The sequence below is a fragment of the Curtobacterium aurantiacum genome, assembly GCF_018598555.1.
Classification (GTDB): Bacteria; Actinomycetota; Actinomycetes; order Actinomycetales; family Microbacteriaceae; genus Curtobacterium; species Curtobacterium aurantiacum.
The window spans coordinates 1-56,829 of sequence record NZ_JAHEWN010000007.1 but is presented as its reverse complement, the minus strand read 5'-3'; the positions used below and the strand labels follow the sequence as shown (position 1 = coordinate 56,829).

Annotated in this window: 55 protein-coding genes, 1 tRNA gene and 1 pseudogene (1 of these 57 only partly in view); 39 read left to right on the top strand and 18 right to left on the bottom strand. The window is 71.2% G+C overall.

The window, feature by feature from the left end:
- The 5 genes in view from KK087_RS08130 to KK087_RS08110 are tightly spaced (at most 51 nt apart) and all read left to right on the top strand, a layout consistent with a single transcriptional unit that may run on beyond the window.
- Positions 1–110 carry the 3' end of a carbohydrate ABC transporter permease gene (locus KK087_RS08130; protein WP_214564792.1) on the top strand. It extends 865 nt beyond the left edge of the window, so 110 of the gene's 975 nt are visible here — the last part of the coding sequence; the start codon falls outside the window, past its left edge; it ends in the stop codon at positions 108–110.
- Positions 103–993 (top strand): carbohydrate ABC transporter permease, encoded by an 891-nt coding sequence (locus KK087_RS08125; protein WP_214564791.1) that lies wholly within the window; start codon positions 103–105, stop codon positions 991–993. The genes KK087_RS08130 and KK087_RS08125 overlap by 8 nt, the downstream gene beginning before the upstream one ends.
- Positions 994–1,044: 51 nt before the next feature.
- Positions 1,045–2,370, top strand: coding sequence for an alpha-L-fucosidase (locus KK087_RS08120; protein ID WP_214564790.1), 1,326 nt, complete (start codon positions 1,045–1,047; stop codon positions 2,368–2,370).
- Positions 2,370–2,777, top strand: coding sequence for an L-rhamnose mutarotase (locus tag KK087_RS08115; RefSeq protein WP_250900936.1), 408 nt, complete (start codon positions 2,370–2,372; stop codon positions 2,775–2,777). Before KK087_RS08120 ends, KK087_RS08115 begins: the two co-directional genes overlap by 1 nt.
- Positions 2,774–3,733, top strand: a complete 960-nt coding sequence (locus KK087_RS08110; RefSeq protein ID WP_214564789.1) for an aldo/keto reductase — start codon at positions 2,774–2,776, stop codon at positions 3,731–3,733. Before KK087_RS08115 ends, KK087_RS08110 begins: the two co-directional genes overlap by 4 nt.
- 90 nt (positions 3,734–3,823) lie before the next feature.
- Here the strand turns inward: KK087_RS08110 and KK087_RS08105 are convergent, their stop codons facing one another.
- The 6 genes from KK087_RS08105 to KK087_RS08080 form a co-directional block, all read right to left on the bottom strand.
- Positions 3,824–4,108, bottom strand: a complete 285-nt coding sequence (locus KK087_RS08105) for a GlsB/YeaQ/YmgE family stress response membrane protein (protein ID WP_214528705.1) — start codon at positions 4,106–4,108, stop codon at positions 3,824–3,826.
- A gap of 101 nt (positions 4,109–4,209) precedes the next feature.
- Positions 4,210–4,887 (bottom strand): FadR/GntR family transcriptional regulator, encoded by a 678-nt coding sequence (locus KK087_RS08100; protein WP_214564788.1) that lies wholly within the window; start codon positions 4,885–4,887, stop codon positions 4,210–4,212.
- A gap of 100 nt (positions 4,888–4,987) precedes the next feature.
- Positions 4,988–5,773 carry an SDR family NAD(P)-dependent oxidoreductase gene (locus KK087_RS08095; protein WP_214564787.1) on the bottom strand — a complete coding sequence of 262 codons (786 nt, stop codon included), beginning with the start codon at positions 5,771–5,773 and terminating at the stop codon, positions 4,988–4,990.
- Positions 5,773–6,621, bottom strand: coding sequence for a fumarylacetoacetate hydrolase family protein (locus KK087_RS08090; RefSeq protein WP_214564786.1), 849 nt, complete (start codon positions 6,619–6,621; stop codon positions 5,773–5,775). Before KK087_RS08090 ends, KK087_RS08095 begins: the two co-directional genes overlap by 1 nt.
- A gap of 42 nt (positions 6,622–6,663) precedes the next feature.
- Entirely contained in the window at positions 6,664–7,533 is an 870-nt protein-coding gene (locus KK087_RS08085; protein WP_214564785.1) for an amidohydrolase family protein, read from the bottom strand.
- 135 nt (positions 7,534–7,668) lie between these two features.
- On the bottom strand, positions 7,669–7,938 hold the full coding sequence (locus KK087_RS08080; protein ID WP_017888006.1) for a glutaredoxin family protein: 270 nt from the start codon (positions 7,936–7,938) through the stop codon (positions 7,669–7,671).
- 74 nt (positions 7,939–8,012) lie between these two features.
- On the opposite strand from KK087_RS08080, the gene KK087_RS08075 reads away from it, so the two are divergent.
- From KK087_RS08075 to KK087_RS08040, 8 genes are all read left to right on the top strand, one after another.
- A complete protein-coding gene (locus tag KK087_RS08075) occupies positions 8,013–9,032 on the top strand; it encodes a PrsW family intramembrane metalloprotease (RefSeq protein WP_214564784.1) in 1,020 nt (339 codons plus the stop codon).
- 43 nt (positions 9,033–9,075) lie between these two features.
- On the top strand, positions 9,076–10,791 hold the full coding sequence (locus KK087_RS08070) for an adenosylhomocysteinase (protein ID WP_214564783.1): 1,716 nt from the start codon (positions 9,076–9,078) through the stop codon (positions 10,789–10,791).
- Entirely contained in the window at positions 10,788–12,167 is a 1,380-nt protein-coding gene (locus KK087_RS08065; RefSeq protein ID WP_214564782.1) for an amidohydrolase family protein, read from the top strand. The genes KK087_RS08070 and KK087_RS08065 overlap by 4 nt, the downstream gene beginning before the upstream one ends.
- Positions 12,164–12,661 carry a cupin domain-containing protein gene (locus tag KK087_RS08060; RefSeq protein WP_250892766.1) on the top strand — a complete coding sequence of 166 codons (498 nt, stop codon included), beginning with the start codon at positions 12,164–12,166 and terminating at the stop codon, positions 12,659–12,661. Before KK087_RS08065 ends, KK087_RS08060 begins: the two co-directional genes overlap by 4 nt.
- Positions 12,662–12,686: 25 nt before the next feature.
- On the top strand, positions 12,687–13,478 hold the full coding sequence (locus KK087_RS08055) for a DUF3800 domain-containing protein (protein ID WP_214544230.1): 792 nt from the start codon (positions 12,687–12,689) through the stop codon (positions 13,476–13,478).
- Positions 13,479–13,721: 243 nt separating this feature from the next.
- Positions 13,722–14,543 (top strand): ABC transporter substrate-binding protein, encoded by an 822-nt coding sequence (locus KK087_RS08050; RefSeq protein ID WP_214544229.1) that lies wholly within the window; start codon positions 13,722–13,724, stop codon positions 14,541–14,543.
- Positions 14,544–14,547: 4 nt separating this feature from the next.
- Entirely contained in the window at positions 14,548–15,426 is an 879-nt protein-coding gene (locus KK087_RS08045; protein WP_214564781.1) for an amino acid ABC transporter permease, read from the top strand.
- Complete coding sequence (locus KK087_RS08040) at positions 15,423–16,199, top strand: amino acid ABC transporter ATP-binding protein (RefSeq protein ID WP_214528694.1); 777 nt, start codon at positions 15,423–15,425, stop codon at positions 16,197–16,199. Before KK087_RS08045 ends, KK087_RS08040 begins: the two co-directional genes overlap by 4 nt.
- Here KK087_RS08040 and KK087_RS08035 read toward each other — a convergent pair.
- A complete protein-coding gene (locus KK087_RS08035; RefSeq protein ID WP_214564780.1) occupies positions 16,196–17,161 on the bottom strand; it encodes an NAD(P)H-quinone oxidoreductase in 966 nt (321 codons plus the stop codon). The two genes, KK087_RS08040 and KK087_RS08035, sit on opposite strands and share 4 nt — an antisense overlap.
- 148 nt (positions 17,162–17,309) lie before the next feature.
- Here KK087_RS08035 and KK087_RS08030 point away from each other — a divergent pair, with 148 nt between their 5' ends.
- Both KK087_RS08030 and KK087_RS08025 read left to right on the top strand, forming a co-directional pair.
- Entirely contained in the window at positions 17,310–17,717 is a 408-nt protein-coding gene (locus tag KK087_RS08030) for a hypothetical protein (protein WP_214528692.1), read from the top strand.
- Positions 17,717–18,196 carry a hypothetical protein gene (locus KK087_RS08025; RefSeq protein WP_214564779.1) on the top strand — a complete coding sequence of 160 codons (480 nt, stop codon included), beginning with the start codon at positions 17,717–17,719 and terminating at the stop codon, positions 18,194–18,196. The genes KK087_RS08030 and KK087_RS08025 overlap by 1 nt, the downstream gene beginning before the upstream one ends.
- Before the next feature lie 84 nt (positions 18,197–18,280).
- Here the strand turns inward: KK087_RS08025 and KK087_RS08020 are convergent, their stop codons facing one another.
- The 3 genes and pseudogenes from KK087_RS08020 to KK087_RS08010 form a co-directional block, all read right to left on the bottom strand.
- Positions 18,281–19,159 (bottom strand): aldo/keto reductase, encoded by an 879-nt coding sequence (locus KK087_RS08020; protein WP_214544225.1) that lies wholly within the window; start codon positions 19,157–19,159, stop codon positions 18,281–18,283.
- A gap of 190 nt (positions 19,160–19,349) precedes the next feature.
- Positions 19,350–19,871 (bottom strand): annotated as a pseudogene (locus tag KK087_RS08015) (DUF6264 family protein); the annotation flags it as partial.
- Positions 19,828–20,700 (bottom strand): HpcH/HpaI aldolase/citrate lyase family protein, encoded by an 873-nt coding sequence (locus KK087_RS08010; RefSeq protein ID WP_214544224.1) that lies wholly within the window; start codon positions 20,698–20,700, stop codon positions 19,828–19,830. The gene KK087_RS08010 and the pseudogene KK087_RS08015, both read right to left, overlap by 44 nt.
- 332 nt (positions 20,701–21,032) lie before the next feature.
- Between KK087_RS08010 and KK087_RS08005 the strand changes: the two genes are divergently transcribed.
- Positions 21,033–24,713, top strand: coding sequence for an AAA family ATPase (locus KK087_RS08005; RefSeq protein WP_250892775.1), 3,681 nt, complete (start codon positions 21,033–21,035; stop codon positions 24,711–24,713).
- A gap of 302 nt (positions 24,714–25,015) precedes the next feature.
- Positions 25,016–25,600, top strand: a complete 585-nt coding sequence (locus tag KK087_RS08000; protein WP_051596961.1) for a CDP-alcohol phosphatidyltransferase family protein — start codon at positions 25,016–25,018, stop codon at positions 25,598–25,600.
- 106 nt (positions 25,601–25,706) lie between these two features.
- Here the strand turns inward: KK087_RS08000 and mscL are convergent, their stop codons facing one another.
- The 3 genes from mscL to KK087_RS07985 form a co-directional block, all read right to left on the bottom strand.
- Positions 25,707–26,201 carry a large conductance mechanosensitive channel protein MscL gene (mscL, locus tag KK087_RS07995; protein ID WP_214528685.1) on the bottom strand — a complete coding sequence of 165 codons (495 nt, stop codon included), beginning with the start codon at positions 26,199–26,201 and terminating at the stop codon, positions 25,707–25,709.
- A gap of 76 nt (positions 26,202–26,277) precedes the next feature.
- Complete coding sequence (locus tag KK087_RS07990) at positions 26,278–26,565, bottom strand: FmdB family zinc ribbon protein (RefSeq protein WP_214528684.1); 288 nt, start codon at positions 26,563–26,565, stop codon at positions 26,278–26,280.
- Position 26,566: 1 nt separating this feature from the next.
- Positions 26,567–27,151: a 5-formyltetrahydrofolate cyclo-ligase gene (locus KK087_RS07985; protein WP_214528683.1), complete on the bottom strand. Its 585-nt coding sequence runs from the start codon at positions 27,149–27,151 to the stop codon at positions 26,567–26,569.
- Positions 27,152–27,266: 115 nt separating this feature from the next.
- On the opposite strand from KK087_RS07985, the gene galU reads away from it, so the two are divergent.
- From galU to KK087_RS07960, 5 genes are all read left to right on the top strand, one after another.
- The gene (gene galU / locus KK087_RS07980; RefSeq protein WP_027466560.1) at positions 27,267–28,157 is read left to right on the top strand and encodes a UTP--glucose-1-phosphate uridylyltransferase GalU; all 891 of its coding nucleotides are present in this window, start codon (positions 27,267–27,269) and stop codon (positions 28,155–28,157) included.
- An 87-nt stretch (positions 28,158–28,244) separates the two neighbouring features.
- Entirely contained in the window at positions 28,245–28,904 is a 660-nt protein-coding gene (locus tag KK087_RS07975) for a GNAT family N-acetyltransferase (protein WP_214544222.1), read from the top strand.
- A 117-nt stretch (positions 28,905–29,021) separates the two neighbouring features.
- Entirely contained in the window at positions 29,022–30,131 is a 1,110-nt protein-coding gene (locus KK087_RS07970) for a hypothetical protein (protein WP_214564777.1), read from the top strand.
- 73 nt (positions 30,132–30,204) lie between these two features.
- Positions 30,205–30,280 (top strand) — tRNA-Ala (locus tag KK087_RS07965).
- Between the two features lie 214 nt (positions 30,281–30,494).
- Entirely contained in the window at positions 30,495–31,322 is an 828-nt protein-coding gene (locus tag KK087_RS07960) for a glycoside hydrolase family 25 domain-containing protein (protein ID WP_214564776.1), read from the top strand.
- A 102-nt stretch (positions 31,323–31,424) separates the two neighbouring features.
- Here the strand turns inward: KK087_RS07960 and KK087_RS07955 are convergent, their stop codons facing one another.
- Complete coding sequence (locus KK087_RS07955; RefSeq protein WP_071405149.1) at positions 31,425–31,808, bottom strand: response regulator; 384 nt, start codon at positions 31,806–31,808, stop codon at positions 31,425–31,427.
- Between the two features lie 105 nt (positions 31,809–31,913).
- Between KK087_RS07955 and KK087_RS07950 the strand changes: the two genes are divergently transcribed.
- A complete protein-coding gene (locus tag KK087_RS07950) occupies positions 31,914–32,972 on the top strand; it encodes an amidase domain-containing protein (RefSeq protein ID WP_250900935.1) in 1,059 nt (352 codons plus the stop codon).
- Between the two features lie 111 nt (positions 32,973–33,083).
- Here KK087_RS07950 and KK087_RS07945 read toward each other — a convergent pair whose 3' ends face one another.
- From KK087_RS07945 to KK087_RS07935, 3 genes are all read right to left on the bottom strand, one after another.
- A complete protein-coding gene (locus KK087_RS07945) occupies positions 33,084–34,313 on the bottom strand; it encodes a putative hexosyltransferase (RefSeq protein WP_214564775.1) in 1,230 nt (409 codons plus the stop codon).
- A 149-nt stretch (positions 34,314–34,462) separates the two neighbouring features.
- Complete coding sequence (locus KK087_RS07940) at positions 34,463–36,343, bottom strand: glycoside hydrolase family 2 protein (protein ID WP_214564774.1); 1,881 nt, start codon at positions 36,341–36,343, stop codon at positions 34,463–34,465.
- 86 nt (positions 36,344–36,429) lie between these two features.
- Positions 36,430–37,911: a CHAD domain-containing protein gene (locus tag KK087_RS07935; RefSeq protein WP_214564773.1), complete on the bottom strand. Its 1,482-nt coding sequence runs from the start codon at positions 37,909–37,911 to the stop codon at positions 36,430–36,432.
- A gap of 128 nt (positions 37,912–38,039) precedes the next feature.
- On the opposite strand from KK087_RS07935, the gene KK087_RS07930 reads away from it, so the two are divergent.
- Positions 38,040–39,353: a phosphotransferase gene (locus KK087_RS07930; RefSeq protein ID WP_250900934.1), complete on the top strand. Its 1,314-nt coding sequence runs from the start codon at positions 38,040–38,042 to the stop codon at positions 39,351–39,353.
- Positions 39,354–39,428: 75 nt separating this feature from the next.
- On the opposite strand, the gene KK087_RS07925 is transcribed toward KK087_RS07930, so the two are convergent.
- The gene (locus tag KK087_RS07925) at positions 39,429–39,779 is read right to left on the bottom strand and encodes a DUF1844 domain-containing protein (RefSeq protein WP_110862360.1); all 351 of its coding nucleotides are present in this window, start codon (positions 39,777–39,779) and stop codon (positions 39,429–39,431) included.
- A gap of 314 nt (positions 39,780–40,093) precedes the next feature.
- Here KK087_RS07925 and infC point away from each other — a divergent pair, with 314 nt between their 5' ends.
- The 15 genes from infC to tyrS all read left to right on the top strand — a co-directional run bounded on the left by infC (position 40,094) and on the right by tyrS (position 56,359).
- Positions 40,094–40,768 carry a translation initiation factor IF-3 gene (gene infC, locus KK087_RS07920; RefSeq protein WP_081827403.1) on the top strand — a complete coding sequence of 225 codons (675 nt, stop codon included), beginning with the start codon at positions 40,094–40,096 and terminating at the stop codon, positions 40,766–40,768.
- 60 nt (positions 40,769–40,828) lie between these two features.
- Positions 40,829–41,023, top strand: coding sequence for a 50S ribosomal protein L35 (gene rpmI / locus KK087_RS07915; protein WP_017887976.1), 195 nt, complete (start codon positions 40,829–40,831; stop codon positions 41,021–41,023).
- Positions 41,024–41,051: 28 nt separating this feature from the next.
- Entirely contained in the window at positions 41,052–41,435 is a 384-nt protein-coding gene (gene rplT, locus KK087_RS07910) for a 50S ribosomal protein L20 (protein ID WP_017887975.1), read from the top strand.
- 65 nt (positions 41,436–41,500) lie between these two features.
- Entirely contained in the window at positions 41,501–42,352 is an 852-nt protein-coding gene (locus tag KK087_RS07905) for a TrmH family RNA methyltransferase (protein WP_214564772.1), read from the top strand.
- Between the two features lie 92 nt (positions 42,353–42,444).
- Positions 42,445–43,485: a phenylalanine--tRNA ligase subunit alpha gene (gene pheS, locus KK087_RS07900; protein WP_214564771.1), complete on the top strand. Its 1,041-nt coding sequence runs from the start codon at positions 42,445–42,447 to the stop codon at positions 43,483–43,485.
- Entirely contained in the window at positions 43,485–45,977 is a 2,493-nt protein-coding gene (gene pheT, locus KK087_RS07895) for a phenylalanine--tRNA ligase subunit beta (RefSeq protein WP_214564770.1), read from the top strand. The genes pheS and pheT overlap by 1 nt, the downstream gene beginning before the upstream one ends.
- Before the next feature lie 77 nt (positions 45,978–46,054).
- Positions 46,055–47,152, top strand: coding sequence for an N-acetyl-gamma-glutamyl-phosphate reductase (locus tag KK087_RS07890; RefSeq protein WP_214528671.1), 1,098 nt, complete (start codon positions 46,055–46,057; stop codon positions 47,150–47,152).
- Positions 47,149–48,357, top strand: a complete 1,209-nt coding sequence (gene argJ / locus KK087_RS07885) for a bifunctional glutamate N-acetyltransferase/amino-acid acetyltransferase ArgJ (RefSeq protein WP_214564769.1) — start codon at positions 47,149–47,151, stop codon at positions 48,355–48,357. The genes KK087_RS07890 and argJ overlap by 4 nt, the downstream gene beginning before the upstream one ends.
- Entirely contained in the window at positions 48,357–49,409 is a 1,053-nt protein-coding gene (gene argB, locus KK087_RS07880; RefSeq protein ID WP_214528669.1) for an acetylglutamate kinase, read from the top strand. The genes argJ and argB overlap by 1 nt, the downstream gene beginning before the upstream one ends.
- The gene (locus KK087_RS07875; RefSeq protein WP_214564768.1) at positions 49,406–50,629 is read left to right on the top strand and encodes an acetylornithine transaminase; all 1,224 of its coding nucleotides are present in this window, start codon (positions 49,406–49,408) and stop codon (positions 50,627–50,629) included. Before argB ends, KK087_RS07875 begins: the two co-directional genes overlap by 4 nt.
- Positions 50,626–51,549, top strand: coding sequence for an ornithine carbamoyltransferase (argF, locus tag KK087_RS07870; RefSeq protein WP_214528667.1), 924 nt, complete (start codon positions 50,626–50,628; stop codon positions 51,547–51,549). Before KK087_RS07875 ends, argF begins: the two co-directional genes overlap by 4 nt.
- Positions 51,550–51,567: 18 nt before the next feature.
- On the top strand, positions 51,568–52,764 hold the full coding sequence (locus tag KK087_RS07865; protein WP_214544211.1) for an argininosuccinate synthase: 1,197 nt from the start codon (positions 51,568–51,570) through the stop codon (positions 52,762–52,764).
- An 85-nt stretch (positions 52,765–52,849) separates the two neighbouring features.
- The gene (gene argH / locus KK087_RS07860) at positions 52,850–54,286 is read left to right on the top strand and encodes an argininosuccinate lyase (protein ID WP_214544210.1); all 1,437 of its coding nucleotides are present in this window, start codon (positions 52,850–52,852) and stop codon (positions 54,284–54,286) included.
- Entirely contained in the window at positions 54,283–54,981 is a 699-nt protein-coding gene (locus tag KK087_RS07855; RefSeq protein ID WP_214564767.1) for a DNA-3-methyladenine glycosylase, read from the top strand. The genes argH and KK087_RS07855 overlap by 4 nt, the downstream gene beginning before the upstream one ends.
- A gap of 64 nt (positions 54,982–55,045) precedes the next feature.
- Positions 55,046–56,359, top strand: coding sequence for a tyrosine--tRNA ligase (tyrS, locus tag KK087_RS07850; protein WP_307860007.1), 1,314 nt, complete (start codon positions 55,046–55,048; stop codon positions 56,357–56,359).
- Positions 56,360–56,829 lie beyond the last annotated feature (470 nt).

The following is a 56,829-nucleotide window of genomic DNA, read 5'->3' as shown; positions in this document are numbered from 1 at the left end:
CCCAGCAGCTCGGACTCGCATCCGCCGGGGCGTGGGTGCTGTTCGTCATCATCCTCGGCATCACGGCCATCCAGTTCCTCGGACAGAAGCGGTGGGTGCACTATGACTGAACTGACCTCGTCCAACCGGACGATCAACCCGCGGGCGCTGCCCCGCACGCACCGGCAGACCGGCCGGGTGCGCCACGCGGTGGGCTACGTGCTGCTCTGCCTGGTGGCCCTGCTGTTCGTCTCGCCGCTCATCTACATGGTGGCGACGAGCCTGAAGCCGTCGGCCGACGTGTTCACGACCCCGCCGACACTGTGGGGCTCGTCGATCGAGTGGGGCAACTACGCACAGGCGTTCACGTACCTGCCGTTCGCCCGGTTCATCCTGAACGGCGTCGTCGTCGCCGCGGCTGGCACGGCGATCAACGTCGCCGTCGCGGTGCTGTCCGGCTACGCGTTCTCACGACTGCGCTGGCGCGGCCGGAACACGGTGTTCGTCCTGTTCCTGGCGACGCTGATGATCCCGCAGGACGTCCTCGTCATCCCGATGTACGTGATGATGCAGGGCTTCGGGTGGGTCGACACGTTCCAGGCGCTCATCATCCCGTGGGCGTTCACGGCACTCGGTGCGTTCCTGGTGCGGCAGTTCTTCCTCACCGTGCCGCAGGAACTCGACGACGCCGCCCGGGTGGACGGAGCCGGAGCGATCCGGACGTTCTTCTCGGTGATGCTCCCGCTGGCCCGGCCGACGATGGCGGTCCTCGCCGTGTTCTCGTTCATCGCGTACTGGAACTCGTTCCTCTGGCCGCTCGTCATCGTGAACGACGTCGAGGCCCGTGGCACCATCCCGCTCGGCCTGCAGCAGTTCTTCGGGCAGCAGGGCTCCGAGTGGAACCTCGTGATGGCGGCGTCGGTGATCTCGATGCTGCCCACGGTGATCCTGCTGATCCTGCTCCAGAAGCACCTCGTCAAGGGGATCGTCACCAGCGGTCTCGGCGGCCGGTGACACCGCCGACCGTCCCCCCCCTCGCCCTCCACTGAAAGGAACACTGGCCTCATGACCATCACCGCACCTGCCGAGCCGCAGACCGCGACCGACTCCGCGGGGTTCCCCGCGTGGTTCTCCCACGACCGGTTCGGCATGTTCATCCACTGGGGGCTGTACGCCCTGCCGGCACGGCACGAGTGGGTGAAGAACCGCGAACGGATCACCGACGCGGACTACCAGAAGTACTTCGACCACTTCGACCCGGACCTGTTCGACGCCGCCGACTGGGCCCGCCGTGCTCGAGCGGCGGGGATGAAGTACGTCGTCCTCACCACCAAGCACCACGAGGGCTTCTGCCTGTGGGACACCGCGCTCACCGACTACAAGTCCACGAACACCCCCTTCGGTCGGGACATCGTGCGGGAGTTCGTCGACGCCGTCCGTGCCGAGGGGCTGCGGGTCGGTTTCTACCACTCGCTCATCGACTGGCACCACCCGGACTTCACCGTCGACGGCGTGCACCCCCGGCGCGACGACTCGCCGGAGGAGATCGAGGCGTTCAACGAGGGCCGCGACATGTCGCGCTACCGCGAGTACCTCCACGGTCAGATCGAGGAGCTGCTCACCGACTACGGGCAGATCGATTACCTGTTCTACGACTTCTCGTACCGGGACAACGACCACGAGGACATCTGGGGTGGCAAGGGCCGTGACGAGTGGGGGGCCGAGGAGCTCATGGCGCTGACGAAGCGCCTGCAGCCCGGCATCATCGTGAACGACCGGCTCGACATCCCCGGTGACCTGGTCACCCCGGAGCAGTACCAGCCCGACAAGCCGATGGAGGTCGACGGCGTCCCGGTGCCGTGGGAGGCCTGCCAGACGTTGAACGGTTCGTGGGGCTACGACCGCGACAACGTGAACCTGAAGCCGGTCGACCTGCTCGTCCGCATGCTCGTCGACGGCGTCTCGAACAACGGGAACATGCTGCTCAACATCGGGCCGACCGGTCGCGGTGAGTTCGACGGGGTCTCGCGGCAGACACTCGACGGCATCGGGACGTGGATGCACCAGCACGCCCGCTCGGTGTACGGCGCCGGACCCTCGCGGTTCGTCGCCCCGCGGAACACCGTCTACACGCAGAACGGCAACCGCCTGTACCTGCACCTGTTCGCGTGGCCGTTCGAGCACGTGCACCTGCCCGACCTGGCCGGCAAGGTGGCGTACGCGCAGCTGCTCAACGACGCGTCGGAGATCCACTTCCGCGAGATCCCGCCGGGCACCCGGGCGCAGAACACCGGGCTCGGCGGGCAGCCCGCCGGCACCCTCACCCTGACGCTGCCCATCGTGCGGCCCGACGTCGCCGTCCCCGTCGTCGAGCTGTTCCTGCGCGACTGATGCAGCGGATCCTGACACGGACGCGACTGCGGGCCGGGAACGAGGCGGCGTACGACACCGTGCACACCTCGGTCCCGCCCGCGCTCGCGGCGCGACTGCGCGAAGCCGGGGTGCACGACTGGACGATCTGGCGGGACGGGCTCGACCTGGTCCACCTGATCGAGGTCGAGGACCACCGGGCGATGCGCCGGGCGCTCGCCGACGACCCGGTCAACGCCGAGTGGCAGGCGACGATCAACCCGCTGCTCGAGGCGGACGACGACTACTCGGGCGACGACGACGGGGTCCCGCGGGTCTGGTCGCTGGCGGGCCAGGCGGGCCAGGCGGGCCAGGTGGGCCAGGTGGACCAGGTGGACCAGGTGGACCAGGTGGACCAGGTGGACCACGTGGACCAGGTGGACCCGTGACCGACCTCGACCTGGACCGTGGCCCGTTCTGGTTCGGCGGGGCCGGCATCGGCAACCTGCTCCGTCCGGTGTCCGACGCCGACGCCCGCGACACGGTCGACGCCGCCTGGGACGCCGGGGTCCGCGGGTTCGACACGGCGCCGCACTACGGCCTCGGGTTGTCGGAACGACGGCTCGGCGCGGCACTCGCCGACCGCCCCCGCGACTCGTTCCTGGTCTCGACCAAGGTGGGGCGCCTGCTCGTCCCGGGGCGCGGCGGCGGTGACGACCTGGCGTCCGGCGGGTTCGCCGTGCCGGACGACACCGTGCGGCAGTGGGACCCGTCGCCGTCGGGCGTGCGGCGCTCGCTCGAGGAGTCGCTCGGCCGGCTCGGGCTCGACCGCGTCGACGTCGCCTACCTCCACGACCCGGACGTCTACTCGCTCACCGACGGTCTGACCCAGGCGCTGCCGACGCTCGCCGAGCTGCGCGACGAGGGCGTGGTGCGGGCGGTCGGTGTCGGGTCGAACTCCGTCGAGGCGCTGTCGGCGGCCGTCGGCACCGGGCTCTGCGACGTCGTCATGCTCGCCGGGCGGTACACCCTGCTCGAGCAACCGGCGGCGGCACTCGTCGACCGGTGCGCGTCGCTGGGGGTCGCGGTCGTGGCGGTCGGTGTCTACAACTCGGGGGTGCTCGGACTCCCGCGACCGACGGCGGGGGCGACGACGTACGACTACGCCGAGGCCCCGGCGGCGCTGGTCGACCGCGCGAACGCCATCGCGGACGTCTGCGAACGCCACGGGGTCACGCTGCCCGAGGCCGCGCTGGCCTTCCCGCGTCGTGCCCCGGCGGTCGCCGCGATCGCGCTCGGTGCCCAGTCCGCCGACCAGGTGCGCTCGAACGTCGCACGGGCGGCCACCGACGTACCGGAGGCGCTGTGGGACGACCTGCGTGCGGTGGGCCTGCTCGCCGACTGACCCTGCGCACAACCGAAATCACCCCGAACCGCGCGGTTGCGTGGTTCGGGGTGACCGTGGTGGTGCGCCGGCGAGGCCGGCAGGGTGTGACTAGCGGTTGCGCGAGCTGCGGCCCGTGACGCGCACGTAGATGAGCAGCACGATGATCGCGCCGATGATCGACCCGATGATGCCGGCCGGCTGGAAGAAGCCGTCGGCCAGGTCGTGGCGGAAGATCAGGAACCCGAGGAACCCGCCCACGAACGAGCCGATGACGCCGAGCAGGATCGTCATGGGGATGGAGATGTGCTGCTTGCCGGGGACGACGAGTCGTGCGATGGCGCCGGCGATGAGGCCGACGATGATCATTCCGATGATGGTGCCGATGACGCCCATGGTGTTCTCCTTGTTTTGCGGCCGGTCCGAGCAACGGCAGGACGCCGTGCTGTGGGCCGGCAACCGACGAAACACCGGACTCCCTGGGAGGATTCACGGGTTCAGTCGAGTGAGCGCCGCAACCAGCGCTCGACACCCTCGACGTGGGACACCACGAGGGCCTGCACGAGCTGCGGATCGCGCCGTCGGATGGCGTCCACGATGGCGGCGTGCTCGTCGAGCGTCCGCTGCACCGACCCGCTCTGCGTCAGCCCGCGCCACACGCGCACGCGCACGGTCTTGCTCGACAGCGCGTCGAGCAGCCCGGACAGGTACTGGTTGCCGCCGATGCCCGCGATGGTCGAGTGGAACAGCAGGTCGTGGGCGACGAGGTCCTCGACGCCGGTGTCCTCGCCGACGGACTGCATCAGCGTGGCGAGCTCGTCGATCTGCTGCTCCGAGGCGCGGGCGGTCGCCAGGACGGCGGACGCCGGCTCGAGGACGCGCCGCACCTCGAGCAGGTCGACGAGCGACCGGTCGTGGTGCATGTCGACGACGAACGACACCGCCTCGAGCAGGACGCCCGGTTCGAGCGACGTCACGTACGTGCCGTCTCCCCGTCGGACGTCGAGCACACGGATCAGCTCGAGCGCCTTGACCGCTTCACGGAGGCTGTTGCGTGACAGTCCGAGCGATTCGCTCAGTTCCTTCTCGGGCGGGAGGCGCTGGCCGGGTTGGAGCTCACCGCTCACGATCATCTGCTGGATGCGTGCGATCGCATCGTCCGTCAACGACGCCACGTCACCACCTCCTGTGGACCCGGCCGCGTGCGCGACGGGACGTCCCGACGATACCCGGGACGGGCCTCCAGGCCGGACCGGCGGAGCCGCGGGGCGACCATCAGGCCGGCCGCAGCCGGAGGGCCTGCATCCCGCCGTCGACCGCCAGCTCGACGCCCGTCGTCGACCGGGCGAGCGGACTCGTCAGGTAGGCGACCGCCTCGGCGACCTCCGCCGCCTGCACCAGGCGTCCGTGCGGTTGACGAGCCTCGAGCGCGGCGCGTTCGGCATCCGGGTCGTCCGCGGACGACAGCAGTCGTGCGATCCACGGGGTGTCGGCGGTGCCGGGGTTGACGGCGTTGACGCGGATGCCCTCGCGGACGTGGTCGGCGGCCATCGCGCGGGTGAGCGCGGAGATCGCTCCCTTCGTGGCCGAGTAGAGCGCTCGTTGGGGGAGTCCGGCGGTGGCCGCGACGGAGCACGTGTTGACGATGCTCGCGGCGCCGGAGGCCCGGAGGTGGGGGAGCGCGGCGCGGGACAGGCGCACCGCTCCGAGCACGTTGACCTCGTACACCCGGCGCCACTCGTCGTCGGTGTTGTCCTCGACGGTCCCCTGGGCGCCGATGCCGGCGTTGTTCACGAGCACGTCGAGGCCGCCGAGCTGGTCGACGGCCGTGGTGACGGCGGCGCGGACGGACTCGTCTGACGACACGTCGCAGGTGACGGAGACGATCCCGTCGGCGGTGGAGGGCTGCAGGTCGAGCACCGCGACCGCGGCGCCACGGTCCTGCAGCGCGGCCGCGATGGCCGCGCCGATGCCGGAGGCGCCGCCGGTGACGACGGCGCGGAGACCAGCATGGCTGCCGGGCGTTCCGGGGGTGCCGGTCTGGCTGGTGGTGTCGGCCATCAGGCTGCTCCGACCGTCTGGCGCTGTGAACCCAGCCCGTCGGCGGTGAGCTCGAGCACGTCGCCGGGCTGCAGGTACGGCGCGTGCCCGGCGAGGGCGACCCCGGCTGGGGTGCCGGTGCTGATGACGTCGCCCGGGTACAGCACCATGAACTGCGACAGGTACCGGACGATCTCCACCGGCGGGAAGATCATGTCGGCCGTGGTGCCGTCTTGCCGGACCACTCCGTTGACGGTGAGCCGGAGTGCGAGCGCCGCCGGGTCGACCTGGTCGGGCGTGACCAGCCACGGGCCGAGGGGGTTGAACGTCTCGCAGGACTTCCCCTTGTCCCACTGTCCGCCGCGCTCGAGCTGGAAGGCCCGTTCGGAGACGTCGTTCGCGATGGCGTACCCGGCGATGCAGGCGCTCGCGGCCTCGTCGGAGTCGCAGTAGCGGGCGGTCCGCCCGATGACGACCGCGAGTTCGATCTCCCAGTCGGTCTTCTCGCTGCCGCGGGGGATCAGGACCTCGTCGTCCGGGCCGATCACCGTCATCGGGTCCTTCATGAACACGATCGGCTCGGTCGGGATCTCGGCACCGGTCTCGGCGGCGTGGTCGCGGTAGTTCAAGCCGATGCAGACGACCTTGCCGGGGCGGGCCACCGGAGCGCCGCGGCGGAGCCCCTCGGCGTCGGGCAGCGCTCGGACGTCACCGGCGTCGCGCGCATGCCGCACGCGGGCGACCGGATCGGACGCCAGGAACGCCCCGCTGATGTCGGTCGTGATCGGGCGGAGGTCGAGGACCTCGCCGTCGGTGTCGACCGCGACGGGGATCTCGTCGCCCGCGGGGCCGAGTCGTGCGAACTGCATCGTTCCTCGCTCTCCGGCTGCACCGGTGCAACCAAAGACATCCTATGTCTGCCCCGGGGCCCGGACAAGGCTCTCCGTGCTGAGGGTCCTCCCATGCAGGTACGTGCGCTCCGCCGTCCCGCCGAGGACCGCCTGGCGTTCGTCCGGGGTCAGGTCGGCCAGCGCTCCGGTGGTCCGCCGCACCACGTCGTCGTACGTCGTGGCCAGCGTCGAGACCGGCCAGTCGGACCCGAACAGTGACCGCTCCGGGCCGAAGCGCTCGACCACGGCGCGGACGAACCGGTCGACCGGCTGCCGTCGCCAGTCCGGCCCGGCCTCGGTGAACAGTCCGGACACCTTGCAGACGACGTTCGGCCGCGCGGCGAAGTCGTCGATCCGGCCCGGCCACCCCGCGTCCCCGCCCGCGATGTCGGGCTTGCCGGCGTGGTCGAGGACGAACGAACCCCCGGGGACGGAATCGAGCAGCGCGAGGGCCGCCCGGTGCTCGCGTGCGCGGACGAGCACGTCGACGACCAGACCGGCGGCGGACACGGCCCGGACCCCGCGGACGACCTCGGGCCGGGCGAGCCAGTCCGGGTCCGGTTCGTCCTGCGCCTGGTGTCGGATGCCGACCAGGCGGGTGCCGCCGGGTCCCGCGAGCACCGCGGCGATCCGGTCGGAGACGTCGGGGGCGGTCAGGTCCACCCAGCCGACGACCCCGGTGACCGGCTCGGGCTGTTCGAGGAGCCACGTGGTCTCGCCCGGGTCGTGGACGGCCTGCACCACGATCGTCCGGGCCACGCCGGTGCTCCGGGCGGCGGCACGGAGGTCGTCCACGTCGAACCGGCGGCGGATCCGGGAGACCGAGTGGTCCATCCAGGGGTACGGCCGGTCGGCGGGATCCCAGAGGTGGTGGTGAGCGTCGATGATCACGCGCTCATGATGCCCGATTCATCCGATGTCCGCCCGGGGGCCGTTGCGACGACCTTTCGCGCTCGGCGACACCGCACGCGCCACAGTGCCCGTGCGGTGTCGCTGGGCGCGTGGAGTCGCAGCGCCCAGTGCCGCTCAGACGACGCCGGAGGCCTCGAGCTCGGCACGCAGCTCGGCGTCCGACGGCTCGACGAAGTGCTTGCCGTTCGGCAGCACCACGACCGGGATGTTCTTCCGGCCGCTGATCGCCTCGGCACGGTCCGCCGCGGACAGGTCCTGCTCCACGTCGACGTACTCGTAGTCCACGCCGAGGGTGTCGAGCAGCGCCTTGGACCGACGGCAGTCGCGGCACCAGTCGGCACCGAACATGGTCACGCGGTCGGGGGCAGTCGTCGCATCGCTCATGTGCAGAGAGTACGTCGGACGGTCCCCGGACATTCCCGTGTCGCCGCTCGCCCCGCCCGGAGCACCATGTGGCCATGAGCCTGCCCTGGGACACGCCCGTCGCACACCCCCACCACCGGCACGGCTGGTGGTGGAAGACCCTGCTCGTCGGCTTCGTGCTGTGGGTCGTCACGATCGTCGTCACCGTGTCGACGCAGAACACGAACCTCGTGCCGACGATCATCCTGCTCGGCAGCTTCCTCGTGCCGTTCACCGTCGTGCTGTTCGTCATCGAACGGGTCACCGGCACGGTCAGCACGATGCAGCTCGTCACCGCGTTCTTCGTCGGCGGGATCCTCGGCGTGCTCGGGGCGTCACTGCTCGAGGCCGACCTGGAGCAGGGCGCCGGCCTGTACCTGGTCGTCGGCTTCGTGGAGGAGTTCGTCAAGGGCGTCCTGCTCGTCGTCGTGGGGTGGCGCGTCCGCCCGAAGACGGCGAAGCAGGGCGCGCTGCTCGGCGCGACGATCGGTGCCGGGTTCGCCGCGTTCGAGTCGGCCGGCTACGCGTTCAACGCGGCGATCACGGCCCGGGGGATCGACCTCGCCTCGCTCCTGCAGACCGAGGTGGTCCGCGCGGTGCTGGCGCCCGTCGGACACGTGCTCTGGACGGCGATCCTCGGGGCGGTGCTGTTCGGTGCCGCCACCGGACGGGCACGGTTCCGCTGGTCGTGGCCGCCGATCGTCGCGTACGTGGTGGTCTCGGTGCTGCACGGGCTGTGGGACGCCAACGGCACGATCGCGACACTCATCGCGTTCGTCGTGTCCGGGGTCCCGTTCTCTGCCGCGCAGTACGGCATGGTCCCGGCGGCGGTCGGCGGGATCGTGACGACCGTCTACGTGATCGGGCTCGCGATCGTGAGCCTCATCGGCGTCGCCGTGCTGGTCGGGGTGCTCCGCCACCACCGCGGACGCACGCAGGCCCTGCCGGCGCCCGGCGGGTGGGGCGGGACGCAGGCACCCGACGGGTGGGACGGGACGCAGGCACCCGACGGGTGGGACGGGACGCAGGCACCCGACGGGTGGGACGCGACCCCCGGCCCAGACCGGCTGCGCTGAGCCTCCGCCGGGTCGCCGCAGCCGCTCGCCCTACGATTGGCACATGCCGCCAGCACCCGACCCCGAGACGCTGGCCTGGGCCTCGGCGGCCGTCCGGCGCTTCGCCGCAGCGACGAACCTGCTCCTCGCCGCCCGCCGGTTCCGCATCGTCGGTGGCGACCCTCGTGACGCCGCGGCACTCCGGCGCCTGCTGACCGCGCTCGGCGCGCACGAGGCGCAGCAGCCGGACCGGCAGCCGCCGGATCAGCACCTCGACCTCGTCGACCAGCTCTGGTGCCTCGGCACACCCGACGAATCGACCCACGCCGTCGAGCAGGCCGCCGACCGCCCACGCGGCGCGACGCTGATCGTCATCGACGCCGGCCGCCACCTGCCCGCCGTCGACGAGGACGCCTTCGGCCCCGTCACGCCCGCCCGACCCGGCGTGCTCGCCGTCCCGATGCTCTCCGACGACGTGTTCCTCGTCTCCACCGGCCGCGACCCCGAGGACGACCCGGCAGCCCAGGCCCGCCTGCGCTGGGCACGACGCTCGATGCCGGTCGCCCGGTCGGTCGCCGCCGAACTCCGCGACGGCGGGCTCCTGCGCGGCACGCGCATCGGCGTCGCGATGTTCCTCGAGCCCAAGACGGCGGTGCTGAGCCTGCTGCTCCGTGACGCCGGTGCCGAGGTCGTCGTCTACGCCCACGCCGACGAGACCGACGACGCCGTCGCCGAGGCACTGCGGTCCGCCGGCCTGACCGTGTTCGCGAGCAGCACGGCGACGCTCCCCGAGCAGAAGCAGCTGGCCCTCGCGATGCTCGATACGGCGCCGCACATCCTGCTCGACGACGGGTCGCACGTCATCCGGCTCGCCCACCAGGAACGCCCCGACCTCCTGCCGACGATGCTCGGTGCCGCCGAGGAGACCACGAGCGGCCTCCGGCCCCTCCGTGTGCTCGCGGCTCGTGGCGCGCTCGGCATCCCGGTGATCGCCGTGAACGACGCCCGCACCAAGACGTTCTTCGACAACCGGTACGGCACCGGGCAGTCGACGGTGTTCGCGGTGCTCGACCTGGTCGACGAGCTCGCGTCCGGCACACACCGCGTCGTCTCGGGAGGAGCGGCGGTCGTCGCCGGGTTCGGGCACGTCGGCGAAGGGGTCGCCCTGGTGCTCGCCGCCCTCGGGTTCCGGGTGACGGTCGCCGAGACCGACCCGGTCCGCGCCCTGCAGGCACGCTTCGCCGGGTACGCCGTGGCCCCGCTCGTCGAGGCGGTGCGGGACGCCGACCTGGTGATGAGCGCCACCGGGGTGCCGGACACGATCGACCTCGACGTGCTCCGTGCCTGCGCGGACGGTGCCGTGGTCGCCGTCGCCGGTGGGGTGGGCCAGGAGATCGCGACCGACGACGCGCTCGCTGCCGGGGCCGAACGCCAGAGCGTGGGACCGAAGGCCGAGCGGTTCGTGTTCCCCGGGGCCGACGGCGGGCCGATCGTGCTCGACGACGGCGGCTGCATCAACATCACCGCGGCCGAGGGCAACCCCGTCGAGATCATGGACCTGTCCTTCGCCGTGCAGCTCGGCGCCGTCCGCATGCTCCTCGAACGCGGCGACGAACTGGAGCGTGCTGTCGTGCCGATCGACCCCGCGGTCGACGACGCGACCGCCCGCGCGGCGCTCGCCGCGTTCGGGAGCCGACCCGCGCCTCCCGGATCACCAGCGGAGCACCCGGCGGACCGCGAGCCGGACGTCCGGACCCACCGTTTCGGAGACCCGGCATGAGCGCCAGGCAGCACCCGGTCACCGTGCACTCGGCGCGCGTCGTCGTGCCGATGACCGCTCCGCCGATCGCGGACGGCGCGGTGGCCGTGCAGGACGGCCGGATCCTGCACGTCGGTGATCGGTCGTGGGTCATCGACCAGCTCACCGGGTCCGGCGCGACCTTCGCCGAGCGGCAGTGGCGTGGTGCGCTGCTGCCCGGGCTCGTGAACGCACACTCGCACCTGCAGTACACCGGCATGGCCAGTGTTGGCCAGCGTCAGTACGACGGCTTCGAGGACTGGGCCGCAGCGTTCAACGTCGACTACGCCGAACCGCACGACTGGCGGACCGAAGCCGCCGACGGAGCGCGGGCGTCGATCCGCGCCGGCGTCACGAGCATCGCGGACATCGTCACCGACATCGAGGCGTCGACCGCGCTGCAGGACGCCGGGCTCGGGGGCATCGCCTACTGGGAGGTGATGGACTGGGAGAACGACGCCTGGCAGTCACACGGTCGTGACCAGGTGCTCGACGAACTCGACCGGATCCCCACGACCCCCGGAGCCGGCCTGTCACCGCACGCCCCCTACTCGCTCGAGGTCGCCCCGCTGCTCGAACTCCCCGACATCGTGCGACAGCGCGGCCTGCGGTTGCACCTGCACCTGGGCGAAGCGGCGTTCGAGGGCGAGCGCATCGCCCTCGCCCCGGTCCCCGGGCTCGACGGTGTCGACGGCGTCGGCCACGGGAACGACTGGCACCTGGCGAACGTGCCGTCGTTCCGGGCGCTGCGAGCCCTGGGCTTCGGGGCCAGCGCGACCGCGTTCGTCGACCGCCTCGGGGTGCTCGGGCCGGACTGCCACATCGCCCACGGCGTCTACATGACCGCCGCCGACCGGGCCCTGTTGCGCGCCCGCGGCACCGCGGTGGCCCTGTGCCCGCGGTCGAACGCCGTCATCGGCCTCGACCCGCCGCCCGTCGCCGACTACCTGCGCGAGGGGAGCCCCATCGCCATCGGCACCGACTCGCTGTCGTCCTCGCCGTCCCTCGACCTGATGGCCGACGTCACCGCGCTGCACCGGATCGCCCGCGCCCAGGGCTACGGACACCGGGACCTGCACGAGCGGCTGCTCGCGGCGGCGACCCTCGGGGGTGCGCACGCGATGGGGCTCGCCGTCGGGCCGGACCGCATCGGGCACCTCGCCGTGGGGGCGCGTGCCGACCTCGCGGTCTTCGACGTGGACGCCCGCACCGTGCCGGACGCGCTCGCCGAACTCGTCGAGGACGGTGCCGGGCGGGCGGCCGCCACCGTGATCCGCGGGGTCGTCCGGGCCGCCGCGGGCGTCGTCACCGAACCGCACCCGAACCACGCCCCCGACGTCCCCCAGGAGGAACGATGACCGAGACAGCACCCCGCCCCGGGATGGCCGCACGCCGAACCGTCACCGGCGAGCTGATCGAGTGGCTCGACGTGCCGAAGCGCGCGATCGCCCTCGGCATGGAACCGCACCCCGAGGGCGGCTGGTACGTCCGCACCTGGACCTCACCGGCGACGGTCACCACCCCGGCGGGGGACCGTCCGGCCGCCACCCTGATCCACTTCCTGCTGCCCCCGGGCGAGGCTTCCGCCTGGCACCGGGTCGCGAGCGACGAGATCTGGATGTGGCACGGGCCGGACACCGTCGACCTGCAGCTCGGCGGCGACGGTGACGTGCCCGAGCCCGGCGCCACCATCACGCTCGGCCCGGACGCCGGACGTGACCGGGTGAACGACGCGCAGGCGTTCGTGCGCGGCGGGGTGTGGCAGCGGACGATCCCCGGCGACGGCGAGGTGCTGCTGAGCTGCCTGGTGTCGCCGGGCTTCTCGTTCGACGACTTCACGATGGCCGACTGACGTACCACATTGGTATGTTGACCGGATGGAGTCCGGTCGTGTCCCTGCCCTCACCCGAGCTGCACTCGACGCGCCCTTCGAGTTCGCGTACGTGGACGAGACCGGAGACAAGGGTGATCCGGCTGCCTCTCCGGGCGCGACTCGTACCTACACGCTGGGGTGCGTGCTCGTCCCGGGCGGCGACTGGACCGACCGTCTCGACTGGCTGACGGGAGTCCGTCGCGAGATCCGGGACACCTACGGCATCCTCCTGCGTCACGAGCTCAAAGCGAACGTGCTGCTGCGTGGGCGAGGAGACCTGCGCGACCTCGGGCTCGGGGACGGCCAGCGGCGGGACGTGTTCCGGAGGTCGCTCGGTGCGCTGACCGTCGTGGCGTCCGGGGTCTTCGCGGTCGTGATCGACAAGGAAGCCCGGCCGATGGACTACCGGCCAGAGGACCGAGCGTGGACCTACCTGCTCCAGCGTCTCCGGATCCGGTCCGAGCAGACCGGCAAGTCGATCATCCTGGTGCACGACGCGGGCGACGACGCGACGGTCCGCGCGATCCATCGGCGCTTCCGTCGGCACAGTTTCGCGCCAGGGGGTTCTCGTGTCAGTGCGCCGCTGCTCGTCGAGGATCCGGTTCCTCGTGACTCGGCGTCGTCCTACTTCGTCCAGGCGGCCGACCTGGTCGCGTACGCGGGGTTCCGACGGTTCCAGGCACCCGGCGCGAAGACCGGCAGCGTCTGTGACGAGACGATGTGGGACGAACTCCGTCCCGTCTGGCGCACCGAGGTGACGAACGCGCGGCGCGACGCCGTCGTCGTCTGGCCGTGACGGCGTCGGGAACATCCGGAGAACAGAAAGGGGGCGCCCCGTGCTGGGACGCCCCTTGATCTCAGACCTCAGCCGAGCATGCGCCCGGTTCAGCCCGCGTCGCCAGATTACCAGCCCGGCGCCGGCCCGTCGACTGGTGTGTGACACGAGACCGCGTCACCAGGGGCACCCGGAGTCGCATTGGTATCCCACCGCGAAGTACACTTCGACCTGCCCCCACCCCCCTCGCACGAAGGCCCGACCGTGACCCGTCCCCTCCGCTTCACCTTCGCCGTCGCCACCGCCGCGGTCGCCGCCCTCGCCCTGTCGGCCTGCTCCGCCGGCGGCAGCAGCAACGCCGACGGCACCGTGACCGACGGCAAGCTCACGATCGCCACCGGGGACCCGGCGTACTCGCCCTGGATCGAGGACAACGAGCCGGAGTCCGGCAAGGGCTTCGAGTCCGCCGTCGCGTACGCCGTCGCGAAGGAGATGGGCTACGGCAAGTCCGACGTCGTCTGGAAGCGCAGCACGTTCGACAGCGCCATCGCCCCGGGCCCGAAGGACTGGGACCTCAACGTCCAGCAGTTCTCGATCGACGCGAAGCGCAAGAAGGCCGTCGACATGTCGAGCGCCTACTACACGACGACCCAGGCGGTCGTGACGACGTCCGGGTCGGAGGCCGCCGGCGACACCACGATCGCCGCGCTCAAGCAGGACGCCATCGGCGTCGCGACCGGTTCGACGAGCATCGCGAGCGTCAAGGACGTCCTCGGGGTCACCCCGCAGGTGTTCAACTCCAACGACGACGCCGTGCTCGCGCTGAAGTCCGGGCAGATCGACGCGATCGTCACCGACCTGCCGACGGCGTTCTACATGGCCTCGGCACAGGTCGACGACGGCACCGTGTCCGCGCAGTTCCCCGACGACGGCGAGGGCGACCAGTTCGGCTTCGTCCTGCCCAAGGACTCGGAGCTCACGAGCAAGGTCGACGAGGCCCTGAAGACCCTCGACGACGACGGCACCCTTCAGGAGCTGCAGACGAAGTGGCTCTCCTCGGAGACCGGCACGCCGGTCCTGAAGTAACCGGATGACGCTGCCAGCAGGGGCCGGCACCCCGGTCGCCGCACCCGCGCCGAGTCAGGTCGAGCTCGAACGCCGGCTCTACCGTCGTCAGCGTGGCCGTCGCTCCGTCGTGGTGTCGGTCGTCTCCACCCTGGTCGTGCTCGCCGTCGTGTACTTCGGCGTCGTGAACACCCCCGGCTGGGCGGCGGTGCAGCAGTCGTTCTTCGATCCGCAGACCGCGATCGACACGTTCCCGGACATCCTGTCGGGCCTGTGGCTGAACGTCCGGATCCTGTTCTTCAGCGCCATCGGTGTCGCCGTGTTCGGCACGTTGCTCGCGGTCGTCCGGGGCCTGCGCAACCCGGTGTTCTTCCCGCTGCGGATGCTCGCGACCGGCTACACGGACCTCTTCCGCGGTCTGCCGCTCATCATCGTGCTGTACCTGGTCGGCTACGGCATCCCCGGCCTCGGGGTGTTCCCGCGCCTGCCCGCCGAGGTCTGGGGCACGATCGCGATCACCCTGACCTACTCGTCGTACATCGCCGAGGTGCTGCGAGCCGGGATGGAGGCCGTGCACCCCTCGCAGCGGCTCGCCGCCCGGTCGCTCGGGCTCTCGCACGCCAAGACCCTGCGGCTCGTCGTGCTGCCGCAGGCGATCCGCAAGGTCACCCCGGCCCTGATGAACGACTTCGTGTCGATGCAGAAGGACGTCGGCCTGGTGTCGATCCTCGGCGCCGTCGACGCCGTGCGTTCCGCCCAGATCGCCCAGGCGGAGACCTACAACTTCACGCCGTACTTCGTCGCGGGTCTGCTGTTCGTGGTGATCAGCCTGCCGCTGATCCGCGTCACGGACGCGATCGCGCGTCGGCAGCAGCGGCGCGAGCAGATCGGAGGGACCGTATGAGCGAGGCCGGCCTGGAGGCCCGTGGTCCGTCCGGTACGGACGCCGCGGTCCTCGAACTGCGCGGGTTGCGCAAGGCCTTCGGCGAGCACGAGGTCCTGCGTGGCATCGACCTGACGGTCCACCGCCACGAGGTCATCTGCGTCATCGGGGCCTCCGGCTCCGGCAAGTCGACGCTGCTCAAGACGGTCAACCTGCTCGAGGGCATCGACGACGGGGAGATCCTGCTGCAGGGCACGGACATCGCCGACCCCCGCATCGCCGTCGACGCGGTCCGGGCGCGCATCGGCGTGGTGTTCCAGCAGTTCAACCTGTTCCCGCACATGAGCGTGCTCGACAACGTCACGCTCGCCTCCCGTCAGGTGCACGGCATCGGCCGGGCGCAGGCCGAGGAGACCGCGCGGCGGCTGCTCGACCGGATCGGCCTGGCGGAGTTCGCCGATGCGTACCCCGACCGGCTGTCCGGCGGCCAGCAGCAGCGCGTCGCCATCGTCCGGGCCATCGCGTCCGACCCGGAACTCCTGCTGCTCGACGAGGTGACGAGCGCGCTCGACCCCCAGCTCGTCGGCGAGGTGCTCGACCTGGTCACCGAGCTGAAGCGGCAGGGTTCGACGATCCTGATGACGACGCACGAGATGCACTTCGCGCGGAACGTCGCCGACCGGATCGTGTTCCTGCACCGCGGCGAGGTCGTCGAGCAGGGGTCCCCCGCCGACGTCCTCGACCGACCGCAGCACCCCGCGCTCGTCGAGTTCCTCGCCCGCGTGCACGCCTAGGGCGTCAGCAGCACCTTGCCGACCACCTCGCCGTCGCGCACGCGACGGTGGGCCTCCTCGACCTCGGTGAGCGGCAGCACGGAGTCGATGACCGGGCGGACGCTGCCGTCGGCGACGAAGGGCCAGACGTGTTCTCGGACGGCGGCGACGATCGCGGCCTTCTCGGCGAGCGGCCGTGCACGCAGGGTCGTCCCGCTGATCGACGCGCGCTTGCGCATCAGCACCCCGAAGTCGAGCTCGGCGGTGCGGCCGCTGCCCGAGGCGATGACCGCGATGTGCCCGTTCGGGGCGAGTGCCCGCAGGTTCCGCTCCAGGTAGGACGGCCCGACGACGTCGAGCACCACGTCGACGCCGACCCCGTCGGTGAACGCCAGGACGTGCTCCACGAAGTCCTCCGTGCGGTGGTCGATCACCAGGTCGGCACCGAGGTCACGGGACGCGGCGACCTTGCGTTCGCCGCCGCTCGTCGCGATCACCGTCGCACCGAGGGCCTTCGCCCACAGCACGGCGTGCGACCCCATGCCACCCGTGCCGCCGTGCACCAGGAGTGTCTGCCCGGGCCGGAGCCCGGCGAGCATGCCGATGTTGGAGTACACCGTGCAGGCCGCCTCGGGCAGACCGGCGGCCTCGACGAGGCCGACGCCGTCGGGGACCGGGAGCACCTGGGCGACCGGGGCGACGACGAGTGACGCGTACCCGCCACCGGAGAGCAGCGCGCACACCCGGTCGCCCACGGCCACGGAAGCGACCCCTGCACCGACGGCCCGCACCGTGCCGGAGACCTCGAGCCCCAGGACCTCCGAGGCCCCGGGCGGCGGCGGGTAGTTCCCTGCGCGCTGCTGCAGGTCCGCGTTGTTGACACCGGACGCGGCGACCTCGATCAGGACCTCGTCCGTGCCGGGTTCCGGGTCGGGCAGGTCGGTGACGGACATGGACGTGTCGTCGAACGTGATGGCGCGCATGCCCTCGACGGTACGCGCCGAGTCCCGCGGGCTGGTCATCGGGAGCCCACGACCCGGCCGGTCTCCCTGTGGATCTTCCCTGTACGCTCGATGACGGATCTGCACCTCATCCGGGGGAGTGCGGACAGATCGAGGGGGACCCCCAACCATGCCCAAGAAGCTCATCGCGCTGGCCACCGCCGGCCTCGCGCTCACGCTGCTCGCCGGCTGCTCCACCGGGCCGTCCAAGGCCGACCAGTGCACGCAGTTCGAGAAGACCGTCAAGTCCGCAGCCCAGGGCGTCCAGTCCGAGGCCGCCAACCTGCAGTCCGACCCGGACGCGGCCGTCACGAAGCTCAAGGAGCTCGACGAGAAGATCTCCGACGGCGTCGACGACCTGTCGGACGACGACCTGAAGACCAAGGGCGAGGCCTTCGAGGAAGCCTACGGCGACCTGGTCGACGACATCGAGGACATCGCGAACGACCCGCAGTCGGCCGACGTCTCGGCCCTGACGAAGTCCAGCACCAAGGTGCAGGACGCCGGCAACGCCTTCCAGAAGGAGTGCAACTCCTGATGCGCCGCACACTCACCGCACTGGCCACCGCCGGCCTCGCGCTCACGCTGCTCGCCGGCTGCTCGGGCGGCTCGTCCGACGGCGGATCGTCCGGCGGCGACTCGGGGTCGTCCAGCGCACCCTCGGCGTCGAAGACCGCCGCGGCAGCACCCGCACAGAGCAAGCAGGAAGCCTGCTCCCTGCTCGAGAACGAACTCGCGTCGTTCCTCAAGGAGCAGGGTTCGAACTCGGCCCCGGCCGAACCGAAGGCCCGCGCGGCGCTCATCGAGGAGTTCGTCCAGCGCATCGACTCGGCGCTGACCAAGGTCTCGAACGATCAGGTGCACGACACGTTCGAGGACTTCTCCGGCGCGGCGAAGGGCTACAGCTCCGCCATCCGCTCCGGTGCGGCCGAGGACTCGGCCGAGGTCAAGACGGCCCAGACCGAGGTGCAGACCACGCTCGACCAGGTCTCGGCGGTCTGCCCCGCCAAGAGCTGAGCGACGCCGGAACCGCACGGCACACGACGACGCCCCGTCCCTCCTCCACAGGAGCGGCGGGGCGTCGTGTCTGCCGGGGCCTGGTCAGACGGCCGCGGGCTGGGACGCGTCGAGCCGCGCGACGTCCTCCGGACGCAGGCGCACGGTCGGTGCCGTGAGCGAGTTCAGGATCGACTGCGGGCGGGACGCCCCGGGGATCGGCACGACGACGTCGCTCTTCTGCAGCTCCCACGCCAGCGCGATGACCTGCGGGGTGACACCACGGTCGCGGGCGATGTACGCGAAGTCCTCGAACGCGGTGCCGAGGTCGGCCGCGCTCCCGATGCCGCCGAGGGGGCTCCACGGCAGGAAGGCGATGCCGAGCTCGTCGCACAGCTCGAGTTCCGGCTCGCTCGACCGGAACTTCGGCGAGTACTGGTTCTGCACCGAGGCCAGGCGGCCGCCGAGCACCTCGTTCGCGGTGCGGATCTGGTCCGGGTCGGCGTTCGAGATGCCCGCCATCCGGATGACGCCCTCGTCGAGCAGCTCGGCGAGTGCCCCGATCGACTCGGCGTACGGGACCGCCGGGTCCGGACGGTGGAACTGGTAGAGCCCGATGGTCTCGACGCCGAGCCGCTTCGCCGAGGCCTTCGCGGCCTCCTTGAGGTACTCCGGGTGCCCGTTCTGCGCCCAGTTGCCGGCTTCGGGACGCAGGTGTCCGCCCTTCGTCGCGATGAGGACGTCCGAGGTGTCGTCGTGGAACTCCCGGACGGCCCGCGCGATGAGCTCCTCGTTGTGCCCCACCTCGTCGTGCCCGCCCAGGTGGTAGGCGTCGGCGGTGTCGATGAGCGTGACACCGTTCTCGAGCGCTGCGTGGATGGTGGCGATGGCCTGACGTTCGTCCGGTCGGCCCTCGATCGACATGGGCATCCCGCCCAGACCGACGGCACTGACGGACACGTCTCCGATGACTCGTTGCTTCATCGGCCCAGCATGCGCCGGGCATGCGCCCGCACGCCCAGGTGACGACGCCGTGGCGGTGACCGACCGGCGGACTGGAGGCCCGTGGCGGCCCCGCCCCGCGCCTCCAGGCCGGAACGCACACACGTTCTCGGACAGGACACGCGTCGATCGACGCGTGTCCTGTCCGAAGCGTGGTGCCGGTGCGCGCCGGTCAGGCGCTGGCTGACACCGACGACGCGGCGGAACCGTCGTCGACGGCGTTCGCGAACACGACGCCGCCCCAGGCGATGACGACGATCGCGAGCACGAAGCCGATCGCGGCGATCCACCACGACGGCTTCCGGCGGATCCACGCACCGATCGACAGCACGATCGTCGCGACCCCGATGACGAAGGCACCGCCGACCGCGATGGCGGCGCCACCGAAGTACCCGCCGGGCGTGCAGCCCGACGAGGCGTCGCACTCCGCCGTGGCCGAGGCGACCGCGATGATGCCGACGACCGTCGTGATCGCGGTCATGACGGCACCGAACACCAGGAGCAGCACCGTCGAGATCCGGTCGGCGAGCTTCGCCGGCGGGAACAACGTGGTGCCGCCGCGCTCCCACGCGGCGCGCTGTGCGTCCGTGGAACCGGAGGAGGACTGCGGCGGAGGGCCGGGGACGTTGGACCAGGTCATGCGTGCAGTCCTACCGCGCCTCGACCCCGAACGCCTGTGCGAGGCGCTGGATCTTCTGCGCCCGACCGAGTCGCGGCAGGTCGGATCCGTCGCGGATGACCCGGCCTCGGGCCTCGAAGTCGTCGAGGAAGTCCTGCGCCCAGGCGACGTCGGTCGGCGTGGGGGAGATGACCTCGTTGATGACGGGGAGCTGCTCGGTGTCGAGGCAGAGCTTGCCGGTCAGACCGAGCGACACGGCCACCTGCGACTGCTCGCGGAGGATCGGGTGCGACGACCCGACCGTGGGGCCGTCGATCGGACCGGGCAGGCCGCCGACGCGCGATGCGACCACCAGCTTCGACCGCGGGTACGCCATCGCGAGGGTGTCGGCGCTCGTGCCGGTGTCGCGCCGGTAGTCGCCCGAGCCGAACGCCAGGCGGAACGCACCCTGGGCCCTCGCGATCGAGACCGACTCCTCGATGCCGAGTGCCGACTCGACCAGGGCGATCACGGGCGTCTGCCCACCGAGCCGGTGCCACGTGTCGGTGACCTGCGCCGGGGACTCGGTCTTCGCGAGCATGACGCCCTGCAGCCCGGGCAGGCCGCGGAGCTCCTCGACGTCGTCGGCCCAGAAGTCCGTCGTGACGTCGTTGATGCGCACCCAGGCCTCACCGCCACCGGCGAGCCAGGCGGCGACGCCCTGCCGAGCCGAGGGCTTCGCGGCCGGGTCGACGGCGTCCTCGATGTCCAGGATGATCTGGTCGGCGCGGGACCGCTGTGACTTCTCGAACCGGTCGGTCGCCGTGCCGGAGACCAGCAGCCAGGAGCGCGAGATCTCGGCGGGGACCGATCGACGCCGGTTCGGCGTGGGGGCGGACGGAGCGGTGCGGTCGTCGATGGCCATGCCCCGTTGGTACCACACCGGACGGGACGAACGTCTGATCGGACGCGCCGCACGGCTGGTCGGACGGCGGCGCACGTCGGGCCGGACGGCGGTCGGGTCCGTGCGGAAACCCCGAAACCTCGGTTCATTGCCAGAGAGGCCGTCCGGTTCCGCCTACAGTGTCGGATGTGTGGCGAGCGGACAGGGTGACCGACGGTGAGGACGACGTGAACGACGACGTCCCCGTCGAGGGTGCCCGCGTGCGCCCCGATGACGATCGAGACGAGCAGCAGGACGTGGACCAGGAACGGACCGACGACGAGCCGGACCGCACGCTCCGCCCGGAGCTGCAGATGACGAGCCCGCAGGCGATCAGCCTCGGCGACCCGCGACTGCAGGCCGGCAACGCGGCCGAACCGACGTGGGACGGCTGGCGCACCCAGCTGACCGGGGTCGGCGGCACGAGCCCGCTCACGCACTTCAGCGACCACCCGCGCGCACGCATCGAGCTCTCGACCACCCACCCGGGCGGTCTCGCGCAGTTCATCACCGGCAAGACGACGCTGCTGTCCAGCCTGATCCGCGACGAGGTGGCGCTCCGTGCCGCCCGCGTCGCCGCCGGACACGTCGAGGCGAAGGGCACCGAGCTCGCCACGGTGCGCGGCATCGACGCCGTGAAGCTCGGCATCGGCATGGCCGACTGGAAGCACGGCGACGAGCAGTTCCGCGGCCCGGTGCTCCTGCGACCCCTGGCGATCCGCCGGCACGGACGCGACTTCGAGGTGCGGCTGCTCGGCGAACCGGTGCTCAACCCGGGCCTCGCCGACGCGCTGCACGAGCAGTTCGGGGTGATCCTCGACGCGCAGTCCTTCGTGGCCCTCGCACAGCAGGACGGCTCGTTCACGCCGAACCCCGTCATCGACCGCCTGCGTGGCCTGACCGCGCACATCCCCGGCTTCTCCGTGCACGCCCGGCTCGTGGTGTCCACCTTCGCCGAGGTCGCGACCGGCATGGTCGAGGACACCGGCGACCTGTCCCACCCCGTGCTCGACGCACTGGCCGGCAACCCGAGCGCGAAGTGGCAGGTCGAGCAGTCCTACCACCCGGTCGAGCAGACCCCGTCGGACGAGCGCAGCCCCGAGACCGACACGCTGCTGCTCGACGCCGACGACGAGCAGGAGAACGTGATCGCGCAGATCACGGCCGGCAACTCCATCGTCGTGAAGACCCTGCCGGGCACCGGTGGCACGCAGACCATCGTGAACGCCCTCGGCGGACTGGTGGCGGCGAACAAGCGCGTGCTCGTCGTGAGCCCGCGCCGCGCCACCCTTCGGGGCATCGCCGCCCGCTTCGGTGAGGTCCAGCTGCCCGGGGTCGCGGTCACGCCGTCGACCCTGCGTCGTGACGTCGTCCGCGCCATCGCCCGCAACGAGAAGGCCGTTCGTCCGAACCTCCGCGAGGTCGACGACGCCCTGGTCCGGCTGCGCAAGGTGCTGAAGGACTACCGCGGCTCGCTCACCCGCAAGGACCCGGACTTCGGCGTCTCGGTGCTCGACTGCCTGGTGGAGCTGTCCCGGCTGTCGCTGCTGCCCGTCGCCCCCTCGACGACCGCGCGCCTGTCGAAGCAGTCCGTCGCCTCGATGGTCGAGGGTCGCTCGCGCGTCGCCGAGACCATGGTCAGCGCCGCGAACCTCGGTGAGTTCCGCTACGGCCCCGACGACTCGCCCTGGTACGGCGCGAAGTTCGGAGCGAGCGACGGTGCCCAGCGTGCCCACCGCATCGCGAAGGACCTCGACGCCGACGGCCTGCCGACCCTGCTCCGCCGCGCCCACGACCTGGTGAACTCGACGCACATGCGCCAGTTCACGACGATCAACGAGCTCGGCATCTACCTGCGCCTGCTCACCGAGATCCGGGACACGCTCGACCGCTTCCTGCCGGTGGTCTTCGACCGCTCGGTGTCCGAGCTCGTGGCCGCCACCGCCCCCCGCGGCGAGGGCGCACCGATGTCGTCGACGAACCGCCGCCGGCTTAAGAAGCTCGCCCGTGAGTACGTCCGTCCGGGCGTGCACGTGTCCGACCTGCACGAGGCCCTGACCCGCGTGCAGCAGCAGCGCGTGCTCTGGCAGCGCTACGTCGCCGCCGGCGTGAACCCCGAGGTGCCCACCGGCATCGCCGACGTCCAGGTGCTGTTCTCGAACGTCGCCGAGGACCTCGCGCGCCTCGACGAGCCGCTGGGCCGCACGGAGCGCGACCGCCAGCTCGCGAACACCCCGATCGACCAGCTCGTCCCGACCATCGCCGAGCTCGCCGCCGAGTCCGACGTCCTGCACAACCTGCAGGAGCGCACCGAGCTCATGCAGACCCTGCGCGACCTGCAGCTCGAGCCGCTCATCACCGACCTGGCGAACCGGCACGTTCCGGACGTCCAGGTGCCGGCCGAGCTCGAGCTCGCCTGGTGGCAGTCCGCCCTCGAGACCATGCTCGAGTCCGACCGGGCCCTGCTCGGTGCGAACACCGACATGCTCGACCGGGTCGAGGCCGACTTCCGACTCGTCGACGACGCCCACGCGGCCGGGGTCTCCCAGGGCCTTGCGTGGCAGCTCGCCGAGAACTGGAAGGTCGGTCTCGTCGACTGGCCCGAAGAAGCGACGGCGCTCAAGACCCAGCTCCGCGACGGCGCGATCACCTCGCGTCTGCTGCAGGACTCCGCACCGCACCTGTCCCGGTCGATCGCACCCGTCTGGCTCGCCAGTCCGTACGAGGTGCCGCAGATCGCCGACACCATGCCCTTCGACACCGTGATCCTGGTCGACGCCGGTGCCGTGACGATCGCGGAGACCGTCGGTGCCGTCCGCCGTGCCCGCCAGACCGTCGTGTTCGGCGACCCGGTGACCCAGACGCCGTCGCCGTTCCGCATCGCCGTGGACCCCGAGCACCGTGCCCTGCAGGTCGACGAGGGCACGCTCGACGCGTTCCACGCCGACTCGGCACTGGCGAAGCTCTCCACCCTGCTGCCGACCCTGTCCCTGTCGCGGTCGTACCGTGCCGGCGGCGAGGACCTCGCCGAGCTCGTGAACCGTCGCTTCTACGGCGGCAAGATCGAGTCCCTGCCCTGGGCCGGCTCGTTCCTCGGCCACGGGTCGATCGCGCTCGACTACGTCAGCGACGGCAAGGCCGTGCCCGACCCCGAGTCCGGTGCCGTCGAGAGCGTCGACGCCGAGGTGGACCGCGTGGTCCGGCTCGTCATCGACCACGCCCGCACCCGTCCGACCGAGTCGCTCATGGTCATCACCGCGTCGGCGAAGCACGCCGTGCGGGTCGAGCAGGCCGTGCTGACCGCCGCCCAGGGGCACAAGGACCTCACCGAGTTCGTCATCGGCGACCGCGCCGAGCCGTTCATCGTGGCGACGCTCGAGCAGTCGGTGGCGCAGAGCCGCGACCGCGTCGTGTTCTCCATCGGCTACGGCCGCACCCCGCACGGCCGCGTGCTGCGCGACTTCGGTCCGCTCGGCAAGCCCGGTGGCGAGCGGCTGCTGGCGGTCGCGATGACCCGGGCCCGTCGTTCGATGGTCATCGTCACGTGCTTCCAGCCCTCGGACATCGAGGCCGAGCGCATGGGCCACGGCACCGTCGCCCTCGCCGAGATCCTGGCCGAGGTCCGCGCCCGTACCACCGCCGAGTACGTGCCGGACGACTCCGACCCGCTGCTCGTCGACCTGGCCCGGCGCCTCGAGATGCGCGGCATCCCGGTCGCGCTCGGCCACCGCGGCAAGCTCGGCCTCGTCGCCGCGCACGGTGGGGTGTGCGTCACGATCGAGACCGATGCGTCGCTGGTGAAGGGGTCGCTGCGCGAGTCCCTGCGCCTGCGTCCCGAGGTGCTCCGTCGACTCGGTTGGCACTACGTCCGCGTGCACGCGTTCCAGCTGTTCTCCGACCCGGACCGCGTGGCCGACACCGTCGCCGCCGTGCTCGGTGTCGACCGCGGCGCGACGCAGGAGATCTCGATCCCCCCGATCCCCGCACGCCGATGAGCCGCCGGGCCTCGCGGCCCGCCGGTCCGGTGACGCCGGAGACGGACCAGCTGGTGGGCACGTGGACGCGGGCCGACGACGTGTCGTCAGCCGCGCCTCCCGTCCGCCCCGCCGCTGACGGAGGCGAGACGGCGGACCAGCCGGGAGGCCCGGTGCGGCGCCGCAGACGCGTCACCACCCAGCCGGTGGACGGCTACGACCCGGCGCCGCCGCCGGAACCGGCCCGGCACCGCGACGGCGAGAACGACGACCAGCTCCGGCGCGACGTCCCCCCGCACTGGTAACCGGTAGCCTGGCCCGTGATGACTGACACCGCGCGGCAGCGCCCCGACTGGCAGACCTGGCCGAACCTGATCACGCTGTTCCGCCTCGTGCTGATCCCGGTGTTCATCGGCCTCGTCGTCGCCGGCCACCCGGGGTGGGCGCTCGTCGCCCTCGTCGTGATCGGCGTGAGCGACTGGGCGGACGGCTTCATCGCCCGGAAGTTCGACCAGGGCTCGAAGCTCGGCAAGGCCATCGACCCCGTCGCCGACCGCCTGGCGATCATCGCGATCGTGCTGTCCCTGGTGCTCGTCGGCCTGCTGCCCTGGTGGGTGGTGGCCGTCGTCGTGCTCGTCGACCTGGTGCTCGTCGTCCTGTCGAGTGTGCTGTTCCACGGCAACCCGGACCTCGACGTCACGTGGACGGGCAAGATCCGCTCGGCCCTGCTGTTCGTCGGGCTGCCGGTGCTGCTGTTCTCCGCGGTGCACACCGTCGACGAGAACGCGCCGTGGGTCCGGGTCGTGGCCCTGGTGTTCGTGTACCTCGGCACCGCGGGGCACGTGCTCGCCGGCGCCCAGTACGCCGTCGCGATGTTCGCGAAGCGCCGCGCGGTCCCCGCCGCCTGACGCAGGCCCGCCCGCTCGCGACGCAAAACACCGGTGTTCCCACTGCGCACCGCGGTTTGCGGGTGTGCAGAGCGCGAACACCGGTGTCTTGCGGCGGGTCCCGGAGCTAGAGCTTCGTCGAGCCGCCGATGCCGGGCCCCTCGGGAGCGTTCGACGGGGCGATGTGCGCCCCCGTGCTCCCGGCGCCGCCGTTCTGCGGGCGGAGCAGGTCGCGGATCTCGAGCAGCACCTCGACGTCGGTCGGGGGGACGTCCTGCGGGGTCTGCTGCTCGTCGTTCTTGACGCGCTCGAACGCGGCCTTCTTCAGGTGGTTGACCGGCACCACGAGCGCGAAGTACACGACCGCGGCGACGATGACGAAGTTGATGACGGCACCGATGATCGCGCCGAACATGAGCTTCGCGTCACCGCCGGAGATCGTCGGGATGTGCACGATGAGTGCCTTGTCCAGGCTCGAGGCGTTGAACACGGCACCGATGAGCGGGTTGATCAGGGCGTTGACGATCGTGGTGACGATCGCGGTGAACGCCGCACCGATGACGACTGCGACGGCCAGGTCGATGACGTTGCCGCGGAGCAGGAACTCCTTGAAGCCCTTCATGCGAGGGTCTCCTTCCGGGTCGAGGACGGCCGCCGAGTGGCGACCGGCCCAACCTATCCGGGGAGCGCAGTCCTCGTCAGGACGCGGGCTTCGACGTGCTGGGCTTCGACTCGGCCTTCTTGGTCGGCTCGGACTTCTTCGGCTCGGACTTCGCGGAGGTGCTCGACGACCCTTCGGACTTCGGGGCCGGGCGGGAGTCGGTGCGGTAGAAGCCGCCGCCGTTGAAGGTCACGCCGACGGGGGAGAACACCTTGCGGAGGACACCGCCGCACACCGGGCACTCGGTCAGGGTGGCGTCGGAGAACGACTGCTTGATGTCGAACGCGTTGTCGCACTCGGTGCAACGGTACGAGTAGGTGGGCACGTCAGCTCCGGAACGTGATGATGCGCGACGGCGTGATGATGCCGTCGACGGGTTCGTCGTGGGGTTCGCGCGGGACCTCGTCGAGGTACTCCGCGTCGAAGATCACAGCATAGACGGGCGGGCGGTTCGCCATGGACCCGAGGGTCTTGTCGTAGTAGCCGCGCCCCCAGCCCATGCGGACGCCGTCGTGTCCGACCGCCGCCGCCGGGGCCAGGATCGCGTCGACGTCGTTGATCGCGAGCGGGGAGAGGACCTCGCCGACGACCTCCGGCAGGCCGAGCAGGCTCTCGGTCTCGCTCTCGCCGTCGCCGACGGCCCAGTCGAGCAGGCCGTCCTCGCGGGTGACCGGCAGCAGCACACGGATGCCCTGCTCGAGGGCCCAGTTCAGGAACGGCCGGACGTTCGGCTCGTCCGGTGCGGAGAGGTAGAGGGCGATGGACGTCACCTGGCGCTCCTCGACGAAGCGCTGCAGGGTCGCGGTCAGGGTCTCGGTGTCCGCGTCGCGTTCGGTCGTGGTCCGGGTGCGCCGCCGCTGCCGGAGTTCGGCTCGCAGGGCGCGCTTCTCGTTCCCGAGATCGGCGATCATGCCGAGGAGTCTACCGAGCGCTCCCGTTGCGGCTTCCCGCCGGGAACCCGCGTCGATGTCGTGTCCCCAGTAGCGACGACATGCCCTCGAAAGGGGGATCGGATACGGTCTGAGCATGGGCTTCCAGATTTCGAAGGCGGTGATCCCGGCCGCAGGGTTGGGTACCCGCTTCCTCCCCGCTACCAAGGCGATGCCGAAGGAGATGCTCCCCGTCGTCGACAAGCCGGCCATCCAGTACGTGGTGGAAGAGGCTGTCGGCGCAGGACTCACCGACGTGCTGATGATCACCGGGCGCAACAAGAACGCGCTCGAGAACCACTTCGACCACGTGTCGGAGCTCGAGGAGACCCTCCGCAAGAAGGGTGACCACGAGAAGCTTCAGAAGGTGAACCAGTCGACGGACCTCGCCGACATGCACTACGTGCGGCAGGGTGACCCGCTCGGCCTCGGCCACGCGGTGCTCCGCGCGAAGATGCACGTCGGCCGCGAGCCGTTCGCCGTGCTCCTCGGTGACGACATCATCGACGCCCGTGACCCGCTGCTGCAGCGCATGATCGAGGTCCAGGGCGAGAAGAACGCGACCATCGTCGCCCTGCTCGAGGTGCCCGAGTCGCAGACCCACCTGTACGGCATCGCCACGGTCGAGCCGACCGACACCGACGACGTGGTGAAGATCACCGGGCTCGTCGAGAAGCCCCCGCAGGGCGAGGCGCCCTCGAACCTGGCCATCATCGGCCGCTACGTCATCCGCCCCGAGGTCTTCGACGTCCTCGAGAAGCAGGAGCCGGGCAAGGGCGGCGAGATCCAGCTGACCGACGCGCTCATGAAGATGGCGAGCGCCGAGGAGTGGACCGGCGGCGTGTACGGCGTCGTGTTCCGTGGACGCCGGTACGACACCGGTGACAAACTCGACTACATCAAGGCGATCGTGCAGCTCGCCTCGGACCGCGATGACCTCGGCCCCGACCTCAAGTCGTGGCTGAAGGAGTTCAACGCGGGCGAATAGTCGGCCATCCCGCTCGGGTCCGGTGATCACGGACCCGAGCGGGACACCCCGTCCCGCACCGGGGCGGGACCCCGGAGGAACCCAGCGATGACGACGATCCCGACCCTGTCCCACGGGCGGGTCACCATCCGGCCCCTCCGGCTCCGCGACACCCGTGACCTCGACGCGGCGCTCGCGACCAACCGTTCTTGGCTCCGCACGTGGGAGGCCACGAACCCCTCCGGCCACGTCTCCACCGACGTCCGGGGCAGCATCCGCGCGCTCCAGGCCAACGCCCGCGCGGGACTCGGACTCCCCTTCGCGATGGAGCTCGACGGCCGCTTCGTCGGTCAGCTCAACGTCTCCGGCATCTCGTACGGCTCGCTCGCGAGCGCGTCGATCGGATACTGGGTCGTCGAGGACGCCGCCGGCCACAACGTGACGCCGATCTCGGTCGCCCTCGCCGTCGACCACTGCTTCCGGTCGCTCGGCGTGCACCGGATCGAGATCTGCATCCGTCCGGAGAACGCACCGAGCCTGCGCGTCGTCGAGAAGCTGGGCTTCCGGTACGAGGGCCTCCGTCGCCGCTACATCCACATCAACGGGGACTGGCGCGACCACTTCTGCTTCGCGCTGGTGGCGGAAGAGGTCCGCGGGGGCGTCCTCGAGCGCTGGGTCCGGGGGCAGGTGCCTCCCGGCGTGGGAGCCGTGCCGCCCGCCGCACGCGACGAGGCCGCGATGCCGCTGGACACGACGCCCCGCATCTGACGGACCGCACCTGACGGGCCTGGAGGCGCGGCTCACCTTCGGCAGATTCCGCCCGACACGCGCAACACGCGTCCGGCAATGACGCGGCGCGGGAACCGCCGCCCCTACCGTGTTCGCATGGCAGGAATCGGCTCGTGGGGTGGCGGCATCGTCCTGCTCGTCGCGGCCGTCCTCTGGCTCGTCTACCTGATGCCGTCGTGGGCCGCCCGCCGCCAGTACCTGGCCACCGAGCGGAACGCCATCCGGCTGCAGCAGACCCTCCGGATCCTCGCGCAGACCGCCGAGCTGCCGGACGAGGTCCGCATCGAGATGAACGCGAAGTCCCTGGCGCAGGCGCAGCGCGTCGCCCGGTCCGAAGAGGCCAAGCGCACCGCCATCGTCCGTGCCCACGAAGCAGCGCGGCAGCGTGAGATCACCCGCCGGCTGGCCGAGCAAGCACCGGTCCTCGAGCGGGCGTCCGCCGTGCCCGCACTGACCGCGATGCGCATGCGCCGCTCCCGGCTCGGGGCGACCCTGCTCGGCACGCTCGGCATCGTCGTGGCCCTCGTGGTCGTCGTTGCGGCACCGTCGCTCTGGCTCATCGGTGTCGCCGGGCTCGTCGCCGCCGGTGGGTCCGCAGCGGTCCTGGCCCAGCTGCACCAGGTGGCGACGGCGCGGAAGCAGCGTCTCGCGGCCGGCGAGACGGGCGCGACCCGCGCCTCCCGGCCGGCCACCGCCTGGACGGACCCGGCCCCGCCCCTGTCGACCGAGCAACCCGCTGCGCCCGTTGCGGACCGCTCGTGGACCCCGAACCACGTGCCGAAGCCCCTCTACGTGGAGCGGCCGGCCGCTCCGGCCGCGTCGCCCGAGTCGTCCGCCGAGCTCGCCGCCCGACTGAAGGAGCGCGTCGCCGCGGCAAAGGCGGAAGCCGAGGCCGAAGCTGCGGCGATCCGCGCGGGGGAGTCCGACCCGTCGTTGGCACGGGTGTCGCGGATGCGGCCCGAGCTCGAAGAGGCCGCGGCGTCGCTGTCGGCGCACGACCAGGGGCGTCTGGCCGAGCGGCTCGGGCTGCGGGCGCCCGCGGCGCCGGCCGGCGTTGCTCCTGGTGCTCCTGCTCCCGCCGCTCCTGCTCCCGCCGCCGAGCCCGCCGGGCCGCCGAGCAAGTGGGCTGGCATGGGTGTCCTCGACGACGACGCCTACGAGCAGGCCGACCTCGACGCGATCATGCGACGGCGCCGCGCTGTCTGACCCGCGGCACGCCCGACGGCCCACCGGCGATTTCGGCTGGGCCGAACGAGGGTGCTAGTGTGGTCGAGCACTTGGGGCTATGGCGCAGTTGGTAGCGCGTCTCGTTCGCAATGAGAAGGTCAGGGGTTCGAATCCCCTTAGCTCCACCAGGTAGTCAGCACGAGAACGGCCCGGAACCGACAGGTTCCGGGCCGTTCTGTCGTTCCGAGGCTGTGCTGCGAGACACTCCTCCACAGGCCGAGCGGGGTAGATCGTTCGACACAGTTCACGGATCGGGGTGGTGTGTTGTCCAACGCATCGCCCTAGACTCCCCGTGCGCCGCAGGGGCGCCGCCGGCCCGCGGGGCCCGACCAGGGGGAGAGCATGTTCCGTATCAGTCGTCTCGTCGCGACCATCGCGACCACGGTGGTGGTGGCCGCCGGCATCGCGGTCGCCGGCCCCTCGTCGACCGCCTCGGCAGCGGTCACGCCGCTCGGCGTCGACATCTCCTGGCCGCAGTGTGGCAGCCAGGTGCCGACCGACCAGGCGTTCGGCATCGTCGGCGTCAACGGTTCCCTCGGCAACACCACGAACCCGTGCCTCGCCGAACAGCTCGACTGGGCATCGAAGTCCGTCGGGGCTTCGGCCCAGCCGAAGACCCAGCTCTACGTGCTCTTCGCCAACCCCGGTCTCAAGGCGTCGGTCTGGCCGACGTCGAACCGGTACCAGGGCACCGTCCCCACGAACCCGTTCGGCAAGTGCGTGACCAAGGGCGGGAAGAAGCAGGTCACCCTGGCGTGCTCGTTCATGTACGGATACGCCCGCGGGTACGACGACGTCCAAAGCCGCGGTGTCGCGAACCCGTCCGCCTACCGCTGGTGGCTCGACGTCGAGACGGGCCTGTCGTACCAGCGCGACACCGCGCAGAACCGCGCCGCGATGCAGGGCATGATCGTCGGGCTCAAGACCGCCGGTGTGAAGCGGATCGGCATCTACTCGACCGGCTCGCAGTGGAAGACCATCGCCGGCACGGTCAAGGCGAACAGCGCGCTGTACGGCCGCTCGAACTGGATCGCGCTCGGCAGGAGCACCGTCACCAAGGCGCGGAAGGCCTGCTCGAGCACGCCGCTGCCCGGCGGCACGATCGCCATGGTCCAGGTCGAGGTGCCCTACGGGTCCGGGACCATCGACCGCAACGTCTCGTGCACGTGATCTGACTGCGTGACCCCCTGACGGACGGGAGGCCCGGTGCCAGCTGGCACCGGGCCTCCCGTCCGTCAGCGGGTCCCGTCGGACCCGCTCCCTGTCGGAGCGTCAGCCCGCGATGCTCTCCGTCAGCACGCCGGACTGCGCGAACGTGGTGTGGATCGCGTTCGCGGCCTGCTCGAAGGCGCGGTTGCCGCGCGAGATGCCGAGTGCCCCGCCCTTGATCGCGGACTTGCCCGAGCCGCGCAGCAGTCGGGCGACCGTGCGGCCGTCCGGGGCGATCATGATCTGCACGTCCAGGCGGGTGTGGAACGTGCGGTCGTTCGCCATGCCGCCGATGAGGAGCGTCAGGCCGAGGCTGCCGCGGGTCGCACGGAGTGCCCCCTGCTCGGCGTCGTCGACGGTGTAGCCCTCGCGTGACAGCGCCTCACGCACCTGGGCACGGGCGGTCTCGGGGTCGGTGGCGACGAAGAAGTCGTGGCTCTCGGGCATGTGTGTTCCTTCCGAACGGGTCCGCTGGGACACGGAGGACGCTCGCCCCCGAAGACGATCATGCCGTGTCGGAACGACGGAGGTGTCGCTTACGCTGGTCGTGTCATGACTGCCTCGATGAACCGCCGCGCACTCCTGTCCCTCGCCGGCGTCGCCGGGATCGGGCTCGCCGTCGCGGCGTGCTCTTCCGGCAGCGACAAGGGCGGCGACTCGGGCAAGGGCTCGGGCGGCGGGCGTGGGAGCTCCGGGGGTGGGGACGCATCGTCCACCCCGACGGCGAAGCCCGTCGCGAAGGCCGTCACTCCGGCGCAGGTCCCGCTCGCCGGTGGCGTCACGATCACCGTGACGGGGACCGGACTCGCCGCCGTCAAGGGCGTCACCGTCGGCGGTGTTGCTGCGCGCGACGTCACGGCGACCGCGTCGAAGGTGACCTTCACGGCCCCGCACCAGGCGATGTACACGGCCGGTGACGCCGACGTCGCGCTCTTCACCTCGGTGATCGAGCCCACCGCGTCGGCGAACCAGTCCTCTGACGGCAACGGCAGCGCCGCGAACGACGGGCAGAGCGGCGCCACCCAGGACACCGCGACGACCACGCCGACCCCGACCGCCGCCGCGACGCCCGCTGCGGGCAGCGCGGTCGCCTCGACCACCCTGGCCTACGCCGCACTGACCGACGTCGACCGGCAGCTCGCCTACGCGATGCGGTACTGGAAGGACTACAACCTCGCCGAGTACGGCACGATGAACCCGATCGGCGGCGACTGCGCGAACTACGTCAACCAGACGCTCATCGCGCGCGGGTGGCAGCAGCGGCCGGACTGGTACAACCGGTCGGCCGGTGCCGAGCACAGTGCGACCTGGACCTACTGCCCGACGATGGACCCGTGGCTCGAGGACAATGCGGCGGAGTTCGGGCTCACCCGGCGTTCGTCGGACGAGCGCGACAAGGTCAAGGTCGGCGACATCGTGTTCTTCGACTGGAACGCCAACGGCTCACCGGACCACACCACCATCGTGTCCGAGGTCTTCACCGAGCCCGACGGCACCATCCGCATCAAGTCGGCGAGCCACAACCAGGACGGGCCGTACCGCGACCTCGACGAGATGATCACGGTGCAGCACCCCGGCGGATCGGCCTGGTTCCACACCTTCGACGCGTAGCGCCCGTCGCGCCCGCAAGACACCGGTGTTCGCACGTCGCACCGCGGTCTGCGCGTGTTCAACCGGCGAACACCGGTGTCTTGCAGACCAGCCCGCGCCGCGCCCCGCCGCTCACGGGTAGCCGAGGAACCACAGCAGCACGATCGCGACCGGCTGCAGGCACACGCCGACGACCAGCCACGTGACCGCCCGGCGCCGTGTCCCGACGAACACGTCCGACCCGAGCAACGGCGCCATCGGCATGAGCAATCGTGGCAACGACTGCTGCGGCAGGAACACCGCCACCAGGTACAGCGCGTACGACGCCGTGAACGCGAGGACGTCGGCGCCCAAGGCCCGCGTGTTCCTGCGCGAGAAGAACCACACCGCCCCGCCGAGCACCACCACGACGAGCACGATGCCGAGCGGCCCGAGCCACGTCGACGCCATCGTGAACCACGGCGTCAGCGGCGCGAAGTGCTGTCGGCCGACGAACCCCACCCACCACGACAGCTCCGTGTCCAGGTACGCGTTCGGTCGGCCGGTGACGGCCGTCGCGATCACGGGCCACGCCAGACCCGCGGCCGCGACGACGAGTCCGGACACGACGATCACGGCACGGTCGCGCCACGGGAACACCTCGGCAGCCTGCCCAGACCGGCGCGCTCCGACCCACCGAACGACCAGGTGCACGGCCAGTGCCAGCGCCAACGCGAGGACCCCCGGCTTCGTGAACGCCGCCACGACACCGAGCGGCGCGATCAGCCAGTACCGTCGCCGGACGAGGGCGAGCAGCGCGCCGAACAGCAGCACGAGCAGCAGGCTCTCGGCGTAGGCGACCTGCAGCAGGAACCCCGTCGGCGCGAACGCGAACAGGGCGGTCGCCCAACGAGCCCGGTGCGAGCAGCCGACGGCGACCACCAGCCGGTACAGCAGCACGCAGGCCCCGGCCCCGGCGATCAACGCCACCACGACCCCGGCGACCCAGAACGACGCGCCGGTCAGCGTCATCACGACCCGCACGACCGCGGGGAACACCGGCAGGAACGCCCAGGCATTCGGCAGCACGTGGCCGGTCTCGTCGACCGGCAGCGTGGTGGGGTACCCGTGCTCGGCGATGATCCGGTAGAACGACGCGTCCCACGAGCCCGAGAACGTGAAGAAGGACGGGTCCTGCCGGTGTGACGCGAACGGCCAGTCGCTCACCGTCGCCAGCACGTACATCGTCGCCAGCAGCACGGTGCTGACCACCCGCGAGGCGCCCCAGATCAACAGCGGCGCCGTCCACGCGCTGTGCCGTCCGGTCAGCAGGCTCCGGAACCCCCGCCTGGAGGCTCGGCTCGCTTCCGCCACGCTCGTCACCCGCCGATCCTCCCAGACCACAGGCCGTGCCTCGCATCGCGGGCCACCTCCCGCCCGTCGCGAGCCGACCCGTGTGCTTCGAGAGCAGCAATGGTCGGATCCGTCTCACGGACCCGACCATTCCTGCTCACGAAGTGCGGGCCTCCCGGCTAGCGCCCCGTGACCGCGCGACGGATCTGCTCGATCGGCACCTTCGGCGACCGGTCCGCGTTGAGCAGGCCGTTCGTCTCCTGCATGGTGTCGGTGAGTTGCGTGTAGCAGGACCCGGCGAGGAACGAGCTCGCACGGATCGCGTCGTACAGCGCGGTGATGCGGGTGACCCAGTCGTCGCCGTCACTGGCCGAGGTGTAGCCCCAGCCGTCCTCGCGCTGGACGCCCGGCTGGTAGTTCACACCGCCGAACTCGGTGAGCATGACCGGCTGGCCGAGGTCCTCGGCACCCCCGACCAGGATGCGGCGGTCCGCCGGGCCGATCCCCCCGAGCAGCCGGGTCCGTGCGGTGTCGTCCGCGTAGGTGGCTGCGAGCCGCGGGCCGTTGCCCTCGTAGTCGTGGATCGTGACGATGTCGGAGTTCGTGTGCTCCCACCCGTCGTTCGAGATCACCGGCCGCGTCGGGTCCAGCGCCCGCGTGACGTCGGCGAGGGCCCGGGCGTAGGCCTGCTGCGCCGGGTCGGTGGCGATGTGCTGCACGCCCCAGCTCTCGTTGGCGGGGACCCAGGTGACGATCGAGGGGTGCGAGGCATCGCGTTCGACGGCGTCCATCCACTCGCGCATCAGACGCTGCACGGCTCGCGGCGAGAACGCGTAAGCCCCGGGAGCCTCGCCCCAGACGAGCAGCCCGAGGCGGTCCGCCCAGTACAGGAACCGCGGGTCCTCGATCTTCTGGTGGTTGCGGGCCGCGTTGAACCCGAGCTCCTTGATGAGTTCGACCTCGCGGCGCAGGGCCTGGCGTGACGGGGCTGCGATGTGCGACTCGGGCCAGTAGCCCTGGTTCAGGACGCTGCGGACGGGGTGGCGTCGGCCGTTGAGCAGGAACGCGCCGCCGTCCACCCCGACGGTCCGGAGCCCGAAGTAGCTCGCGACCGCGTCGATCGGGTCCGCGTCGGGTGCCGTGTCGCTGTCCGCACGGGGCAGCAGCGTGACCGTGGCGTCGATCAGCCGCGGCGCGTCGGGGGTCCAGTGCAGCTCGTCCTCGGCCTGCCCGTTGGTCTGCCGGGCGATCGGCACGACCACGTCGAACTCGTCCCCGGTCGCGCCGAGCGTGGCCTCGACCGTCGCGAGGTGTTCGTCGCGGTCGTCCCAGCGGGCGTCGACGCGCACGCGCTCGCCGCCGGTTCGGTGTCCGCCGAGCCGGACGGTCAGGCGCATGGTCGCGTGGTCGACGTTCGTCCAGCGCAGGGACTCGATCGAGGCGGTCGGCACGGCCTCGAGCCAGACCGTCTGCCAGATCCCGGTGGTGCGGCGGTACCAGATGGCGTGGGCGTCCTCGTGCCAGTCCTGCTTGCCGCGCGGCTGGGTGAGGTCGTGCGGGTCGTCCTCGGCACGGACCACCAGCGTGTGGACGGCCTCGGGGTCGGTGGCCAGTGCCTCGGTGACGTCGAAGGAGAACGGGGTGTGGCCGCCCTCGTGCGCGCCGACGAACTGCCCGTCGATCCAGACCCGGGCGCGGTGGTCGACGGCGCCGAAGTGGAGGACGATCCGGGGTGCGCCGTCGCCGAACCCGGCGGCGTCGAGCTCGGAGCGGGTGATCGCGCGGGAGTACCAGACCACGGGGTGGAAGCCGGGCTCGTCGATGCCCGAGGCGGGTGACTCCGGCGGGAACGGGACGACGATGTCGCGGGCGTCCGGGAACCCGGTGCGCCAGGCCTCGTCGTCACCGTCGTTCCGGAACGACCACGTGCCGTCGAGGTCCGCCCACGCGGTGCGGAGCATCTGCGGCCGGGGGTACGTGCCGTCCTGCCGCGATGCGAGGGGGAGGCCGGGGGCGGAAGCGGAGTCAGGTGCGGCCACGGTGCCGTCGAGCGTGCTCATGGCTCCATGCTCCCGTGCTGGTACATCGTTGTAAAGAGGGCCGCGCGATCGCGAGCACTCCGTTCAGGAACCAGTCCCGTTCAACATCAGAGCCGCGCGAGCACCCTCCACGACCGCTGGATGCCCTGTCCGAGGGCGGCGTGCTCGGCCGTCGCCAGCGCTCCGTACCCGAACGTGTCCACGCCGTCCTGCGCCGCCACCGCAGCCGACCGTCGGTACGCGTCGGCGGCGTGTGCGGCGTCGAGCGTCTCGCCCAGCGTCTCCTGGACCCGCCGCAGCCGACCGAGCCGGCGCTTCCCGACGTCGGGCAGGTCGCCCGCGGCCTGCAACGCGTACCGCAACCGGCGAGCGGCCTTCCGGATCTCGTGCAGGGTCTCGAGGTCGTCGTCGGCATCACCCAGCTGCCGACCGACCCGTGCCCGTTCGTGCCGGATCCGCCTCGTGGTGAACACCGTCGCGTCCTCGTCACCGTGCGGCCCGGCCGGGGCCCGCAGCAGCAGGTCGTCGAGGGCGTCGAGGGTCCGGAACCACGCCTCGGAGTCCAGGGCGCGCCGGAGTTCCGCCGCAGTGGTGCTGCGGCGTTCGGCGGTCTCCGAGTCGACGCGGTGCAGGGTCTCGGCGTCGACGTAGCCGGCGGGTGCCCGTGCCGCCGAACGGGGCAGCCCCGCGTGCAGCACCTCGGCGTCGCGTGCCGTCCCCGCCGTCCGGCCGATCTCGGCGAGGGACGCCCGCAGGGATTCGGTCGCCTGGCGGTCGAGTGCACCCCGGAACGCGGCGAGCACGCTCCGCAGGCGGCGCACCACCTTCCGCAGGTCGTGGACGGCCTCGTGCTCGTCGATCCGGACCCGGGGCTCCACTGCGACGAGGTCGTTCCGCAGCGCGTCGAGCACCCGCAGCACGAACCCGGCCGCCGTGTCCGACCGGGGACGCTTCGCTCGACCACCGCGTCGTTCCGGGGCGGGCTCGGGCCCGCGGGGGAGCGCGACCGATGGGACGTCCACCGGGTCGGTCGCCGCATCGTGCAGCGCTCGTTCGGCCGCTCGTGCTGTGGCGCTTTCGCGGCCGTCGACCGTCAGGGCCCACCACCGGGCCGACCGCAGGACGGTGGTGTCCGGGTCGCCGTCGTCCACGCGGACGTCCGCGATCTCGGCCCGGACCCGTCCGTCCCCGCCACGGAGCGTCACGAGGCTCGTGGTGGTGTCCCGGACCAGGACCGTCCGGAGCGCACGGCCACGCAGGAACACCTCGACGGCCACCCGCGGGGGAGTGTCGGGCTCGCCCGCCAGAGGTTCCGGACCGTCCGAGTCCGGGCCCCGGTCGATGCTCCAGGTGCCGTCGGACGACCGTGTGAGCACGACCCCCTCGGCCGCGAGCACCCGGTCCTCGGCGTCCCACACCGTCTCGCGCACCGTCACGGGTCCGTACCGACGCACATCGGCGGCGAAGGGCTCGAGCGCGGGGAGCCGGCGGTCGTCGAGGACCCGCCAGGTCCGGCGGGGGTCGATGAGCACGGGGTCGGTGAGCTCGGGGTCGGCGGCGAGAGGAGGAGCGGCATCGGAGCGAGGCATGCCGCAAGTGTCGTCCGATGCGCCCGTGTCGGAACGGGGGGAGCGGCGTCCTGTGGACCCCGCGCTCCGCAGCGCGTCCTGTGGAGGACTCGGCACCTCGACAGCCCCCGGCGCGTAGGTTCCGCTGCATGAGCGACGGAGCACGCAGCGCCCCCGACACCACCGCCCCCGACACCACCGCCGACACCACCGCCGACACCGGTCAGCCGAGCGACCGCGACCTCGAGTCCTGGATCGCCGACCGCCGGTGGTACGCCTCGAAGGGGTCCGTGCCACGCCTCCGCACCATCTCGACCGACGACGGGACCCGCCTGGTGCTCGACGACGCCCCCGCGGTGCCCGTGCTCTACCAGTCACCGACCACGAGCGGCCCCGACGGCACGGTCGTCGACGCCACCACCGATCTCGCATGGGTCTCGGCGCTCGCCGCACGCATCGACGCGGCACCCGACAGTCTCACCCCGATCGGCCGGGTCACCGCAGCCCGCGTCCTCACGGGTGAGCAGTCCAACACCTCGGTCATCTGCGACACCGAGTCCGGCGACCGCGTCATCATCAAGGTCTTCCGCGTGCTGCACCACGGCGACAACCCGGACGTGACCACGCAGCTCGCCCTCACCGCAGCGGGCAGTGCGCGCGTGCCACGGGTCTACGGCGCCCTCCGTGCCGACTGGCCCGACGTCGGACGCCCCGACGGCACGGCGACCGGACACCTCGCCTTCGCCCAGGAGTTCCTGCCCGGACTCGACGACGCCTGGCGCGTCGCACTGCAGGAGGCGCAGGCAGGCACGCCGTTCGGCGACCGGGCCGAGCGACTCGGCACCGCGCTCGCCGAGGTGCACCGGACCCTCGCCCGAGCCCTGCCGACCGAGCCGGCCGACGCGGGACGACGCGACACGGCCGTCGCGACGATGCACGCCCGCCTCGACACCGCGGCCCGCGAGGCACCCGCCGTCGCCGACCACGCCGACGCCATCCGCGCGGTCTACGCCCGTGCCGCCGACGCGACCTGGCCGGACCTGCAGCGCATCCACGGCGACCTGCACCTCGGGCAGGTCCTGTCGGCCCCGGAGCCCCGCGGCTGGGTCTTCCTCGACTTCGAGGGCGAACCCCTCCGCCCGCTCGACGAACGCTCGTTGCCCGACGTCACCCTGCGCGACGTCGCGGGCATGCTCCGCTCCTTCGACTACGTCGCCGGTGCCCTGGCGCACGACGCCGAACCGGTCGACGCAGCAGCCTGGGCGGAGAAGGCACGCCGACGGTTCCTCGACGGATACCAGCGTGGGACCGGCGCGGACCTCGCCGCCCACAGCGCACTCCTCGACGCCTTCGAGCTCGACAAGGCGGTCTACGAGGTCGTCTACGAGACCCGCAACCGACCCGACTGGGTCGGCATCCCGCTCGCGGCCGTCGCGCGCCTGGTCGGCCGCAGCGGGTCCTGAACGCGGCCCACCGACGGACGGGAGGCACGGTGCCAGCTGGCACCGTGCCTCCCGTCCGTCATCGGGTGACGTCGTCTAGTTGACGGGGCCCGTGTACTTCTCGCCCGGCCCGGCGCCGATGGCGTCGGGGATCGCCGACGCCTCGCGGAAGGCGAGCTGCAGCGACCGCAGCCCGTCGCGGAGCGGACGGGCGTGGTGGTCGCCGATCTCGGTCGCGGCGGCGGTGACCAGGCCGGCCAGTGCGGTGATGAGCTTCCGCGCCTCGTCCAGGTCGGTCTGCTCCTGCGGGTCGTCGGCCAGGCCGACCTTCACGGCCGCGGCACTGAGCAGGTGCACCGCAACGGTGTTGATGAGTTCGACCGCCGGCACCTCCGCGATGTCCCTGGCGGCGTCGATGCCGGTGTCGTCGATCGGGGTGTCGCTCACGGTGCTCCTCTGCTAGGCTTGCTCGCGGCAGATGCTGTCCGTGTGCCGTCAGTTCCCTTGACGTCGGTTCTCCTGACGTCACGATCCCTGACAACACCCGGACGGTGTCACGAAAGAGGAGTCTCTCCCACCCGCGGCCGCGTTCCACCAGGCTACCGGGTCACCACCGCTCCGCGAGTGCACGTGTTGCACTCGTCGGTCGGATCCCACGGGTCCGACGCAGGGCGGCTGCCGAACGGGTCGACATCCCGTGCGTCAGATCTCCTCTCTCGTGCTGTCGTCCAGGGCAAACGTCCCGGACGGCCACCACCTGATTGAAGGAGCTCCGCATCACCGATCCCCGTACCAACGACCGAATCCGCGTTCCCGAAGTCCGACTCGTCGGTCCCCAGGGTGAGCAGGTCGGCGTCGTCCCGATCGCCATGGCTCTGCGTCTCGCGCAGGAAGCCGAACTGGATCTGGTCGAGGTCGCGCCGAACTCGAAGCCGCCCGTGGCCAAGATCATGGACTACGGCAAGTTCAAGTACGAGGCCGCTCAGAAGGCCAAGGAAGCCCGTCGTAACCAGGTGAACACGGACCTGAAAGAGGTCCGTTTCCGCCTGAAGATCGACGTGCACGACTACGAGACGAAGCGCAAGCGCGCCGAGGGGTTCCTCCTCGGCGGCGACAAGGTGAAGGCGATGATCCTCTTCCGTGGCCGCGAGCAGTCGCGTCCGGAGCAGGGTGTCCGTCTCCTCCAGAAGTTCGCGGAGGAGATCGCCGAGTTCGGTGTCGTCGAGTCGCGTCCGACCCAGGACGGCCGCAACATGACGATGATCATCGCCCCGCTCAAGAACAAGTCCGACGTCAAGGGCGAGCAGAACGCCAAGCGTGCTGCGCAGAAGGCCGAGCGTCGTGCCACCGAGCACGCCGCGAAGGGCAAGGACGAGGCCGAGGCCGGTTCCACGTCCGAGGCAGCCGCGGAATCCACGGACGCCGCGGCCGAATAGGTCCCCGGACCGACCCCGCAACGACGCGGCCCCCCATCCATCCCACGGAAAGGCACCACCATGCCCAAGCAGAAGACCCACTCCGGGTCGAAGAAGCGCTTCAAGGTCACCGGTACCGGCAAGATCATGAAGCAGCAGGCCGGTATGCGTCACAACCTCGAGGTCAAGAGCTCCAAGCGCAAGGCCCGCCTGAACGAGGACCAGGTCCTCTCCAAGGGTGACGCGAAGAACGTCAAGAAGCTCCTCGGCCACTGAGCCCCGCAGATCGTAAAGGAATAGTGCAATGGCACGAGTAAAGAGAGCGGTCAACGCCGCCAAGAAGCGCCGCGTCATCCTCGAACGCGCCGAGGGCTACCGCGGCCAGCGTTCGCGCCTGTACCGCAAGGCCAAGGAGCAGGTCACCCACTCCCTCGTCTACGCGTACCGCGACCGTCACGCGAAGAAGGGCGAGTTCCGTCGCCTCTGGATCCAGCGCATCAACGCTGCGTCCCGTGCGAACGGCCTGACCTACAACCGCCTCATCCAGGGTCTGAACCTGGCCGGCGTCGAGGTCGACCGTCGCATCCTCGCCGACCTCGCGGTGAACAACCCCGAGACCTTCACCGCGCTCGTCGAGACCGCGAAGAAGGCCCTCCCGGCCGACACCTCGGCCCCGAAGGCTGCGTAGTCAGTTCTTCTGCTCGCGAAACCCCCGCCGCACGGCGGGGGTTTCGTCGTTCCTAGACTTGGGTCGTGAGCGATCTCCTCGAGAACCCCCGTGCCGGACGCGTGAAGGCCGTTGCGGCCCTGGCCAAGAAGGACGTCCGGGCCGAGACCGGTCTGTTCCTGCTGGAAGGACCCCAGGCGGTCCGTGAAGCGCTGGAGTATGCGCCGGAGCTCCTGCGCGAGCTGTACGTGACCCCGACCGCCGCGTCCCGCTACGGCCTGGACGACGCGCCGGTGGACACGTGGTTCGTCACGGAGCAGGTGCTCGACGCGATGGCCGACACGGTCACCCCGCAGGGCGTGGTCGCGGTGTGCCAGCAGTTCCCGACGTCGGTGAAGGACGTCTTCCCCGACCGTGCTGCGGCTGCCGCCGACCTGGAGGCCCGTGATGCGTCCGACGAGCAGGCCGCGTTGCCGGGACTGGTCGCCATCCTCGAAGAGGTGCGGGACCCGGGGAACGCCGGCACGATCATCCGTGCCGCCGACGCGGCCGGCGCCGACGCGGTGGTGCTGACCGGACGCTCGGTCGACCCGTACAACCCGAAGGTCGTCCGGTCGACGACCGGGTCCCTGTTCCACGTCCCGGTGTCCGTCGGAGTGACCCTGGCGGACACGATCGAGCGAGCGAAGGCCGTCGGCTACACGGTGCTCGCGGCCGACGTCTCCGGCGACGACCTGCCCGTGGTCCGCGCCGAGGGGATGCTCGACGGCCCGACCGCGTGGGTCTTCGGCAATGAGGCTCGCGGCCTCACCGCCGACGACCTGGCGCTCGTCGACCGCGCCGTGAAGGTACCGATCTACGGGCAGGCGGAGTCGATGAACCTCGCCACGGCCGCGTCGGTGTGCCTCTACGAGTCGGCGTTCGCACTCCGGAGCTGACGCTCCTCAACAGACCGGCCGTCGGCGTCGGCCATCCACCGTCTGCTCGGTGCAGGTGGGTGGTATCCCGACGGCCGGTAGGCTTGGGTCTCGTGTCAGAACCTCTCGAGATCAGCGAATCGGCCGTCGCCGACGCGGTGGACGCGGCCCTCGCCGCCGTCCGCTCCACGACGACGGTCGCCGAACTGAAGCAGGCCAGGGCCGAGCACACCGGTGAGCAGTCACCGTTGGCGCGGATGAACGCATCGATGCGCAGTGTGCCGCCGGAGCAGAAGGCCGCGGCCGGCAAGCTCGTCGGTCAGGCCCGTGGGCGGGTGAACGCGGCGATCGCCGAGCAGGAATCCGCCCTCGCGGTGGCCGAGGAGCGCGCACGGCTCGACGCCGAGCGCGTCGACGTCACCGCGTTGCCGGTCCACCGACCCACCGGCTCCCGCCACCCGCTCTCGCTGCTGAACGAAGCCGTCGCCGACATCTTCGTCGGCATGGGGTGGGAAGTGGCGGAAGGCCCGGAGCTCGAGCACGAGTGGTTCAACTTCGACGCGCTGAACTTCGACCAGGACCACCCGGCCCGGGCGATGGCCGACACGATCTTCGTCGAGCCCGTCGACCGGCACCTGGTCATGCGCACCCACACCTCGCCGGTGCAGGTGCGGTCGCTGCTCGCGCGTGACCTCCCGCTCTACGTCATCGCGCCAGGACGCGTCTACCGCGCCGACGAGCTGGACGCCACGCACCTGCCGGTCTTCACCCAGGTCGAGGGCATCGCGATCGACAAGGGTCTGACGATGGCGCACCTCCGTGGCACGCTCGAGCACTTCGCCCGGCAGATGTTCGGCGCCGAAGCGCAGATCCGGCTCCGCCCGAACTACTTCCCGTTCACCGAGCCCAGTGCCGAGATGGACGTCTGGCAGCCGAACGCCAAGGGTGGCGCGCGGTGGGTCGAGTGGGGTGGCTGCGGCATGGTGAACCCCAACGTCCTGCGTGCCGCCGGCATCGACCCGGACGAGTACCAGGGCTTCGCGTTCGGCATGGGCATCGAGCGGACACTGCAGTTCCGCAACGGCCTGAACGACATGCGTGACTTCCTCGAGGGCGACCTCCGCTTCTCGCAGCAGTTCGGAACGGTGGTCTGATGCGCGTCCCACTCCGTTGGCTCGGTGAGTCCGTCGACCTCCCCGAGGACGTCACCCTCGAGCACGTCCACGCGGCGCTCGTGTCGGTCGGCTTCGAGGAAGAGGACGTCCACACCTTCGACCTGACCGGACCCGTCGTGGTCGGCCGGGTGCTCGAGCGCGTCCCCGAGCCGCAGAAGAACGGCAAGACCATCAACTGGTGCCAGGTGGACGTCGGCGAAGCCGAGCCCCGCGGCATCGTCTGCGGCGCGCACAACTTCGACGTCGGCGACCTCGTCGTCGTCACGCTGCCCGGCGCCGTCCTGCCCGGGCCGTTCCCGATCGCCGCCCGCAAGACCTACGGCCACGTGTCCGACGGCATGATCGCCTCGGCCCGCGAGCTCGGGTTGGGCGACGAGCACGACGGCATCCTGCGCTTCGCCGACCTCGGCATGGAGCCCACCGTCGGTGCCGACGCGATCGCACTCCTCGGCCTCGACGACGCCGCGGTCGAGATCAACGTCACGCCGGACCGGGGCTACGTGCTGAGCATGCGCGGGGTCGCTCGCGAGTACGCGCACGCCACCGGTGCGAGCTTCCACGACCCGGTCGACCGCGTCGCACCGCGCTCAGCCGAGGGCTTCCGCGTCACGATCGACGACCAGGCCCCGATCCGCGGTCGTGTGGGCGCGAGCACGTTCGTCACGCGCGTCGTCCGTGGCATCGATCCGGCCGCGAAGACACCGTCTTGGATGGTGTCGCGCCTCGCCCTCGCCGGCGTGCGCTCCATCTCGCTCCCGGTCGACATCACGAACTACGTCATGTTCGAGCTCGGCCAGCCGCTGCACGGCTACGACCTGCAGACGATCGCGGGTGGTCTCGGTGTGCGTCGGGCGACCGCCGGAGAGGCGCTCGAGACCCTCGACGGCGCCGTCCGGAAGCTCGACCCCGAAGACCTCGTCATCACCGACGACGACGGGCCGGTCGGCCTCGCCGGCGTCATGGGCGGAGCCCGCACCGAGATCTCGGCGGGCACGACGGACGTCCTGATCGAGGCCGCCGGGTTCGACCAGGTCTCCATCGCCCGCACCGCACGCCGCCACAAGCTGCCGAGCGAGGCGTCCCGCCGCTTCGAACGCGGTGTCGACCCGCTCGTGGCAGAGGCCGCGGCGAACCGCGCGGTCGAGCTCCTCGTCGAGCTCGCCGGCGGCACCGCTGACCCCCTCGGGTCGACGCTGGTCGACGGCCAGCCGCGGGCGACCGTGACGATGCGGCTCACCCGCCCGGCCGAGCTCGTCGGCGTCGACTACACCGACGCCGAGGTCATCGAGACCCTCCGCGCGATCGGCGCCACGGTCCAGGTGGACGGCGACCAGCTCGCGGTCACCCCGCCCACCTGGCGTCCCGACCTGACCGACGACACCACCCTCGTCGAAGAGGTCGCGCGCATCGTCGGCTACGACCGGATCCCGAGCGTCCTGCCCGTCGCCCCGCCCGGTCGCGGTCTCACCCGACACCAGCAGGCACGTCGTCGGGTTGCCTCGGCCCTGGCTGCCGCGGGCCTGACCGAGGTCGTCACGGCACCGTTCGTGTCGGCCGCGACGCAGGACGCCTACCCGGGGATCGACCCGCAGGGCGGCCCGAGCGTCGTGCTCGCGAACGCCCTCGACAGCGAGCAGAACCTGCTGCGCCGCAGTGGCGTCCCGGCCCTCGTCGACGCCGCACGCCGCAACGTCTCACGAGGACTCGTCGACGTCGCGCTGTACGAGACGTCCCGCGTGTTCCTGCCGGAGACGGGCGTGACGCTCGGCACCGACGGCGTCCCGGCCGGTGCCACCCGGCCCGACCGCGCGACGCTCGAGGCGCTGGACGCGTCGCTGCCCGCCCAGCCCTTCCACGTCGCCGCGCTGCTCACCGGCAACCGTGTGGTGAAGCAGCCAGGCACGGCCGCGGAGCCCTTCGGCATCGCCGACGCCGTCGACGCGGCCCGCCAGGTCGCGTGGGCCGTCGGTGTGGAGCTGACCGTCGCGCAGACGACCCACCCGTCCCTGCACCCGGGCCGCGCCGCGTCGCTGCTCGTGGACGGCTCGGTCGTGGGCGTCGCCGGTGAGCTCCTGCCCGAACTGGCCGAGGCAGCAGTCCTGCCCCGCGTGGTGGCGGTCGTCGAGCTCGACCTCGACGCGCTCGTCGCCGCGGCACCCGAGCTCGTCTCGGTCGCGCCCATCGTCTCGTACCCGGCCGCCACACAGGACCTCTCCCTCGTGGTCGACGCCGACGTGCCGGCCGGTGACGTGTTGGATGCGGTCCGCTCTGGCGCGGGAGACCTGTTGGAGTATGCTCGGCTCGTGGATGACTACCGGGGCTCCGGCGTGGACGAGGGACAGAAGTCCCTGACGTTCGCCCTGCGCTTCCGTGCCACGGACCGCACCCTGACCGCTGCCGAGGCCACCGAGGCCCGTGACGGCGCTGTCCGACGTGCCGGCGAGCGATTCGGGGCGACCCTGCGCGACTGACCCACACGGGATCAGCACCGCCCGGGGTCGCCGCCTCCGACTCTCTCGACGAACAGTCCGACCAAAGGTGGAATCCCATGTCCGTATCCGTCGCCGTGGCGGGAGCCTCCGGCTACGCGGGTGGTGAGCTCCTGCGCGTGCTCTCCGCCCACCCCGAGTTCGACGTCAGGACGGTGACGGCGTTCTCGAACGCCGGACAGCCGCTGATCGCGACGCAGCCGCACCTCCGCTCGCTGTCGCACCTGACCCTGGTCGAGACGACGGCCGAGACGCTGCGCGGGCACGACGTGGTCTTCCTGGCACTGCCGCACGGTCAGTCGGGCGCGATCACAGCGGAGCTCGGCGACGACGCCCTCGTGATCGACTGCGGCGCGGACCACCGGCTGACGGACCCGGCTGCGTGGGAGAAGTTCTACGGCGGCGACTACTTCGGTGCGTGGACCTACGGGCTGCCCGAACTCCTGCTCGCGGCGCCCACTCCCGGTTCGGCCGAGGAATGGCGTGACGTCGACGACATCGCATCCCAGGGCAAGCAGCGTTCCGCCCTGGTCGGCACGAAGCGCATCGCGGTTCCCGGCTGCAACGTCACCGCGGTGACGCTCGGTGTCCAGCCCGGCATCCAGGCGGGCCTCGTCGAGTCCGACGACCTCGTCGCGGTGCTCAGCGTCGGGCCGAGCGGTGCCGGCAAGAAGCTCAGCACCACGTACCTGGCCTCCGAGATCATGGGGTCCGCCAGTGCCTACGCCGTCGGCGGCACGCACCGGCACGTCCCCGAGATCCAGCAGAACCTGCAGGTCGCCGGTGCTTCCGACGTGACGATCTCGTTCACGCCGGTCCTCGTCCCGATGTCCAGGGGCATCCTGGCGACGACGACCGCGAAGCTCTCGCCCGGCGTCAGCGCGCGCGACGTCCGGCTGGCCTGGGAGCAGGCGTACGCCGACGAACCCTTCGTGCACCTGCTGCCCGAGGGCGAGTTCCCCCGGGTCGCGGACACGATCGGCGCGAACACCGCGCTCGTGGGCATCGCCGTCGACGAGGCCGCCGGTCGCGTCGTCGCGGTGACCGCACTCGACAACCTCGCCAAGGGCACGGCGGGCGCAGCCGTCCAGTCGGCGAACATCGCCCTCGGTCTCCCCGAGACCACGGGCCTCAGCGTGGACGGAGTCGCACCGTGACCGACGCAGGCCAGACCACCCAGACCGCCCCGGGCCTCCAGGACCTGCAGGGCGTCACCGCGGCAGCGGGTTTCCGCGCTGCCGGCGTGACCGCCGGCCTGAAGACCAGCGGCAAGCCGGACGTGGCGCTCGTCGTCAACGACGGCCCCGACGCGGCCGTCGCCGCGGTGTTCACCAGCAACCGCGCCCAGGCGCACCCCGTCATCTGGTCGCGTCAGGTCGTCGGGGACGGCGTGGCCCGTGCCGTCGTCCTGAACTCCGGCGGTGCGAACTGCTTCACCGGTCCGTTCGGCTTCCAGACCACGCACCTGACCGCCGAGGCCGTCGGAGACGCACTCGGGATCGGTGCCGGTGACGTCGTCGTCTGCTCCACCGGGCTCATCGGCGTGGGCGACCAGACCTTCCGCGACAACGTGCTCCGTGGCGTCGACCTGGCGAGCGCGGCTCTCAGCAACGACGGCGGCCCCGACGCCGCGACCGCCATCATGACGACGGACACGAAGGCGAAGCAGTCCGTCGTGACCGAGGACGGCTGGACCGTCGGCGGCATGGCCAAGGGTGCCGGGATGCTCGCGCCGGGCCTCGCCACGATGCTCGTCGTCATCACGACCGACGCGGTGCAGACGCCGGACCAGCTCGACCAGGCCCTCCGCGCTGCCACCCGGGTCACGTTCGACCGCGTCGACTCCGACGGATGCATGTCCACCAACGACACCGTCGTCCTGCTCTCCTCGGGCGCGAGCGGTGTGACGCCCGAGGTCGGTGACTTCCAGGAAGCGCTGACCGCGGTCTGCGCGGACCTGGCCCGTCAGCTGCAGCAGGACGCCGAGGGCGCGAGCCACGACATCGCGATCGAGGTCGTGCACGCCGCGACCGAGGACGACGCCGTGACCGTCGGCCGGAGCGTCGCCCGGAACAACCTGTTCAAGGCCGCCGTCTTCGGCAACGACCCGAACTGGGGCCGGGTGCTCGCGGCGATCGGCACGACCGACGCCGAGTTCGACCCGTACGCGGTCGACGTCAGCATGAACGGCGTCCGGGTCTGCCATGCCGGCGCCCCCGACCAGCCGAGCGACACCGTCGACCTGACCCCCCGTGACACCCACGTGCGCATCGACCTCGGCGTCGGCACGCACTCGGCGACGATCCTGACCAACGACCTCACGCACGACTACGTGCACGAGAACAGCGCGTACTCCAGCTGATGGCGGCGGACACGGACGGGGCAGGCACGCCCCTCACGAAGGAAGAAGAACACGAGTTCGCCGCGGTCAAGGCCGCGACGCTCATCGAGTCGCTGCCCTGGCTGAAGCGCTTCTCGGGCAAGGTCGTCGTCGTCAAGTTCGGCGGCAACGCCATGGTGAACGAGGACCTGAAGCGCGCGTTCGCCGAGGACATGGTCTACCTGCGGTACGCCGGACTGCACCCGGTCGTGGTGCACGGCGGCGGTCCGCAGATCTCCGCCGCGCTCAAGGAACAGGGCATCGAGTCCGAGTTCCGCGGCGGCTACCGCGTCACCACGACGGAGGCGATCACGGTCGTCCGTGACGTCCTGGCCGGCGAGGTCAACCGCGAGATCGTCGACTTGATGAACGAACACGGTGAGGGCCTGGCCGTCGGTGTGTTCGGCGACGGCGGCTCGCTGTTCACCGGCGAGAAGAAGGGCGTGGTCGTCGACGGGCAGGAGTACGACCTGGGGCACGTCGGGGACATCACCCACGTCGACCCGTCCGGGGTCCTCGCCGCGATCGAGGCCGGGCGCATCCCGGTGGTCTCGAGCATCGCGGTCGACGACGCCCACCCCGACCAGGCACTCAACGTGAACGCGGACGCGGCGGCCGGGGCCCTGGCGATCGCGCTCCGAGCGTCGAAGCTCATGATGCTCACCGACGTCCCCGGGCTGTACCGCAACTGGCCCGACCGTGACTCGATCGTCGACCTCATCGCGGTCGACGAACTCCGTGAACTCCTGCCGAGCCTCGAGTCGGGGATGATCCCGAAGATGACCGCGTGCCTCGACGCCGTGGTCGGCGGGGTCGGCGGGGCGACGATCATCGACGGCCGGATCCCGCACTCGATCCTGCTCGAGGTCTTCACCCTGCGGGGTGCGGGCACCGAGGTGATCCCGGACCCGAGCCGTCGCACCGAGAACCAGATGACCCACGCCGAGATCGGCCGACGCGTGGCGTCGCCGTCGATCGACAGCAGTACCGGCCAGCACGTGGCGGGTACGGACGAGAAGGGACACCAGCAGTGAGCACCGAGACGCAGACCGAGACCTGGAACGACCGGTTCGGGGCGTCGCTCATGCGATCCCTGACCCCGCCCAAGATCATGCTCGAGCGCGGCGAGGGCTGCCGCGTCTGGGACGTCGAGGGCAACGAGTACCTCGACTTCCTCGCCGGCATCGCCGTGAACTCGCTCGGCCACGCGCACCCCGCCCTGGTGGAGGCGATCGCCGACCAGGCCGCGAAGCTCGTGCACGTCTCGAACTACTTCGCCACCCCACCCCAGCTCGAGCTCGCCGAGCGCCTGAAGCGCATCACCGGTGCGGGTGACGCCGGTCGCGTGTACTTCGGCAACTCCGGCGCCGAGGCGAACGAGGCCGCGTTCAAGCTGGCCCGCCTCAACAAGGGCGCGGACGGCACGAAGACCCGGATCCTCGCGCTCAAGCAGGGCTTCCACGGCCGCACGATGGGGGCACTGGCACTCACCGGCAAGCCCGCCCTGCAGCAGGACTTCCTGCCGATGATCCCCGGCGTCGAGCACATCGACACCTCGATCGAGGCCCTCGAAGCGTCGATCGACGGCACCGTCGCCGCGCTGGTCATCGAGCCGATCAAGGGCGAGGCCGGCGTCGTCGACCTGCCCGAGGGGTTCCTGCTCGCTGCACGCCGGCTGACCGAGGAGCACGGCGCCCTGCTCGTCCTCGACGAGATCCAGACCGGTGTCGGCCGGACCGGCAACTGGTTCGCGTTCCAGGGCCACGGGATCACCCCGGACGCCATCACGGTCGCCAAGGGCATCGCCGGTGGGTTCCCGATCGGTGCCCTCGTGACGTTCGGCTGGGCGTCCGACCTCTTCTCGGCCGGTCAGCACGGTTCCACCTTCGGCGGCAACCCGCTCGGCACCCGTGTCGCGAACGCCGTGCTCGAGGAGATCGAGCGCGCCGACCTCGTCGCGGCCGCAGTGGTCAAGGGCGAGCGGATCCGTGACGGCATCCGCGCCATCGGCTCCCCGCTCGTCCAGGAAGTGCGCGGCACCGGCCTCCTCATCGGCGTCGGCCTGACCGGCCCGATCGGGCCCCTCGTCAACGCTGCCGCCCTCGAGCGCGGCCTCATCATCAACGCCCCCAACGAGTCGAGCCTGCGCATCGCGCCGCCCCTCATCGTGTCCGACGCGGAGATCGACGCGTTCCTGTCGATCCTCGCCCAGAGCCTCGTGGCCGTCGCCGCAGCGCAGGAGCCCACCGCATGACCCGCCACTTCCTCCGCGATGACGACCTCAGCCAGGTCGAGCAGTCCGCGATCCTCGACATCGCCGACCGCATGAAGGCCGACCGCTGGGCCGACAAGCCACTCGCCGGTCCGCAGAGCGTCGCGGTGATCTTCGACAAGTCGTCGACGCGCACCCGTGTGTCGTTCCACGTCGGCATCTCCGACCTCGGCGGCAGCCCGCTGATCATCTCGACGGCGAACAGCCAGCTCGGCGGCAAGGAGACCCCGTCGGACACCGCCCGCGTACTCGAGCGCATGGTGTCGGCGATCGTCTGGCGCACCTACGGCCAGGCCGGGCTCGAGGAGATGGCCGCCGGCACGACGGTGCCCGTGGTGAACGCGCTGTCCGACGACTTCCACCCCTGTCAGCTGCTCGCCGACCTGCTCACCATCCGTGAGCACCGCGGCACGCTCGCCGGACAGACCGTGGCGTTCATCGGCGACGGCGCGAGCAACATGGCGCAGTCGTACCTGCTCGCCGGTGCGACCGCGGGCATGCACGTCCGCGTCGCCGCCCCGGCCGGCTTCGTCCCCTCGCAGCAGGTCGTCACCGACGCCGAGGACCGCGCTGCGGTGACCGGTGGATCGGTCCTCGTCGTGACCGACCCGGTGGCCGCGGTCGCCGGCGCGGACGTCGTCGTCACCGACACCTGGGTGTCGATGGGCAAGGAGTCCGAGAAGCAGTCGCGCCTCGACAGCTTCGCGGGGTACCGCGTCGACGACGCGCTCATGGCGCACGCCGCTGACGACGCCGTGTTCATGCACTGCCTGCCGGCCGACCGCGGGTTCGAGGTGACCGCCGATGTCATCGACGGGCCGCGCAGCATCATCTGGGACGAGGCGGAGAACCGTCTGCACGCCCAGAAGGCGCTGCTGGCCTGGCTGCTCGCCAACGACTAGCCCACGGAAGGAACACCAGTGGCTGACCGCGTCGTCCTCGCGTACTCCGGCGGTCTCGACACCTCCGTCGGGATCGGTTGGCTGCGCGACGCCACCGGCAAGGACGTGGTCGCTCTGGTGGTCGACGTCGGCCAGGGCGGCGAGGACCTCGAGTCGGTCCGGCAACGGGCACTCGACTGCGGTGCCGTCGAGGCGCTCGTCGTCGACGCCAAGGACGAGTTCGCCGACGAGTACATCGTGCCGGCGCTCCGGGCCAACGCGCTGTACCAGAAGCGGTACCCGCTCGTCTCGGCGCTGAGCCGCCCGCTCATCGCCAAGCACCTCGCCCTCACCGCCAAGCAGCTCGGGGCTGACAGCGTTGCGCACGGCTGCACCGGCAAGGGCAACGACCAGGTGCGCTTCGAGGCCGCCGTCGCGGCGATCGCACCGGAGCTCCGCACGGTGGCGCCGGTGCGAGACCTCGCGCTCACCCGCGACCGCGCCCTCGCCTACGCGCAGGAGCACGGGCTGCCCGTCCAGCAGCCCGAGCGGTCGCTGTACTCGGTCGACCAGAACGTGTGGGGCCGCGCCGTCGAGACCGGGCTCCTCGAAGACCCCTGGAACGCCCCCGCCGAGGACCTCTACGCCACCACGCAGGACCCGGCACTCCCGCAGCCGGCGGATGAGGTCACGGTCACGTTCGAGCGCGGTGTCCCGGTCGCCCTCGACGGGCAGCGGTTCAGCGTGCTGCGCATGGTGCAGGAGCTCAACGCCGTCGCCGGCAAGCACGGCGTCGGACGCATCGACGTCGTCGAGGACCGCGTGGTCGGCATCAAGTCGCGCGAGGTCTACGAGGCGCCCGCCGCGATCGCGCTCATCGCCGCGCACGAGGAGCTCGAGAGCCTGACCCTCGAGCGCGACGTCGCCCGGTACAAGCGCGGGGTCGAGGCCGAGTGGGCCGACCTGGTCTACGACGGCCTGTGGTTCGGCGGGTTGAAGCGCAGCCTCGATGCCTTCGTCGAGCACACCCAGCAGCACGTCTCCGGTGACGTCCGACTGCGGCTGCAGGGCGGTCGTGCCACGGTCACGGGTCGTCGGTCGGAGCAGAGCCTCTACGACTTCGACCTGGCGACGTACGACACGGGCGACGCGTTCGACCAGACGGTGGCCAGGGGCTTCATCGAGCTCTGGTCCCTCCCGAGCAAGATCTCCGCCCGCCGCGACGCGGCGAACTGACCGACCGCACGGGACGACGCGGCGAACTGACCGACCGCACCACGACCACCACCAGCCCAGCACCGACGAGACGACGCAGGACGACATGACCGACGAGAAGACCGACGCCACCAACACCGGTGCCCTCTGGGGCGGCCGCTTCGCCGACGGCCCGAGTGCGGCCCTCGCCGCGCTCTCGAAGTCGACGCACTTCGACTGGCAGCTCGCTCCCTACGACATCGCGGGGTCCCGGGCGCACGCCCGAGCGCTCCACACCGCCGGCTACCTGACCGCGGACGAGCTCGAGCGCATGCTCGCCGGCCTCGACCGGCTCGAAGCAGCGCACGCCGACGGCACGCTGCAGCCGGACGAGTCCGACGAGGACGTCCACGGCGCCCTCGAACGCCTGCTCATCGCCGACCTCGGCCCGGAGCTCGGCGGCAAGCTGCGCGCCGGCCGGAGCCGGAACGACCAGATCGCCACCCTGGGCCGCATGCACATGCTCGACCACGGGCGGCGGATCGGCCGGCTCGTGATCGACCTGATCGACGCGATCACCCAGCAGGCGACCGAGCACCCGGACGCGATCATGCCCGGGCGCACGCACCTGCAGCACGCCCAGCCCGTGCTCCTCGCCCACCACCTGCTCGCGCACTCCTGGCCGCTGGTCCGCGACCTCGAGCGTCTGCGCGACTGGGCCGGCCGCGCGAGCGTCAGCCCCTACGGCGCCGGTGCGCTGGCCGGCAGTTCCCTCGGGCTCGACCCTGCCGCGATCGCCGCGGAGCTGGGCTTCGACCGCCCGGCGGACAACTCGATCGACGCCACGGCAGCACGCGACGTCGTCGCCGAATTCGCGTTCGTCCTCGCGCAGATCGGCATCGACGTCTCGCGCCTGTCCGAGGAAGTCATCCTCTGGAACACGAAGGAGTTCGGGTTCGTCCGCCTCCACGACGCGTTCTCGACTGGCTCGAGCATCATGCCGCAGAAGAAGAACCCCGACATCGCCGAGCTCGCACGCGGCAAGTCCGGCCGGCTGATCGGCAACCTGACCGGGCTGCTCGCGACCCTCAAGGGACTGCCGCTGGCGTACAACCGCGACCTGCAGGAGGACAAGGAGCCGGTCTTCGACTCCGTCGCCACGCTCGAGGTCCTGTTGCCCGCGTTCACCGGCATGATCGCGACCCTGACCTTCGACACCGACCGGATGGCCGAGCTCGCTCCGCAGGGCTTCTCGCTCGCGACGGACGTCGCCGAGTGGCTGGTCCGGCAGGGCGTCCCCTTCCGGGACGCGCACGAGGTCTCCGGGGCGCTGGTCCAGTACTGCGAGGGGCGCGGCATCGAGCTCGACGTGCCGACGGACGACGAGTACCGCTCGGTGTCCGAGCACCTCACACCCGAGGTCCGGTCCGTCCTCACCATCGAGGGCAGCGTAGCGTCGCGTTCGGGCGTCGGCGGGACCGCTCCCGACCGGGTCGCCGAGCAGCTCGCGTCCGTCACCCGCCGCGTCCGCGACCTCGCCGAGGGCGCGCCCTTCTCGCGATGACCGAGGGGATCGCCGCGCTGCTCGCCGAGCCCGCCCCGATCGCCGCGCCGGCCCTGCTCGGCGCGACGATCGCGGGTCGCGGTGTGACGCTCCGCATCACCGAGGTCGAGGCCTACTTCGGCCCCACCGACCCCGGATCACACGGTCACCGGGGGATGACGGAGCGCAACCGCCACCTCTTCGGCCCGCCCGGGACCCTGTACGCGTACCGCTCGTACGGCATCCACACCTGCGTCAACGTCGTGAGCGCGCCGGCCGGCACCTCGTCGGGTTCGCTGCTCCGTGGTGCGCAGGTGGTCGACGGCCTCGACGTCGCGCGGGCACGTCGCGGACCGACCGTCGCGGACGTCGCGTTGGCACGCGGGCCCGGCAACCTCGGTGGTGCCCTCGGGGCGGTCCTCGGCGAAGACGACGGCACGTCGCTCCTCGACGGGTCCGGCCCGTTCGTGCTCACCCTGGCACCCGGCCTGGAGGCCCGGCTCGCCTCCGCCGGACCGGCCCACGTGCTCGACGAGCTCCTGTCCGAGACGGTGCCCGGCCCGGGCACGGGCGGTCCGGTCCCACGCATCTCGCGCGGTCCACGCACCGGCGTCGGCGGGATCGCCGGCGGAGCGCGGTACCCCTGGCGCTTCTGGCTGACGGGTGACCCGACGGTCTCGACGTACCGACGGCACAAGGGCGCCCTCGACTCGTGAACCCGGCCACGGGCCTCCCGGCCGACAGCGCCTGCCGGACGTCCGTCGCCGCTACGATGGCGGGGTGTCCAGTGATACCGCTCAAGACGTCCTGACGCGCCAGCAGAACGACCCCGCCTTCGACTCGGTGTGGGACGAACTGCGGTGGCGCGGTCTGGTGCAGGTCTCGACCGACGAGGCCGCGCTCAGGGAAGCCCTCGACGGTGATCCGATCACGTACTACTGCGGGTTCGACCCGACCGCGCCGTCGCTGCACTGCGGCAACCTCCTGCAGCTCCTGACCATGCGCCGGCTGCAGCTCGCCGGGCACAAGCCGCTCGCGCTCGTGGGCGGATCGACCGGCCTCATCGGTGATCCGCGTCCGACTGCCGAGCGAACCCTGAACACCCCGGAGACCGTGGCCGAGTGGGTGTCCCGACTGCAGACCCAGGTGTCCCGGTTCCTCAGTCCGGACGGCGACAACGGCGTCCGCCTGGTGAACAACCTCGACTGGACCGCACCGATGTCCGCCATCGACTTCCTGCGGGACGTCGGCAAGTACTTCCGCGTCAACTCCATGCTCAAGAAGGACGCCGTGGCCGCGCGGCTGAACTCCGACGCGGGCATCAGCTACACCGAGTTCAGCTACCAGATCCTGCAGGGGCTCGACTACCGCGAGCTGTACCGGCAGTACGGGTGCACGCTGCAGACCGGTGGCTCGGACCAGTGGGGCAACCTGACCTCGGGCACGGAGCTCATCCGTCGTGCCGAAGGTGCCACGGTGCACGCCCTCGGGACCCCGCTCATCACGAACTCCGACGGCACGAAGTTCGGCAAGAGCGAGGGCAACGCGATCTGGCTCGACGCGGAGATGACCTCGCCGTACGCGCTGTACCAGTTCTGGCTCAACACGGCGGACGCCGACGTGATCGACCGCCTGCGGGAGTTCACGTTCCTGACGCGGGCCGAGATCGAACGGCTCGAGCAGGTCGTCGCGGACGAACCCTTCCGGCGGGAGGCCCAGCGGACCCTGGCGTTCGAGGTCACCTCGCTCGTGCACGGGACGGCGGCCACGCAGGCGACGATCGATGCCGCCGCGGCGTTGTTCGGCAACGGCGACCTCGCCGCACTCGACCCGGAGACGCTCCGGTCGGCGATCGCGGAGCTCCCTGGGTCGGTGACCCTGGAGCCCGGTGCCGACGTGGCCCGCGCACTCGTCGACACAGAACTCGTGAAGTCGCTCGGGGAAGCCCGTCGCGCGATCGACCAGGGCGGCGTCTACGTGAACAACGTCCGAGCCGAGGACCCCGCCGCGGTGCTGTCCGAACTCGCACTGCCCGGGGGAGTGCTCGTGCTCCGTCGTGGCAAGAAGACCCTGGCCGGCGTGACGCTGGCCTGACCCCGGCAGTTCGACCCCTGGCGATGCCCGGTTCCCGCGCGGAACCGGGCATTTCTGCGTCCGGGCGACGTGTGTTGCACAACGCGACACGCCCGGGATGGGAGCTGGCTTGGCGCACCCGCTCAGGGCTGCGTATAGTTCTTACTCGTCACCCCAAAGGTGCGGCGGAGCGGCTGGAGCGAAAGCCCAGAGCACGCCGGCCCTCAAGCGGGACCATCCTCCACTGAAGTTCAGATCTGGCCTTGCGCCGGATCGCTTCGACGCCTAGGATGACAAGCCCACCGGTTCTCTCCCCTCGGGATGAGCCACTGGACCTTCGGGTCCGACGAACAACCGGTGGCAAGCCAAGTACACAAGCCTTGTGGCTGAAGCTCGAACTCGAGCCGAGGAGCAAGTGCGTCTGGTCCTTGAGAACTCAACAGCGTGCACATTGTCAATGCCAATTTATTGATTGACCTCGTGCCTGGTCG

Bases quoted from the DNA above. Each gene is read 5' to 3' on its own strand.
- KK087_RS08125 (WP_214564791.1), top strand. From the start codon at position 103: ATGACTGAACTGACCTCGTCCAACCGGACGATCAACCCGCGGGCGCTG.
- KK087_RS08120 (WP_214564790.1), top strand. From the start codon at position 1,045: ATGACCATCACCGCACCTGCCGAGCCGCAGACCGCGACCGACTCCGCG.
- KK087_RS08115 (WP_250900936.1), top strand. From the start codon at position 2,370: ATGCAGCGGATCCTGACACGGACGCGACTGCGGGCCGGGAACGAGGCG.
- KK087_RS08105 (WP_214528705.1), bottom strand. From the start codon at position 4,108: ATGGGCGTCATCGGCACCATCATCGGAATGATCATCGTCGGCCTCATC.
- KK087_RS08095 (WP_214564787.1), bottom strand. From the start codon at position 5,773: ATGGCCGACACCACCAGCCAGACCGGCACCCCCGGAACGCCCGGCAGC.
- KK087_RS08090 (WP_214564786.1), bottom strand. From the start codon at position 6,621: ATGCAGTTCGCACGACTCGGCCCCGCGGGCGACGAGATCCCCGTCGCG.
- KK087_RS08080 (WP_017888006.1), bottom strand. From the start codon at position 7,938: ATGAGCGATGCGACGACTGCCCCCGACCGCGTGACCATGTTCGGTGCC.
- KK087_RS08075 (WP_214564784.1), top strand. From the start codon at position 8,013: ATGAGCCTGCCCTGGGACACGCCCGTCGCACACCCCCACCACCGGCAC.
- KK087_RS08070 (WP_214564783.1), top strand. From the start codon at position 9,076: ATGCCGCCAGCACCCGACCCCGAGACGCTGGCCTGGGCCTCGGCGGCC.
- KK087_RS08065 (WP_214564782.1), top strand. From the start codon at position 10,788: ATGAGCGCCAGGCAGCACCCGGTCACCGTGCACTCGGCGCGCGTCGTC.
- KK087_RS08060 (WP_250892766.1), top strand. From the start codon at position 12,164: ATGACCGAGACAGCACCCCGCCCCGGGATGGCCGCACGCCGAACCGTC.
- KK087_RS08055 (WP_214544230.1), top strand. From the start codon at position 12,687: ATGGAGTCCGGTCGTGTCCCTGCCCTCACCCGAGCTGCACTCGACGCG.
- KK087_RS08045 (WP_214564781.1), top strand. From the start codon at position 14,548: ATGACGCTGCCAGCAGGGGCCGGCACCCCGGTCGCCGCACCCGCGCCG.
- KK087_RS08040 (WP_214528694.1), top strand. From the start codon at position 15,423: ATGAGCGAGGCCGGCCTGGAGGCCCGTGGTCCGTCCGGTACGGACGCC.
- KK087_RS08035 (WP_214564780.1), bottom strand. From the start codon at position 17,161: ATGCGCGCCATCACGTTCGACGACACGTCCATGTCCGTCACCGACCTG.
- KK087_RS08030 (WP_214528692.1), top strand. From the start codon at position 17,310: ATGCCCAAGAAGCTCATCGCGCTGGCCACCGCCGGCCTCGCGCTCACG.
- KK087_RS08025 (WP_214564779.1), top strand. From the start codon at position 17,717: ATGCGCCGCACACTCACCGCACTGGCCACCGCCGGCCTCGCGCTCACG.
- KK087_RS08020 (WP_214544225.1), bottom strand. From the start codon at position 19,159: ATGAAGCAACGAGTCATCGGAGACGTGTCCGTCAGTGCCGTCGGTCTG.
- KK087_RS08010 (WP_214544224.1), bottom strand. From the start codon at position 20,700: ATGGCCATCGACGACCGCACCGCTCCGTCCGCCCCCACGCCGAACCGG.
- KK087_RS08005 (WP_250892775.1), top strand. From the start codon at position 21,033: ATGACGAGCCCGCAGGCGATCAGCCTCGGCGACCCGCGACTGCAGGCC.
- KK087_RS08000 (WP_051596961.1), top strand. From the start codon at position 25,016: ATGACTGACACCGCGCGGCAGCGCCCCGACTGGCAGACCTGGCCGAAC.
- mscL (WP_214528685.1), bottom strand. From the start codon at position 26,201: ATGAAGGGCTTCAAGGAGTTCCTGCTCCGCGGCAACGTCATCGACCTG.
- KK087_RS07985 (WP_214528683.1), bottom strand. From the start codon at position 27,151: ATGATCGCCGATCTCGGGAACGAGAAGCGCGCCCTGCGAGCCGAACTC.
- galU (WP_027466560.1), top strand. From the start codon at position 27,267: ATGGGCTTCCAGATTTCGAAGGCGGTGATCCCGGCCGCAGGGTTGGGT.
- KK087_RS07975 (WP_214544222.1), top strand. From the start codon at position 28,245: ATGACGACGATCCCGACCCTGTCCCACGGGCGGGTCACCATCCGGCCC.
- KK087_RS07970 (WP_214564777.1), top strand. From the start codon at position 29,022: ATGGCAGGAATCGGCTCGTGGGGTGGCGGCATCGTCCTGCTCGTCGCG.
- KK087_RS07960 (WP_214564776.1), top strand. From the start codon at position 30,495: ATGTTCCGTATCAGTCGTCTCGTCGCGACCATCGCGACCACGGTGGTG.
- KK087_RS07955 (WP_071405149.1), bottom strand. From the start codon at position 31,808: ATGCCCGAGAGCCACGACTTCTTCGTCGCCACCGACCCCGAGACCGCC.
- KK087_RS07950 (WP_250900935.1), top strand. From the start codon at position 31,914: ATGACTGCCTCGATGAACCGCCGCGCACTCCTGTCCCTCGCCGGCGTC.
- KK087_RS07940 (WP_214564774.1), bottom strand. From the start codon at position 36,343: ATGAGCACGCTCGACGGCACCGTGGCCGCACCTGACTCCGCTTCCGCC.
- KK087_RS07935 (WP_214564773.1), bottom strand. From the start codon at position 37,911: ATGCCTCGCTCCGATGCCGCTCCTCCTCTCGCCGCCGACCCCGAGCTC.
- KK087_RS07930 (WP_250900934.1), top strand. From the start codon at position 38,040: ATGAGCGACGGAGCACGCAGCGCCCCCGACACCACCGCCCCCGACACC.
- rpmI (WP_017887976.1), top strand. From the start codon at position 40,829: ATGCCCAAGCAGAAGACCCACTCCGGGTCGAAGAAGCGCTTCAAGGTC.
- rplT (WP_017887975.1), top strand. From the start codon at position 41,052: ATGGCACGAGTAAAGAGAGCGGTCAACGCCGCCAAGAAGCGCCGCGTC.
- pheT (WP_214564770.1), top strand. From the start codon at position 43,485: ATGCGCGTCCCACTCCGTTGGCTCGGTGAGTCCGTCGACCTCCCCGAG.
- KK087_RS07890 (WP_214528671.1), top strand. From the start codon at position 46,055: ATGTCCGTATCCGTCGCCGTGGCGGGAGCCTCCGGCTACGCGGGTGGT.
- argB (WP_214528669.1), top strand. From the start codon at position 48,357: ATGGCGGCGGACACGGACGGGGCAGGCACGCCCCTCACGAAGGAAGAA.
- argF (WP_214528667.1), top strand. From the start codon at position 50,626: ATGACCCGCCACTTCCTCCGCGATGACGACCTCAGCCAGGTCGAGCAG.
- argH (WP_214544210.1), top strand. From the start codon at position 52,850: ATGACCGACGAGAAGACCGACGCCACCAACACCGGTGCCCTCTGGGGC.
- KK087_RS07855 (WP_214564767.1), top strand. From the start codon at position 54,283: ATGACCGAGGGGATCGCCGCGCTGCTCGCCGAGCCCGCCCCGATCGCC.